Below are 57,671 nucleotides of genomic sequence, written 5' to 3'. Positions count from 1 at the left end.
TATGACCGGATTGCCCAATTTGCGGGCGCAGGCTCCGCTGTTCCGCTGACCGGATTCGGCAATGCCGTGATTTCAGCAGCGATTGAGCACCGATCGGAAGGATTTGTGCTTGGGGTTGGCGGAAACATGTTTAAGCTGGCTGGTTCGGTGATTTTATTCGGGGTGTTTTCTGCATTTATTGTGGCGACAATTAAAACACTGTTGACCCAATGGGGTGGACTCTAATGCTGGCGGGTCATCGTACATGGATATTTGACCAGAAGCCGGTGATTACAGCAACGGGGACGGTTGGCGGACCATTCGAAGCAAATGGCATGCTGGCAGACGATTTTGATCTTCTGCATGAAGATTTATGGATCGGGCAGGACTCGTATGAAAAAGCGCACCAGCTTCTGTTTGAAGAAGCGTGCCAAAAAGCGATGGAAAAAGGCGGCCTCCGAAAAGACCAAGTCCAGTTTATTTTAGGCGGCGATCTTATCAACCAAATCACGCCGACGAGCCTCGCCTGTCGGACGCTTGGGGCGCCGTATCTTGGCTTATTCGGTGCCTGTTCTACGTCTATGGAGGGACTTGCTCTTGGAGCGATGATTATCAATGCAAAAGGAGCGAATCATGTACTGACCGGCGCATCCAGCCACAATGCGGCGGTGGAAAAGCAGTTTCGCTATCCGACTGAATACGGCGGACAAAAACCGCCGACATCCCAATGGACAGTAACTGGTGCTGGTGCAGCATTATTAAGCGGTGATGGAAAAGGTCCGCGTGTGACGTCTGCAACGATCGGGCGTGTTGTCGATATGGGACTGACGGACCCGTTTAATATGGGCGGGGCAATGGCGCCGGCTGCTGTCGATACAATCGAAGCACATTTCATAGACCGAAATATCGAGCCTTCCTACTACGATTTGATTGTCACGGGGGATTTAGGCGAAATCGGCCATGCCGTTTCACTTGATTTATTCAAAAAACACCAGACTCCTATTCATGAAACACAATATAAAGACTGCGGCATAATGATTTATCGAAAAGGCCAGCCGGTTTATTCAGGAGGCAGCGGTGCGGGTTGTTCAGCCGTCGTCACATACGGCCATTTACTGAATCAAATGAAAAAAGGCGAAATAAAGCGTATGCTTGTTGTCGCCACAGGTGCCCTTTTATCGCCGCTGACCTTTCAGCAGGGCGAATCGATTCCGTGCATTGCTCATGCTGTATCAATTGAAGCAGAAGAGGGGGGCTCATAATGACCGTTGCGTCAGAAGTAAACCAATGTCTTGCCAGCTTGAAAAGCATTGAATCAAGTCTTTCAGCGCTTGCAATGCTGTCCCAAAATAACGAATCACGCCTAACGCTGCACGAGGCGATGATGACTGTAAGTGAAACAGCAGCGGACGTACAAAAGCGGGCTGGTGAACTCGAACGGGAAGAACAGTATAAAGGATATTAACAGCCAGGAGGGGTCCTGTGCCGGAATGAATTGAAGTTGGACCGTGCATCCCGCAGGAGTCTTCGCCTGGACGGCTTCACCAGGTGTTTAGAAAAGCAGCGATGGAGAGTGGGTCTTTATATAGGGGAATTCTTTCACAATCGTGGGACGTTTCTATGTATTCTTTCACTGCTGCTGCGAAAGAATACGGATCCTTCAGACGATGCTGTTTTGTCCAAAAGCACAGGCGGAGGCGCGCGGCGGAGACGAGCTCAGCGCCTGCCCCATGGAAAGCGAAGCCGTGCATCCCCCGCCTTTTCGGCTCCCATTAAAAAAGCTCATATGAAAAGAAGCAAAGAGATATTCCGGTAAAAAATTCAATTTGTCTACACGCTGAAAGCGGCTGTTTCAGCTGCTTTTTTTTTGAATTTGTGACAGGAATTACTGTTGAGAGCTGCAGCGTAAGTCGTAACGGAGATGAAACGGAATAGTTTCCTCGGCTTGGTGGGCATCGTTATTTTTACGCTTATCCCTTTCCTTGTCGGATGGAAGACGTGAATTTTGCGGTGTTGGAGGTGTCCGGTGATTGCTGTCATGCCGCTTTTAAAAAGCCAGCCTGTACGTTTGTTTTTATCCGAAGAAGGGAACAAAAGAGCTAGAAACCAATCTTGCGTTTTTCGTCACGGGCAATCTGTTTTTCAACGGGCGGAGTTTGGTATACTAACGGTGGATTTTCATCCAGATCAAGAGGGGGAACAGCAAATGGAATGGAAAAAATCATTATTAGCGCTCATACTTGGGTCGTCAGTTGCGCTTGCAGCGTGCGGCGGCGGGGAAGAAGAGGATGCGGCAGATAATACGGCGGTAGAAGATACTGAAACAGAAACTGAAACAGAAGCGCCGGCAACAGATGAAGGCACAGAAGAGACGACGGCTTCCGCCGGTGAAGAAGTGTATCAGCAAAGCTGCTTAAGCTGCCACGGAGGCAACCTTGAAGGCGGATTTGGCCCGGCACTTGACAAAATAGGCGCAGAATACAGTAAAGATGAGATTTTAGACATTATTCATAACGGAAAAGGCCAAATGCCGGCAAACGTTGTAGAAGGTGAAGAAGCTGAAGCTGTAGCCTCATGGCTGGCAGAAAAAAAATAACCAAGAGACAAAAGAGCTGACTCGGTCGGCTCTTTTTTTCGTGCATAAAAATCTCCAGTCTTCCCATGCTATAGAAAAAAGGGGGACGAAGAGTATGTTATTTTGGCGTGGTGACAAAAATGGAGTGTTTTCTCTGTCGGCTGCTGATAATACAAAGCGTCTTACCGAGATGCTGGGTAATTCAAGCGACGTGAAAGAGAGACAGTTTTCATTTGGAAAAACACAAGGAATTGCTTTATATATAACAACACTTGTTGATTCATTATTAGTGGAGGAGCATATTCTAAGGCCACTCACAGAAAACAGATCGAAAAGTCCGGAAGATTCAATTACAGTGCTTGACCGTACAGAGGCAGCTGACTTTAACGATGCGTTAGATGGACTTTTGACGGGGAAAACGCTGCTGTTTTTTGAGGGACAGTCCGCTTGTTTTATATGCGGCACAGAAAGAACGGCTCTTCGTACCATTATGGAGCCCCAAAATGAAAAAATAGTTCGCGGAGCACATGACGGATTTGTTGAAAATCTAAATACCAATATTTTTCTTCTCCGTAGTCGTGTGGAAAGCAAGGAACTCGTTGTTGAGTTTATGGAAAAAGGTAAAAGAGTAAAGAAACAAATCGCCATCGTATATGAAAAGAAAATTGCCAATCCAGAGCTTATTAAAGAATTAAAGCGCAGAATGGAGTCCATTAACACAGAAATGATCTACAGCGCAGGGCATATTGAACAATTAATAGAGGATTCTTCGCTGTCGCCATTCCCACAGTTTCTCGTTACCGAACGGCCGGACCGGGCTGCAGCGAACATTATGGAAGGGCGTATTGCCATATTAAACGATGGCACGCCAACAGTTATCCTTGCGCCAACGACATTTTTTGCTTTTTACCAGTCACCGGATGATTACACAAGCCGTATGTGGGCTGGTTCTTTTTACCGGCTGCTCCGTCTTCTTGGTTTTTTTATCGCGTTTCTTCTGCCGGCACTGTATATTGCCGTGGTGGCCTATCATCCAGAAGTAATACCGGGGGATTTAATTGTGCAGATGAAAGGATCAGTTGAAAACATTCCGTATCCGCCGCTTGTAGAAGCCCTGTTTATGGAGCTGACGATTGAATTAATTCGGGAAGCGGGGATAAGGCTGCCTAGTCCTATTGGGCAGACCATTGGCGTTGTCGGCGGGCTTGTTATTGGGCAATCCGTTGTTAGTGCGGGTCTCGTTTCCAATCTGACGGTTATTGTTGTTGCACTTACCGCAATAGCCGCCTACGTTGTGCCATCTACGGAAATGGGGATGTCCATCCGGCTGATCCGTTTCCCGGTTATGGTGGCGGCGTCGCTGTTCGGATTTTACGGGCTTGTTTTCGCTATGATGGTGCTGGCTATTCATTTGTGTAAATTGAATTCACTCAATACCCCGTATTTTGCACCGTTCGCGCCGCTTCGCTGGAAAGACTTAAAAGATACCGTTATCCGCCGGTCGGTCTGGAAACAAAAAACGCGGCCAAGCGACAGCATGCCGCTTGATAAAACGAAAGAAGATGGTTCCAGAGAGTGGGTGAAAGAGTGAAAGAACATGCAACAATTAGCAAACAGCAACTTTTTTTTATGCTGTTACAAATACATGTAGGCGTTGGCATTTTATCGCTTCCGTACGTCGTTCATAGGGAAGCAGGCAAGGACGGCTGGATATCGATTCTTCTCGCCGGTATCCTTGTACAAGCAGGGATCGCGATTATCTGGCTGTTGTCTTCCCGTTTTCCGAACAAGACATTGTATGATTTTGCACCGCTGGTTCTTGGCCGCGCAGTGGGGTTTGTGTTGAATACACTGTATGTCGTGTTCTTTTTTATTATAGCCTGCTACACCCTGGCGATTTTTCTTTCCGTATCCGCCAATTGGGTATTTCATTACACGCCGCGCAGCGTATTTGCAGTTATCGTTATTGGAATCACGGTGTATCTTATCAAGGAAAATATACGCATCATTGCCCGGTTTTCTACACTTACATCGTTTCTTCTTGCAGCGGTGTTCTTGCTGTTTTTATTTATGGTCAATGATTTAAATGTTCGCTATCTGCTGCCGGTCGGATCTGCAGGAACGCCTGCTATTTTAACGGGTGCAGAGCAAGCCCTTTTTTCGTTTACAGGATTTGAAATGCTTCTTTTGTTGTTTCCTTTAACGAAAGCTTCGGGGAAAGAAAAATGGAAAGCGGCAGCCAGTGCGAGTGGAATAGTGGCTGTTTTGTACGCGCTTCTTGCTGCTTTTTCATATATGTATTTCAGCTCGGATAAATTAAAGCATGTGCCGGAGCCGGTACTTTACATGGTTAGATCAATGGAGCTGGGTGTCATTGAGCGCGTTGATCTTATTTTTTTATCGGCGTGGGCTGTATTTGCTATTACAACTTTTATGAGTTATTTACATGCCGCAGCATTAGGCGCTGCTCGCCTTGTAAAAGCGGAGCATCACCGGAAAGCCGTCTATTGGCTTGCCGCGCTCGTTTTGCCGGTTTCGCTTTATGCGGAGAACTCCAATGAGCTGGAACGAATCAGTGGAACAATTGGTACGTGGTCATCGCTCTTTTTATTTGCACTGCCAGTATTCTTGCTTATTATAGCGATGATGAGGAAAAAACGGGAGGAATCATCATGAAAAAATGGTGGTTGGCTATCCCAATCTGCCTGCTTCTTTCAGGCTGTTGGGACCAAAGGATGTTAAAAGACCTGAATCTCATATTTGGTGTCGGGCTGGACGCAACGAAAGAGGACCGTGTAGCATTGACTCTCGAAGTTCCAGAAGAAGGTGGTGCCGGCGGCGGCAGCGGCGGCAGTGGCGGAGGCAGCCAGCAGGAACAAGCATCGGCGAGCCAGATCATTACAGAGAACGCGAGAACGGTAAGAGAAAGCTCCTATCAGCTAGATCGCAGGCTGGGCGGCACGCTTGATATTTCAAAATTACGTGTTTTGATTGTTGGCCGGGAAAGTGCCGAAAAAGACATCTATCCGCTTCTCGATTCTTTTTATCGAGAACCAGTGAGTCCTCTCAATGCCAAAATTGCGGTCGTGGAAGGCAAAGCGGAAACGTTTTTCCAAAATCAATTTAAGGGACACAAGGTATACAGTGAATATTTCTTTGAAATGATCGAAACCGCTGAGCAAGAATCGATCGCGCCGATAACCGATTTGCAGCTCGCTTGCATCCTTCTGCTTGATGACGCCACTGATGCGGTGCTTCCGCTCATGTCTTATGATAAAAAGGATCAGGCTGCCAAGATGGATGGCGCGGCACTGTTTAATGATCGGAAAATGACAGGGACGCTAAAACCGCTGGAAACGTCGGCCTTTTTGCTGCTCGCGGGACAAAAGGGCAGAGAGCTGCCATTTACCATTCAGACTGAGAATGGGTATATGATGACCGTCTTAGTGGAGGATTCAAAGCGAAAGATGAAGGTTAATGTATCAGAGCAGAAAAAAGCATCGGCAGATATTTCACTCGAAATGGATGTCCAGGTTATCGAGTATCCACCTAACCACCTGAACGATTCGAAAGAGCTGGCTGAGTTAAACAAGGAATTATCCAGTGAAATGAATAAACTTCTTGGTAAAACGATGAAAAAAATGCAAAAAGCGAACTCTGACGCCATTGGGATTGGACGCCATATCCTCTCAAAGAACCCGGCGCAATTCAAAAAAATGGATTGGAAAAAAACGTATCCAGAAATCGAAGTGAAAATTGACACTAAAGTAGAAATAACGGGAAGCGGGAGTATATTATAAACTTTATTTTCTGTTTGTATTATGAATCAATAAACGAGAAAAAACGTCCATAAGGGCGTTTTTTTCTCGTTATGTCAAAACATATCGAAATAATATTACACAGTGAAATGAATCTGTAATATATTCTTTTCATTATGACAAAACGAAGAGTGCTATAATGTTTTTTGGGAAGCAAAAAAGGGTATAACAGCGATTCGAATTAAAGAAACAAGGTGATGGAATGATAGATATGCAAGGTGTGACAAAAAAATACCCGAACGGGGTCACAGCGCTATCAGGCGTTGACGTCACGATAAAGCAAGGAGAGTTTGTGTATATCGTCGGTCCAAGTGGTGCCGGAAAATCGACGTTTATCAAATTAATATATCGAGAAGAAAAGCCATCCGGCGGCATGGTTACGGTTGGCGGAATGAATATTGCTTTGCTTAAGCAGCGATCCATTCCGGCGCTGCGCAGAAAAGTCGGTGTTGTCTTCCAGGACTTTAAGCTTTTGCCGCTTTTAAATGTATATGAAAATGTGGCGTTTGCGCTTGAAGTGATTGAGGAAGAGCCGGCTGTCATTCGCAAGCGGGTGATGGAAGTGCTCGATTTGGTTGGGCTTAAGCATAAAGCGCGTATGCTGCCGACAGAGTTGTCCGGCGGCGAACAGCAGCGAATCGCGATTGCCCGTTCGATCGTCAATAATCCGAAAGTGGTCATTGCCGATGAACCGACAGGCAATCTGGATCCCGACACATCTTGGGATATTATGAGGTTATTTGAGACCATTAACGAACGCGGGACCACGATTGTCATGGCGACGCACAATAAAGACATTGTGAATAAGATCCGCCGACGCGTCATTGCGATTGAAAACGGACGAATTGTCCGGGATGAACAGCGGGGTGATTACGGTTATGAAGCCTAGAACATTCCGCCGTCACTTTAGAGAAAGCTTTAAAAATCTGCGCCGTAATGGATGGATGACATTCGCGGCCGTCTCGGCAGTTACGGTCACACTTCTGTTAACCGGTATTTTTCTTGTCATTATGCTTAATTTAAACAAAATAGGCACAGACATTGAAAATGATGTAGAAGTACGAGTTCATGTAAAGCTGGATTTAACTGAAGCCGATAAAGAACAGCTGAGAGCGCAAATTGAAAATCTACCTGAAGTTGAAAATGTCGAATATTCATCAAAGGAACAAGAGCTGCAAAACATTATTAAGGATATGGGCAGCGACTTTACCTTATTTGAGCAAAGCAATCCGCTGTATGATGTGTTTATCGTAAAAACAGCGCGTCCGCAGGATACACCGGATGCGGCGCGGAAAATCGAGCAGTTTGCACAGACCGAAACCGCCATATATGGAGAGGAAAAGGTTGAAAACTTATTCAGCTTTATGAAAACAGCCCGCAATGTCGGCATTGTCCTCGTAGCAGGTCTTTTGTTTACTGCCATGTTTTTAATCTCTAACACAATTAAAATCACCATCTTTGCCCGCCGGAAAGAAATTGAGATTATGAAACTCGTGGGAGCAACAAACTGGTTTATTCGCTGGCCATTTTTATTGGAAGGATTATGGATCGGGTTACTCGGTTCTATCATTCCGGTTGTGGCGATTGCTGTTGGATATTACTATGCGGAACAGGCACTTTCAGCTAAGCTAGCCGCACATTTCGTTGAATTTATTGGCTACATTCCACTAGTTGTGCCAGTGACAGTTCTTATGCTTGCAATCGCTGTTTTTATCGGCATTTGGGGCAGCTTTATTTCAGTCAGACGCTTTTTGAATGTATAAAGAAAAATGGATACAGGGACGAGAGGAGGCAATCAGTTGAAAAGACGTTCATACATGGCGCTTGCAGTCGCAGCGTCACTCGGATTCAGCCTTGCAGGGGGGGCTTCTGCGGAGAGTTTATCTGACCTCCAAAAGCGTCAACAGCAAATTCAGTCGCAAAAATCTGGACTTGAAAATAATATTAGCGAAAAAGACCAAACGATTTCCGAACTTCAGCAGCAGCAGGACAGCGTAACGGCTGAGATCCGTAAGCTGGACAGCGCCATTACAGAGTCTGAATCAAAGATTAGAGCGAAAGAACAAGAGATTGCCAAAACGAAAGCAGAGATTGAGCGGCTTCGTGCGGAAATTGAGGAATTAAAGATTCGTATTGCGGAACGGACTGTCGTTTTAGAAGACCGTGCCCGCTCGATCCAGCAAAACGGCGGGTCGGCCAGCTACATTGACGTTTTGCTTGGTGCAGAAAGTTTTAGTGATTTTGTCAATCGTGCAACAGCAGTAACGACTCTTGTGAATGCAGATAAAGATATTTTGCAAGAGCAGGAAAACGATAAAAAACAGCTTGAAGCAAACGAACAAAAAGTAAAAGAGCAGCTTGTCAGTTTAGAAGAGATGCTTGCAGAACTGGAAAAAATGAATGCGGAGCTCCAAAAGCAGCGTACCGCTAAAAACAATGTCATGAAAGGGCTCGTGGCAGATGAACACGAAGCACATGAACAAAAGCTGAGCCTGGAAGAAGAACAAAGCCTGCTTTCTTCCCAGGAAGCGTCCATTCAAGCAGCGATTCAAGCGGAACAAGCACGTATTGCGGAGCAGGAGCGTTTAGCGGCGGAAGCGGCGAAAAAGAAAGCAGAGCAAGAAGCGGCAGCTGCAAAAGCGGCCGAGGCAGCAAAAGCGTCTAAAGCAGCCCCAGTTCAAGAAGCATCTGTTTCCGAAGCTGCACCAGAGCCGGCTGTTGTCCGTTCAACCGTTCAACCATCTGATTCAGGCGGCATGTTTATGCGTCCGGCTCAGGGGACATTTACGTCAGGATACGGGCAGCGCTCACTGGGCGACCATAAAGGCATCGACATTGCCAATAGCGCAAGTGTGCCAATTGTTGCTGCTGCAGACGGCGTTGTGAGCCGTTCCTATTATTCAGATACATATGGAAATGCGATATTAATTTCACATTCTATTAATGGCCAGGTATATACGACAGTATATGCTCATATGTCTGAGCGTCTCGTCAATGGTGGAAGCGTATCAAAGGGCCAGACAATCGGCTATATGGGGAACACGGGCCGTTCGTATGGACAGCATTTGCACTTTGAGATTCACAAAGGTCCATGGACAGTTGGAAAAGAAAACTCTGTAGATCCGGCGCAATATATTAATTTATAATGACTAGTGCCTGTTCCTCACCGCTTTAATACAGTGGGGAACAGGTACTTTTTTATCGTTATAGACGGCGTGCTCTTCCGCCTTCCTTCTCCGTGCATGTAACGAACAGAGAGGTGGATTGGCATGAGCGAATACAAAGACAACGGCTACGGCAGCGGTTTCGCATTGGTGGCCGTGTTGTTCATTTTGCTTATCATCGCAGGCGCTGCTTACATTGGCTGGGGCAGCTGATGAATAAAAAGCCGCTGAACAGGCGGCTTTTTATTCTGTTGAAATAAGAGTTTGTCAATAAAGAATAGGTGACAAGTTCCTTCTTTTTGAACCACTGTGCTTGCGCCTCGTCTAGCAGGGCGGCTTCTGCAGGACTGCGCGTTCCTGGGGGCGGGTGGTGAGCTAACCTTTGCCACTGCCGCGTCAAAGGTGGATCTCATCTGACCCGCTGATCCCCATGGAGTCTCCGTCCTGCGCCAGCCGCCTTAGTGGGGAGGAGAAGCAGCGATCAAAAACGTTACATTCCCCTTCTTTATTGGCAAGAAAAGCGGTCCGAAAGTAAAGGAAAGAATGCTTTTTCAGAAGAAGACATTCTGTGTAAATCATAGGAGGCTTCCGCTTTTAGGACGATATGATTTCCCAAAAAGAATAGGGGATTCAAAGCAGGTCTTGTTCGCCTATTCGCTGCTTTTTTAGAACCACAACGGCGGAGGGCTGCCGGTGGAGACTTCCGCTGGACGAGCGGACAGGGTGAAACAGTCGGCACGAAGTGCGGGCTGGTTCACCGTTCGCCCAGCAGAAAAGCGGAACCGGCAGACCGCAGCCCCTGACGCCTCTTTTCCAAACAAACAGTCGATTTCTCGCTTGAAAAAATGGACGATTTCAGCAAAAAAATAATAAATCTTCTTGACACCTTTCTTTTTCAACACTATGAAAAGCCGCTGAACAGGCGGCTTTTATGTTTTATACCTATGTACGTATATACTGAATGGAAAAAGCTCATATGATATGATGGAAAGGATAAAATATGGACGTTATTCAAATTGGAAATGTGACGCTCCCTGTCGTGCAGCCAGCCGTAGCGCTCGCTTTATTTGGAACATGGCTGTATGCACGTTTAACACTCGGTAAAGCATTCTCAGAACAGGTGAGCAGTGCGGCATTTCTGTTTATTGCCGTCTGGAAATTAAGTATTCTGTTATTTCAGTTTGAACTTGTTATAAAAGCGCCATTATCCCTTCTTTATTTTAACGGCGGCACAAACGGTTTTATCCTTGGCATCATGGTGGCACTCGCCTATATGGGGATGAAAAAAATGCCTGCATATAAAGCGGCACTTGCCTGGGCAGTCGTTGTCGCTATTTATCCACTTGCATTTGCTCTTTTAAGTGGATCGTGGACCTATTGGGATGGAATTCAAACGGCAGGAAGCGTGCTCTTTTTCTTTGTCGCCAAAGAAGGCGTGGAGCGGGCACTTATTTTACTTTTGTTTTGGCAGCTGCTGTTTTTATCAGCTGATGGAGACGTTTTTAGCGTAGAAGCAATGGTTTATACATTGGTTACGGCTTATATCATCATGTGGAGGAAAAAGAAATGAGTAAAAAGTGGTTTGGCATCTTGCTGATTGCTTTCTTAATTGGCATTGCCGGCTTTAATTTGTACAATGACCGTAAAGACGTTACAGATATCGGAGAAGCAGGCATAGCAGTTAATAACGACCAAACAGGGATTGCTGTCGGTGACAAAGCACCTGATTTTACAGTCGGAAAAATGGACGGAAACGAAGTAAAGCTGTCAGACTACAAAGGGAAAAAAGTCTTTTTAAATTTCTGGGCGACGTGGTGTCCTCCGTGTAAAGCGGAAATGCCGCATATGCAGTCTTTTTATGAAGAAAAACCAGAAAACGTTGAAATTTTAGCAGTCAATTTAGAAGAAAGCAATAAAAAAGCGAAGGATTTCGCCGATCAATATAAATTAACGTTTCCCATTTTAATGGACGAAGACGGCACGGTGGGAGAAGCGTACGAAGTATATACGATTCCGACTACTTATGTTCTAAATGAAGATGGGACGGTGCATCAAAAAATTGTTGGACCGATGGACGTGCCAATGATGAAGAACCTTATCAAGTAACAGGCTGTTTTTAAAAGGCTAAGAAAATATTATATCCTTAATGATGTCCAGCTCCAGGCGCCATCAGCTCGAGGTCATAGGTCAAGCCCTTCTGGAGGCAAAAAGCGCCTCCTGAAGGGCTCGTCTTATGCTTGTCGCTGATAAACGGGCGCCTTGCGCTTTTCTCAAAGGCGGATTTGTTTTTGTGCAATTTTCGGAATATAATGAACAGGTGAAAAGGAGTGGGGATAGTGGATTCATTTAATACAAAAGCGGTGCATGGCGAAAAATTGCCAAAGCATATTCAAAGCAAAGTGACGCCGATTTATCAGACATCGGTGTTTTCATTTGATAGTTTAGAAGAAATGGAAGGCTATTATAACGGCGAAGCACCATACTTATATACGCGTGTCGGCAATCCGAACGCAGACGAGCTGGCTAATACCACGGCACGCCTTGAAGGCGCGCCAGCGGGTGTTGCTGCGTCTTCAGGACTTGGGGCGATTATGGCGGCAGTGCTTGCTGTAGCCAAAAGCGGCGATCATCTTGTGGCAGCACATGATGTATATGGCGGCACCTTTTACATGCTGAAAGAAGAATTGGCGCGGATGGGCATTGATACATCTTTTGTCAATTTTGAAGATGAGAAGGCCATTGAAGCAGCGATTCGCCCGGAGACTGTTATTTTATATACAGAATCCATTACAAATCCGTTTTTGCGCGTGGAGAATTTGAGCCGTATGTCAGCACTTGCCCAGGAAAAAGAACTTGTGCTTATTGTGGACAATACGTTTGCGACCCCTTATCTAGTTAAACCATTTGAACTGGGCGCGGACATGGTCGTTCATTCTGCGACAAAATACATTGGCGGACATAGCGACGTTTCAGCTGGTGTTGTCGTAGGAAAAGAAGAATACATAGCTGCCGCACGCAGCCGCGTTGTGAACATCGGCTTGAATTTGAGTCCGTTTGAGTCATGGCTTGCTTGCCGAGGAGCAAAGACACTCGGTTTGCGGATGGAACGCCAATCAGCGAATGCGCAGAAAGTGTCAGACTGGCTCAGCACGCAGCCGAATGTAAAAGGAGTATTTTATCCAAAAGGCGTATCCGAAAAAGGCAACGGCGCAATTGTCACGATTGAGTTAGCGGATCACACAGATGAAGCGGTCTTTTTCCGTTCGCTTGGCTGGATTCAAATTGTACCGTCACTCGCTGGTGTGGAGACGACGGTTTCGTGGCCCTTTGGCACGTCCCATCGTTCACTGAATGCAGAAGAAAAAGCAGCAGTTGGCGTATCGGAAAAAATGGTCCGCATTTCGATCGGTATTGAAGAAGCAGAAGATATTATCAGTGAGCTTGAAAAGGCGCTGAACGAAGCTTGACGAAAAAACGCCGCAAGTCTGTTAACGATTGCACAGGCTTTCTGATACAATAGAGAGAAAGATTTTTGTGCAACGCTCTGGAGGGACTTTTATGGCTTTGGACTGGCTTATGCAGCTCGGTGCTGCAGCAGGAAGATTATTGCTTCATCCTATCTTTTATTTTTCATTTGTTCTGGCTTTTATCGTTGGCATGTTTCGTGTCACACGTGAGCGCAAGGACTTTGACACGCGCGTGTATGACATATATCAGGAAATTCGGTTTATTTTGCCATCCAGCTTAGCGGTTGGTTTCATGTTATCGTTAGTTGGGCTCACACTTGGGCTGGCACTCCCAGCTGACCTATTAAGTTTTATGGCTGCATTGTTCATTATCTTCAGTATCGGCGGTTTTTTTCTCCTATCGCCCGCATGGACATTAACAGCAGCTTACGCCGTATTTGTGCTGTCTGAACAGCTTGGTTATTCGTTCATTTTATATAAGCCTCTTCAAATGAGCGCTATCTTGACCATTTTGGCGATCTTAACAGCTCTTCTCGTCATAGCAGAAGGCGTACTCATCCGTAAGCGGGGTCATCAAGGGACATCTCCCCGTATTGAAATAAGCAAGCGGGGGCAAAAAACAGCGGTTCATCTTGCCCGCCGCCTTTGGCTCGTGCCCGTATTTTTGCCAGTGCCAGCAAGCCGCCCGCTTGAGGCGTTTGGGGACTGGTGGCCGGTCATTCCGATTGGAGCAGAAAGCTACTATCTTGTGTTGTTTCCGTTTTTAATCGGCTTTTCAATGATTGTCCGCAGTACACTTCCGGCTCTCGCTGTGCAGTCAACGGGAAAAAGTGTTATTTGGGCAGGCATATTCGCTTTGATAATAGCAGCAAGTTCTTATTGGGTATGGCAGCTTTCGGCTCTGGCCGTTCTGTTTGCTGCCGCCGCCCGGTTCGCGATTACCCGTCGCCACTACGGCTATGAAAAGCACCGTCCTTACTTTTTTACGACGCAATCCAAAGGGATTATGATTGTTGGGGTATTGCCTGCAGCGCCTGCTCGAAAGATGGGGCTCAGCATCGGCGAGATCATCACAAAAGTAAACGATGTACCGGTCCAAACAGAGCCGGAATTTTACAAAGCGCTCCAAAAAAATGCGGCGTATTGCAAGCTTGAAGTCATTGGCTTAAACGGCCAGCTTCGATTTGTACAAGGCTCTATTTATGAAAATGAACATCACGAACTTGGGCTGTTATTCGCACCTGAAGAAAAAGAATATATGGATGACTCTGTGTTTTCCGATTAAACGTCCTCAATCAGGAGGACGTTTCATTCTGTTGAAATAAGAGTTTGTCAATAAAGAATAGGTGACAAGTTCCTTCTTTTTGAACCACTGTGCTTGCGCCTCGTCTAGCAGGGCGGCTTCTGCAGGACTGCGCGTTCCTGGGGGCGGGTGGTGAGCTAACCTTTGCCGCTGCCGCGTCAAAGGTGGATCTCATCTGACCCGCTGATCCCCATGGAGTCTCCGTCCTGCGCCAGCCGCCTTAGTGGGGAGGAGAAGCAGCGATCAAAATGTTACATTCCCCTTCTTTATTGGCAAGAAAAGCGGTCCGAAAGTAAAGGAAAGAATGCTTTTTCAGAAGGAGACATTCTGTGTAAATCATAAGAGGCTTCCGCTTTTAGGACGATATGATTTCCCAAAAAGAATAGGAGATTCAAAGCAGGTCTTGTTCGCATATTCTCTGCTTTTTTAGAACCACAACGGCGGAGGGCTGCCGGTGGAGACTTCCGCTGGACGAGCGGACAGGGTGAAACAGTCGGCACGAAGTGCGGGCTCGTTCACCGTTCGCCCAGCAGAAAAGCGGAACCGGCAGACCGCAGCCCCTGACGCCTCTTTTCCAAATAAACAGTCGATTTCTCGCTTGAAAAAATGGACGATTGTAGCAAAAAAAATAATAAATTTTCTTGATACCTTTCTTTTTCAACACTATGAAACGTCCTCAATCAGGAGGACGTTTTTTTTATTTTTTAAAAAATTTATTATATAACAGGTGTTGACTTATTTTATCTGTTATAATACAATAGGTTTAACAGCAATACATTATCTAAAAATTTAGAGGGGGTCATCAACATGATGCCATTAGAATTTTACCGTAACATTCCAGGAAAAGAGTGCTGCCAGTGCGGTGCGCAGATGGTGGAGCAGCACGAATCGTATCATGCAGAGTGTGAACGCTGCTTAAGCAAAATGGAGGAATAAACAATATTGGACAATGTAACCGAATTCATCTGAAAAATCTGCCTGTTTATTCAATAACAGAGCAGATTTTTCTTTTTTTTCTGTCTATTTGTCGGTACAATAGGCATCATAGCTTATACAAGAAGAGCACTTATACAGGAAGTATTGGCTTCTTCGTTATGCACAGGACGTGCATGTTCTTAGAAGAAGTTCACTTATACAGGAAGTATTGACTTCTTCGTTATGCACAGGACGTGCATGTTCTTAGAAGAAGTTCATTAATTGATAAAAAAGGAGTGGATATCATGGGGGTTCATACATATTTTAAAACGTTGTCAGATCTTGAACATTTATATCGCCTGCCGGGGAAATTTAAATTTCAATCGCATAACGTGGCGGCTCATTCATTTAAAGTGGCGAAAATCGCGCAGTTTTTAGGGACAGTCGAAGAAATGAACGGAGAAACAGTCAACTGGAGGTCGCTTTACGAAAAAGCACTCAATCATGACTATGCGGAATTGTTTACCGGTGACATTAAAACACCCGTCAAATATGCGACAACGGAATTAAAAGAGCTGTTTTCGCAAGTAGAAGAACAAATGGCGCGCCGTTTTATTGAAGCGGAATTTCCGACAGAATTTCACGAAGCATACTTTCGCCGTCTGAAGGAAGGGAAAGACAGCACGCTCGAAGGACGTATTTTATCGGTAGCGGATAAAGTAGATTTGTTGTATGAAGCGTATGGTGAAATTTTGAAGCGTAATCCGGACCCGCTCTTTTTTGAAATTTATGAAGAAGCACTTAATACAATCTTGAAATTTCAGGATCTTCATTGCGTACAATATTTTATTGATCATATTATGCCTGATATGCTTGCAGAAAAATTCATGCCCCATAGTGAGCTTCGCGATTTAACAGAGCGCATTATCAGCCGGTCTGAATAAATCTGGTCTTTTCGAATTCGCAAAAATCCAGTATGATAAAAGAAAACAGCTGGGAGGAAGATGATGGTTGATAAGATGATTCTGGCGCTGCTTATGCCTGCTTTGCTCGTTTTGCTTTTTTCACGCGTAACGTACAACCAGTTTCTCGGTCTTATTTTAACAGTCGCACTTATTGCCGCATCCGCCTATAAAGGATATACCCATACGTGGGAATTAATTATTATTGATGCTTTTTCACTAACAGCTGGTCTTTGGTTATCTAACCGGATGATGAAGCAGTTAAAAGTAAAGCTCAACTGACATCGAAAAATACTTCGGTGTTTTTTTGTTGTATTTTAATAGGGATTGGGTATGATTGAAGGCCGCTTAATAAGCTTGTTTTCAATAAATGGCTGGTCGCTGGACTCGCTTTCTTCGTTGGTATTGGCTCAGAGATTGTCGGAGCAGCTGGCGCATTTTTACTTGTACCGATTATGCTGGTCATCGCCAGCTTAATTGCGTCTCCACTTGGTGCAAAAGACGGACAAAAAATGAACGTCAAAATTTCACAAGGGCTGTTGGCGATCTTAATCGCTGGAACAGCGGTGAAAATTTGGCTGGATATTCTTTAAAAGGCAGCAATGGCATGTACTCCGAACAAGTGTGTGCTTTTTGTTGGCTTTTTTTGTTTCGATCATGTTAAAATGGGAAGTATAGTAGTAAGAAGAACGGATATGAGACAGAGGAGGCCTATGCGTTGGCGCAGGAATTTAACTTAGTTTCTAAATATAAACCGGAAGGCGACCAGCCGGCTGCAATCGCGGAACTTGTTACAGGGATCCGCAGTGGCAAAAAGCAGCAAACGCTGCTCGGTGCGACCGGTACAGGAAAAACATTTACGATCTCTAACGTGATACAAGAAATAAAAAAGCCGACGCTTGTCATTGCGCACAACAAGACGCTCGCCGGCCAGCTTTACAGCGAATTTAAAGAATTTTTTCCGGATAATGCAGTCGAGTATTTTGTCAGCTATTACGATTATTATCAACCGGAAGCGTATGTACCGCAGACGGATACATTTATTGAGAAAGACGCAAGCATTAATGAGGAGATTGATAAGCTCCGTCACTCGGCGACGTCTTCCTTATTTGAACGCGATGATGTGATTATTATCGCGTCTGTTTCGTGTATTTACGGCCTCGGTTCACCGGAAGAATATAAAGAAATGGTCATTTCGCTCCGGAACGGGATGGAAATCGCACGCAATGAACTGCTGCGGCGTCTTGTGGACATTCAATACGCACGAAATGATATTGATTTTAAGCGCGGGACATTTCGCGTGCGCGGTGATGTTGTAGAAATTTTTCCGGCATCACGGGATGAGCAATGCATCCGTGTTGAATTTTTCGGAGATGACATTGACCGGATCCGCGAGGTCGATGCGTTGACTGGTGAAATTCTTGGCGACCGCGATCACGTGGCCATTTTCCCCGCAAGTCATTTTGTTACACGGGAAGAAAAAATGAATATCGCCATCGGTAATATTGAACAAGAGCTGGAAGAGCGGCTGGCTGAACTGCGGGCCGAAGAAAAGCTGCTTGAAGCACAGCGTTTAGAGCAGCGGACGCGTTACGATTTGGAAATGATGCGGGAAATGGGCTTTTGTTCAGGTATTGAAAACTATTCTCGTCATTTGACTCTTCGACCACCTGGTTCAACGCCCTATACATTGATTGATTATTTCCCGAAAGACTTCTTAATGGTCATTGATGAGTCACATGTAACACTGCCGCAAGTGCGTGGTATGTACAACGGAGATCAGGCCCGCAAGCAGGTGCTGGTGGATCACGGCTTCCGCCTGCCATCCGCGAAAGATAACCGCCCGCTGACATTTACCGAATTTGAAGATCACATTAATCAAGTTGTCTACGTTTCGGCTACACCTGGTCCATATGAGCTTGATCTTACCCCGAAGATGACCCAGCAGATTATTCGTCCAACCGGCCTGCTTGATCCGACGATCGAAGTACGGCCGATTGAAGGGCAGATTGATGACTTGATCGGTGAAATTAATGAAAGGGTTGAGAAAAATGAGCGGGTGCTTGTGACGACATTAACGAAAAAAATGTCGGAAGACTTAACCGATTATTTGAAAGAAATCGGCATCAAAGTCCAGTATTTGCATTCGGAAATTAAAACGCTCGAACGGATTGAAATTATCCGGGACTTGCGCCTCGGCAAATACGATGTACTTATCGGCATTAACTTGCTGCGTGAAGGACTCGATATCCCGGAAGTCTCGCTTGTAACCATTTTGGACGCGGATAAAGAAGGCTTCCTGCGTTCTGAGCGGTCTTTGATTCAGACGATGGGCCGCGCGGCGCGTAATTCAGAAGGAAGAGTTATTATGTACGCGGACAAAATGACCGACTCTATGATAAAAGCCATTAGCGAGACGAAACGGCGCCGGGAAATTCAAGAAGCCTATAATAAAAAGCATGGCGTGACGCCAATGACGATTCAAAAAGATATTCGCGATGTAATCCGCGCGACACAAGCAGCGGAAGACACTGAAACGTACACGTCAAAAACAACTGGTAAAAAAATGTCGAAGCAGGAAAGACAAAAACTTATTATGAATCTCGAAGCGGAAATGAAAGAAGCGGCCAAAGCACTCGATTTCGAGAGAGCCGCGGACCTTCGCGACGCATTGTTTGAATTGAAATCAGAATAGAGGTGCTCATATGGCCATTGATCATATATCGGTAAAAGGGGCACGTGCCCACAATTTAAAAAACATTGACATTACGATTCCCCGCGACCAGCTTGTCGTATTAACGGGGCTGTCCGGCTCTGGAAAATCATCACTCGCGTTCGATACCATTTACGCGGAAGGACAGCGGCGCTACGTGGAGTCGCTTTCCGCTTACGCCCGTCAGTTTTTAGGCCAAATGGATAAACCGGATGTTGATTCGATCGAAGGGCTGTCGCCGGCGATTTCAATTGACCAGAAAACAACGAGCCGCAATCCGCGATCGACTGTCGGAACCGTAACTGAAATTTATGATTACTTGCGGCTTTTATATGCACGGGTCGGACGTCCTGTCTGCCCGATTCACGGCATCGAAATTACGTCACAAACGATCGGTCAGATGGTAGACCGTGTCATGGAGCTCGACGAACGGACGAAGATCCAAGTGCTCGCTCCAATCGTTTCCGGACGCAAAGGCACACATGCGAAAGTATTTGAAGATGTGAAGCGCCAAGGCTACGTCCGTGTCCGTGTCAACGGTGAGATGCGCGATTTAGAAGAAGAAATAGAGCTGGAAAAAAATAAAAAACATTCTATTGAAGTCATTATTGACCGGATTGCTATAAAAGAAGACGTGGGAGCACGCTTAGCTGACTCGCTTGAAACAGCACTTCGTCTTGGAGAAGGAAACGTTATTATCGATGTCATTGGCGAAGAAGAAATGCTCTTCAGTGAACATCACGCCTGTCCGCACTGTGGATTTTCGGTCGGTGAACTTGAACCGCGCATGTTTTCATTTAACAGCCCGTTTGGCGCCTGCCCGACATGCGATGGTCTTGGCATGAAGAAAAAAGTGGACGTGGATCTCGTTATTCCAGACAAAGGTCTTTCATTACATGAAAATGCGATTGCCCCGTGGGAACCAATCAGTTCTCAATATTACCCGCAGCTGTTAAAAGCTGTTTGCGCACATTACAAGATTGATATGGATACGCCGTGGAATGACTTGCCGGCTGAACAGACGGATAAATTATTAAATGGTTCCGGAAGGGATAAAATTCGTTTCCGTTATGAAAATGATTTTGGCCAAATCCGGGATAACTACATTCAATTTGAAGGTGTGCTCAGCAACATTGAGCGCCGCTATAAAGAAACAAGCTCTGACTACATCCGTGACCAAATGGAAAAATACATGGGTGAATCTAACTGTCCGGCATGTAAAGGCCAGCGCCTGAAAAAAGAAAGCCTTGCTGTGAAAATTGACAGCTTGAATATATCCGAAGTGACCGCTTTTTCCATTCAAGAAGCATCGGATTTCTTTAAAGACATCGTTCTGACGGAAAAAGAAATGCAGATTGCCCGTCTCGTTTTGCGAGAAATCTGCGAACGTCTCGGCTTTTTAATCAATGTCGGTCTTGATTATTTAACGTTGAGCCGCGCGGCGGGCACATTATCGGGCGGTGAGGCGCAGCGGATTCGGCTCGCCACGCAAATCGGTTCACGCCTGACAGGCGTTTTGTACATTTTGGATGAACCATCGATTGGTCTTCATCAGCGTGATAATGATCGATTGATTAAGACGATGCAAAATATGCGCGACATCGGCAATACGCTCATTGTCGTGGAGCACGATGAAGACACGATGATCGCAGCTGATTATTTAATTGATATCGGACCGGGTGCCGGTGTCCATGGAGGAGAAGTGATCGCGGCTGGAACACCAAAAGAAGTGATGGAGAATAAAAAATCGCTTACCGGCCAATATTTATCCGGTGAAAAATACATTCCATTGCCGGAAGAACGACGCAAACCGGATGGACGCTGGATTGAAGTGACAGGTGCGAAAGAAAATAACTTAAAAAATGTCAAAGCTAAATTTCCACTCGGTTTGTTTACTGCTGTAACCGGTGTATCAGGTTCCGGAAAAAGTACATTGATTAACGAAATTTTGTATAAGACGCTCGCCCAAAAGCTCAATAAAGCAAAAGCGCGTCCGGGTGTCCACAAAGAAGTAAAAGGGATTGACCAGCTGGAGAAAGTCATTGATATTGACCAATCACCAATTGGGCGGACGCCTCGTTCCAACCCGGCCACATACACAGGCGTTTTTGACGATATTCGTGACGTATTTGCACAGACAAATGAAGCGAAAGTACGCGGATATAAAAAAGGACGCTTTAGCTTTAATGTAAAAGGCGGCCGCTGTGAAGCGTGCCGGGGTGACGGGATTATTAAAATCGAAATGCACTTTCTGCCCGATGTGTATGTGCCGTGTGAAGTATGCCACGGCAAACGGTATAACCGTGAAACACTTGAAGTGAAATACAAAGGCCAAAATATTTCAGATGTACTTGAAATGACGGTAGACGATGCACTTATTTTCTTTGAAAACATTCCAAAAATCAGCCGAAAGCTCCAAACGATTGCAGACGTTGGCCTTGGGTATATTACGCTCGGACAGCCTGCCACAACGTTATCAGGGGGAGAAGCGCAGCGTGTTAAGCTCGCATCTGAATTGCACCGTCGTTCCAATGGCCGCTCGTTTTATATTTTGGATGAGCCGACTACCGGTCTTCATACCGACGATATTGCCCGGCTGCTCGCAGTATTGCAGCGCCTCGTAGAAAATGGGGATACTGTGCTTGTCATCGAACATAATCTCGATGTAATAAAAGCGGCTGACTACCTGGTCGATCTTGGTCCTGAAGGCGGGGATAAGGGCGGAACCATTGTGGCATTCGGTACACCGGAAGAAATTGCGGACACAAAAGAATCATATACCGGTTATTATTTGAAGAAAATTTTAGAGCGTGACAGGGAACGGATGGCTGTCCAGGCAAAATAAAAAATGAAACCTTTTGACAATGGATTCGTATAAACGAATAGGATATAAAAACGGGAGGTTCACATTTATGAGCGAAGAAAAGCTGCGAATTTTGAAAATGTTGGAGTCGGGGATTATTTCAGCAGATGAAGCAGTGAAATTGATTGAAGCATTAGAGAAAAGCAGCACAGCGACAAACACTGTTGCGGGTTCTTCGGCTAAATCAACGGAAAGCTTGAAAGGATTTGGCAGCATTTTTGAAGAGCTTGAGAAGTTTGGACAAAAAATAGCCGGTCAGCGCCCGAAAACTGAAACTGTCACCCAGTCAAAAGAGAAATTGTTTGAATTCATGCAGTCTGCTATGCAGCGCTTAAAAGATGTCGAGGTGCCGTTTGTTGGTAAAGGTGCTGAGTTCACCCACGTTTTTCATGAGCAAGGCATTGAACCGCGGCGCTTAAAGCTTGAAACAGCAAATGGTGCGGTAGCCATTCGTCCGTGGGATGGAGAAGGTGTTAAAGCGGAGTGCCATGTGAAAGTGTATGGTGCTGCAACAGAAGAGGAAGCACGAGAGTCATTCCTGAAAAACAGCATTTTTTATGCGCGTGAAGATAAGTTGTCCTTTTCTGTCGGCTTAAAATTGATGAAAACGGATGTTACGCTTTATGTACCATCTAGTGAGTTAGAGGATGTAACGGTCAAACTATTTAACGGCGCATTCGACATGCGTGATGTGCAGGCGGAGAAGCTTGAAGTTCGTTCCGGAAACGGAAAAATCGAATTAAAAAACAGTACAATCGCTGCACTTGAAGCGGAAACAGGCAATGGACCGATCCGTATTATCGACTGCGAAGGCGAACGGGCTGAATTAAACACGTTTAATGGCGCGATTCATATTGTCGGTACGTACCGTTTTGCTGATTTGCAGTCATTTAACGGAAATGTTCTATATGATGCAAAAACGGATAAAGCGGAAGCGGTTCGTGCAGAATCGATGACGGGCAATATTGAATTGTATGTACCGCAGGAATTGGCTGTAAGAGGCGAAATGCGGACAACAGCGGGACGGCTTACATTGCCGGAAACCGGTATGGCCAACGTAACAGAAAAAGACGAGCGCATTCAAAAATCATTAAAGTTTGAGAGTGATAACCTGCTTGATGGGCGCCAGCTCGTTGTGGATGCAGAAACAAAAACAGGCTCTGTTACACTGCGGATGGCGTCCTTGCGCCAGACACCGCCGGACGATTCATTTGGGGCAGGCATTTAATTTTAAAAGTAAGGGAGCGTTTTGATGATGGGCTGGCTGATTAGCGTGCTCATTAACGCAGTATTGTTTGTGGCACTGGCCGGTTATTTTCCGGGGCTGCATGTTAACAGTTTTTTAGATGCGATTATTGCCAGTCTCGTTTTGTCAATTTTAAATTTGATCGTCCGGCCAGTACTCGTTATTTTGACGCTGCCGATCACAATGATTTCACTTGGTTTTTTCCTGTTTGTGATAAACGCGATTACATTGCTTATGACAGACAGCATTATGGGTTATGCATTCGACATTGAAAGCTTCGGCCTTGCCCTCGTAATTGCGATCATTATGTCACTCGTCAATATTGTACTGCAAATGACCATTATACGAAAAAAGTAAAAGCAGGAAGCGGCCGCTTCCTGCTTTTTGCTGTGGGTCAATCCATTTTTTGAAGGGCGGATGCAATGGCATGTGCACATGTTTTTCGGTATGCTTTTGTTTTTAACAAAGCTGCTTCAGTTTGGTTGGTCATAAAACCAGCTTCGATTAAAATCGCCGGCATTTTTGTTTTGCGCAGTACATAAAAATTCGCTGTTTTTACGCCGCGGTCGTGCCGCCCTGTCGCCATAATGAGTTCACGCTGTACCGTGTTTGCGAAGGAAAGCGCCTTCACCGGCCGGGACGAGTGCACGTATGTTTCGATGCCATGCGGTTTTGTCCAGCCGATCCCAAATGCATTTGCGTGAATCGAAATGTATAAATCAGCATACGCCTCGTTTGCTTTTTGGACTCGTTCAGCAAGCGGTACATCACGTTCGTCTTCATGAACAAACAGTATGTCAAACGTTAATTCCCTTCGCAAAAACAAAGCTGTTTCATGGTTAAACTCATATTCTTTCATCCCATCCGGTGTTTGTTTTCCAGGTGTTGTCCATCCGTGCCCCGCATCAATCACTATTTTCATTTTTTTCCTCCTTTCTTTCGTTAAGTACAGAAGGATAGAGAAAATCGAAACCGAAACAGCAGTTTTTCAATGGAAACATGATACAATGGAGGCAATTCGTTTTGTGTGAAGAGGGAGGGAATAACAATGCCAAAAGTGCGTGCAGTAGATCTTTTGGAGAAATTCGATTTAGAGCTTGTCAGTGGTGAAGAAGGGCTTCATCGTCCGATAAAATTAAGTGACTTGTCACGACCGGGTCTTGAAATTGCTGGTTTTTTTGATTACTATCCAGCGGAGCGTGTTCAGTTAATCGGGATGACCGAGCTGTCATTTTTTCAGCGGCTCAGCCCGGGTGAAAAAAAAGAACGCATGGATAAGCTATGTGATTATGAAACGCCGGCCATTATTGTATCACGTAATTTGAGTGTTCCGGTTGAATTGATTGAAGCATCGGAAGCGTATTCGGTGCCGGTGATGCGGTCAAAAATGACGACAACGAAATTTTCGAGCCAGCTCACAAACTATTTAGAGTCCATGCTTGCGCCAACAACGGCCATTCACGGTGTATTGGTTGATATTTATGGCATTGGTGTGCTCATTACCGGCCAAAGCGGCGTTGGTAAAAGTGAGACGGCACTGGAACTTGTAAAGCGCGGCCATCGTCTTGTTGCAGATGATTGTGTCGAAATTCGCCAAGAAGACATTGGGCGTCTCGTCGGCAATTCCCCTGAACTGATTGAGCATTTACTTGAAATTCGCGGACTGGGCATTATTAATGTGATGACATTGTTTGGAGCGGGTGCAGTCCGTTCACATAAAATCATTACGTTAAATGTCAATCTTGAGTTATGGGACCCGGAAAAGCAATATGACCGCCTCGGCATTGAAGAAGACAAGCTGCCGATTTTAGATTCGGAAATCACAAAAATTACGCTGCCGGTTCGTCCAGGCAGAAATTTAGCCGTCATTATTGAAGTAGCAGCAATGAATTTCCGGCTGAAACGGATGGGTGTCAATGCAGCACAGGACTTTACAGATAAACTGGCCGGTGCAATTAACGATGCCGGTATTACTGAGAAGCAATAAGGGGTGGGGATGTTTTGGATTATCCGTTAAATCCGATCGCTTTTGAACTTGGCAATTTTCAGGTTCATTGGTATGGCATCATTATTGGGATCGGCATTGCGCTCGGTTTTTATTTGGCTTCAAAAGAAGGCGACAGAATCGGTCTGCCGCAGGAAACATTTTCAGATTTGCTTATTTGGGCAATTCCGATTGCTCTAATCTCGGCACGCATGTATTATGTGCTGTTTCAATGGGACTACTATTCACAAAATCCCGGCGCGATCATTCAGATTTGGAATGGCGGCATTGCCATTCATGGTGCATTGATCGGTTCTGTCATTACGGCGATTGTGTTTTCAAGAAAGCGCGGCATTTCGTTTTGGAAGCTGGCAGACATTGCGGCGCCATCGATTATTTTAGGGCAGGCGATCGGCCGCTGGGGCAACTTTGTGAACCAGGAAGCCCATGGGGGAGAAGTAACCCGGTCTTTCCTTCAAAACTTGCATCTCCCGGACTTTATTGTCAATCAAATGTATATTGACGGCGCATATTATCATCCGACGTTTTTATATGAATCCGTCTGGAATATTTTTGGATTGGCACTGCTGCTTTTCTTGCGCAAAGTTAATCCGAAACGCGGGGAACTGTTTTTGTCGTATGTGATCTGGTATTCCATCGGCCGCTTTTTTATCGAAGGCATGCGCACGGACAGCTTAATGCTGCCGGGTGACTTTTTGCGGATCGCGCAAGTATTGTCACTGTCGCTTATCGTCATAGCGGCTGCCATTCTTATATACCGCCGCGCGAAATACACACTGCCACGTTATGCGGATCAGACCAATCAAGGGAAGGCCGCATAATGAAGCAGACAGTTTTAAAAGGATTGCAGACTGGCCTGAATACAACATGGAAGCTCGGAAAGGTTATTTTTCCGATCACACTGATTGTGACCATTTTGCAGTTTACACCGGTACTGCCTTGGATTATCAGTTTGATCAGTCCGATTATGGGCCTTTTCGGTTTATCAGGCGACGCGGCCATTCCATTGGTCATCGGAAATGCCTTGAATTTATACGCGGCGATCGGAGCGATTTTGTCGCTGGAGTTGACGGTGAAAGAAGTATTTATTCTTGCGATGATGCTGTCGTTTTCGCATAACCTATTTGTTGAATCAACTGTCGCAATGAAAGTCGGCGTGAAAATATGGATTATTTTAGCGGTGCGTATCGGACTTGCGCTGACGGCTGGGATCGTCATTAACCTAGTCTGGCAGGGAGGCGGCGACATTGCTCAATATGGCATGGTCCCTGAAGTGACGGCTCAGCCGGAAACATGGGGCGCGATTTTGCTGCTTGGTTTGCAAAAAGCGGTTTTCGGCGTTTTACAGCTTGCCATGATTGTTATTCCACTTATGGTCATGATTCAAATTGCGAAAGATTTAAAATGGCTTGATGTGTTTTCAAAAGCAGTGGCACCAGTCACACGTTTTCTCGGCATGAAAGAAAATACATCTATGACATTGGCATCCGGACTCCTCATCGGTTTGGCAATGGGGTCCGCCGTGATGATTCAAGCGGTGGAAGAAGATGGTGTCAGCCGGCGTGACGTGACGCTCGCGTTTATTTTTCTCGTGGCCTGCCATGCTGTTATTGAAGATACGCTTATTTTTATTCCACTTGGAATTCCGGTTTGGCCGCTTTTTCTCATTCGAATCGTCACCGCCATCATTTTAACGATTGTGGTAGCGCGTCTCTGGGATCGGCCTGAACGGGCAAGAAGAAAGGAAACTGCACATACATGAAAAACATTACGACTTTATTATTTGATTTAGATGGTACGTTAATTAATACAAATGAGTTGATCGTTGAATCATTTCTTCATACGTTAAATCATTATTTTCCAGGGCAATATGAGCGTGAAGACGTGTATCCGTTTATGGGGCCGCCGCTTATTGATACGTTTGAAGCACTTGATAAAGAGCGCACGCCGGAAATGGTTGCCCATTACCGCGCCTTTAATCATGAAAAGCACGATTCGCTCGTCACTGAATTTCAAGGTGTGTATGAAACGATTCGTACGCTTCATGAAAACGGCTTTAAAATGGCGATCGTATCAACAAAAATACGTGAAACGATTATTAAAGGACTAAAGCTGACACATCTTGATCCGTTTTTTGATGTGATTGTCGGGCTCGATGATGTGGAAAATGCAAAACCGCATCCGGAGCCGGTGGAAAAAGCGCTGGCGGCTCTTGGTGTATCTCCGGAAGAAGCGATCATGATCGGCGACAACTATCATGATATCGAGGGCGGCCAAAATGCTGGCGTGAAAACAGCCGGTGTCGCCTGGTCGCTGAAAGGACGCGACTTTTTGAATACGTACAATCCGGATTACATGCTCCAATCAATGTCAGATTTACTCGACATTTTACAGGTCGGGGCAAAGCAGAAATGAGACGGACGAAACGGTATACATTAGAAGGCGGAGCTAATCCGCTTTTCCATATATACAAAACCGTTTCGTTCTGGAAAACATTCAAAAACACTGCAGTTATTGAAGCGGGACGATTTGTGCCATTTGCTCGCTTGAAAAACGCTTTATACCGGCGGCTCCTCGGTATGAAAATTGGTGATGGGACCGCTTTTGCGTATAAGGTCGTGCCGGACATTATGTTTCCGGAACAGATATCGGTTGGCCGGAACACAATCATCGGCTATAATACGACCATTTTAGCTCATGAATATTTAACAAGTGAATACCGGATTGGGCCGGTTGTCATTGGCAATAACGTAATGATCGGCGCCAACTGCACCATTTTACCCGGAATCGAAATCGGTGACGGAGCCGTTGTATCCGCGATGACGCTTGTGAATAAAGATGTGCCGCCTGGAGCGTTCGCCGGCGGAAATCCAATGATCATTAAACCTGTTTCAGCAAAAAGCTGAAACAGGTTTTTTTGTTGTTATTGCAGAATAAAATGTAAAAATAACGCTGTTAATAAAGAAAATGTGACAAATAGACAGATTTTTTAAAAAAAGGTTGTATTTTAATTTTTCGGAATATAAAATGATAAAACACTTAACGTTTACATCAGGGGGTTTTAGACGTGATTACATTTTTATCAGCTATCATTTTGCTCGTTTGCGGTTATCTCTTTTATGCAAAATTTGTCGAGCGCGTATTTGTCATCAATGATGCACAGCCGACGCCGGCTTATGAGAAAACAGACGGATTGGATTATGTACCAATGTCATGGTGGAAAGGCTGGTTTATTCAGCTTTTAAATATTGCGGGGCTTGGCCCGATTTTTGGCGCTGTAGCGGGTGCGCTTTACGGACCAGTGGCGTTTATTTGGATCGTGGCCGGCTGTATTTTTGCGGGTGCAGTACATGATTATTTTTCAGGCATGCTGTCATTGCGGCATGGAGGTGCTCAGTTTCCGGCACTTGTCGCAAAATACTTAGGCAATACAGTAAAATCAGCAGTGAATGTCATCTCACTTATTTTAATGATTTTAGTAGCGGCTGCTTTTACAGCAGGACCCGCGCAGCTTTTAACACAATTAACACCGCTTAGCTTTACGGCTGCTCTTATTCTTGTTTTTACCTACTTTTTATTGGCAGCTGTGCTGCCGGTTAATCAAATTATCGGAAAAATTTATCCGATTTTCGGTGTTATTTTGGTCGTCATGGCAGTATCGATTGGTGTGGCTCTTTTATTTGGCGGCAAGCCAATTCCGGAACTGACGCTTGCAAATCTTCATCCAGGTGAGCTGCCAGTTTGGCCGCTCATTATGGTAACCATCTCATGCGGGGCCATTTCTGGATTTCATAGCACGCAAAGCCCGATTGTTTCTCGGACACTAAAAAAAGAATCTGAGGGCCGAAAAGTGTTTTATGGAGCAATGATTGGAGAAGGCGTCATTGCATTGATCTGGGCAGCCGCCGGGATGACTTTCTTCGGCGGAACAGCCGGTCTTCAAGAAGCATTGGCGGCAGGCGGTCCGGCCAGTGTCGTCAATGAAATTTCCGTTTCGCTTCTTGGTACGTTTGGCGGCATCCTAGCAATTCTCGGTGTCATCATCTTGCCAATTACGACAGGCGACACGGCGCTTCGCTCATCGCGGATGATTTTGTCAGACTGGCTTTCTGGTCTCGTCAATATGGATCGGAAAGGGATGGTGCTGATTATGACGATTGTTGTCAGCGTTCCGACATTTTACTTATCGACTATTGATTATTCGTTTTTATGGCGGTACGTCGGCTGGTCAAATCAAGTCGTTGCGACGGTTATGCTTTGGACAGCGGTTTCGTACTTGTTAAAAGAAGGGAAAAATCACTGGATTGCCGGTGTCCCTGCGATGTTTATGACAGGTGTTGTGTGTACGTATATCTTTTACGCGCCTGAAGGATTTGGCATGGCGTATGGCGCATCGATGGCGATTGGCCTCACACTTGCTGCGATTGTGATTGCTTTATACGTAAGACAAATTTTCCGGTTTAAACGAATGGAATCGGATGTATCTGTTTCAGCTTCGTAAAAACAAAGGCGCTCCGCAACTGCGGGGCGCCTTTGTTCACTTTTTTCGTGTACCAGCACAATGGTGCTGCCATTAAAAATAGTCAACTGCTTTTCATTATTTTTCTTGCCGGCAGACAAAAAATCTGCCACGCTTAAAGAAGCGAGGGGAGACGAAAGCATGATTCGAAAAATAACGCTGCAGGCGCTGATTGTTTTGCTTGTCATTGCAGTGGTTACGTCCGCGCTTGGGATTACAAATTGGCTCATTGCCAATGATGTAGCGGAATCTAAACGGGCAGAACTAACCGAAACAGTCCGTACGACTTCCAAGCTGATGGCGGCTTCCGTAATCGTGCAAAACGGTTTGAGCGGCGGTGACGAAGCGGCGGTCCAGTCGTTTGCGGAAAAAACGAGAAAGCAGATTGGTGCCGATTACATTACCGTATTCGATGAAAACGGCATTCGAAAATCACATCCGAACCCAGATTTAATCGGTCAGCCGTTTCAAGGCGGGGATGAAGGACCTGCTCTTGACGGTGAAGAACATTTGTCGACTGCCGAAGGCTCACTCGGGCTGTCTGTTCGATATTTTACGCCTGTTTTTTCTGAACAGGGAGAGCAGATCGGCGCTGTTGCGGTTGGGATTACGCTTGAAAAAATTCAAGAAGCCATTGTGGACAGCAGGCGCATCATTTATGCCGGTTTAGCTGCGGGCCTAACAATTGGACTTATAGGAGCATTATTTTTAGGACAGCGCGTCCGTAAGGTGATGTTTGGTCTTGAACCAGTCGAAATTGCCCGGCTTCTTGAAGAACGAAGCGTCATGCTTGCATCAACGCATGAAGGAATTCTCGCGGTAGACCGGGCTGGATCCATCAAGCTGCTTAACGAAGCTGCGGCAGCGCTTTTGCGAAAAACAGGCTTAACGGGTCCGTTCGAGGGGAAAGAAGCAGGGGATCTCATGCCGCATATTCCGCTTGACAAAGTGCTGGAACGAGCTGAACGGCTAATCGATGAAGAACTGGAAATTAACGGGACATATTTTTTTATAAACAGCTCGCCATTAATCGTAGAGGATGAAATTATTGGAGCCGTAACAACGATTCGGGACCGTACAGAAATGAAAAAATTGGCGGAGCGGCTGAGTGGGACGGAAATGTATGCGGAAGCGCTGCGGGTGCAGACGCATGAATTTATGAACCGGCTGCACGTTATTTTAGGCATGGTGCATATAAAGCAATACGATGCACTGCCCACTTATATACAAGAAATTAATATTCGCTACCAAGATAACATCGGTTATTTATCGAAGCGGATTGCTGATCCTGTTGTGGCAGGTTTTTTGCTGGCGAAAATGAGTTTTGCGGCCGAACAGGGAAAAGAAGTCATCTTAGCAGAAGAATCGTTTTTGCCGGAACAACGAAGCAGCCGTATTGCTCATGAGTTAATCACAATACTAGGAAACCTTATTGATAATGCATTGGATGCGACAGAGCAAAAAGGCCGGCCGGTAACAGTTTTGATTGAATCCGATTCAGATCTTATGACGATCGAAGTAAAAGACCACGGCAAAGGGATGGAATCGACAGACGGTATTTTTGAAAAAGGCCGATCAGAAAAGGGTGACAGCCGAGGGTATGGATTGTTTCTCATCAAGGAAAGTGTTGATTTGCTGAATGGGGCCATTTATGTGCTTTCAAAAAAACAAAAAGGAACGATTGTCGAAGTGAATATACCGTTTGATAGAAAGGAATGAAAAGAATGATTCGTATTTTAATTGCAGAAGATGATCCAATGGTAGCGGAATTAAATCGCCGTTATGTTGATTCAGTAGTCGGTTTTGAAGCGATGGGCATAGCAAGCCTGCCAGAAGAAGTGCTGAATAGAGCGCTGGCTGAAAAACCGGATTTAATTTTGCTTGATATTTATATGCCGGGAATGACCGGGCTGAAAGTGCTTGAAAAGCTGCGGGCTGCCGGATCTCCAGCGGACATCATTATGATCAGTGCCGCCAATGATATGGGCAGCGTCCAAAAAGCGATGCAGCTTGGGGCGGTGGATTATTTAATTAAGCCGTTTCAATTTGAACGCTTTCAGCAGGCGCTGCTGGCTTATGCGCAGCGGTGGCATTTTTTCAGTGAGTCAACAGATATAAAACAAAGTGATATTGACGCATTGCTGTTTCAAACAGAACAAACCGCTTCGCCTTGCGAATTACCGAAAGGACTGACGAAAGAGACGTTGTCCATCGTCTGGAATGCGATTAACGAAACGGGTCAGTCAGATTTTTCAGCAGAAGATATTGCATTTGCGTCAGGGGTATCACGTGTATCCGTCCGGAAGTATTTATCTTTCTTGCAGGAAGCAGGATTATTGACGTCCGATGTATTATATGGAGCGGTTGGACGTCCTCAGTCTCGTTATCGGGTTCATAAATCGGAAAAAGACCGCATCTTTCTGTATATATAATGAAAACGTTTTCTTTTTTTATTTACAAAACTCTTTCTTTTCTTTTTTAATCTCTTTTTTGGTCGCTGATCGATTAGAATTCAGTTACGAATAAATTGTGACAACAAAAGGGGAGGGATTTGAATGCAGCAACTTGCCGCAAATGTATGGAATGAGTGCTGGAACGCACATGATAAAATAAAACAGCTTTTGTTTTTTGCTTTACCAAAGAAAGCGGATTCAAAAATGGTTCAAATGAATGAAGATGCCACGCCAGACACAAACGGTCCAAATGATCCAGAAAAAAGGTATATGAAGCCGTCACAATGGGTCGGGTTTTTGCTTGGTCCGCTTTTATTTTTCGCTATTTTATTCTTTTTTTCGGCGGAGGGGTTAAATCCCGAAGCAAAAGCCGTACTGGCTGTAACGGTTTGGGTTGCTGTCTGGTGGATTACAGAAGCGATTCCAATTCCAGTAACGTCGCTGTTGCCGATTATTTTGTTACCGATTACCGGTGCGCTTGACGGCGATACTGTTACTGCCGCTTATGGCGACCCAATTATCTTCTTGTTCCTTGGCGGTTTTATGATCGCGATAGCAATGGAAAAGTGGGATCTTCATAAACGAATCGCGATGAACATCGTTGTGTTAATGGGGACAAGCTCAAAGAAAATTGTTCTCGGTTTTATGATTGCAACAGGCTTTTTATCTATGTGGGTATCCAATACGGCAGCCGTTATGATGATGATTCCAATTGGAACCGCTATCACATATCAGGCGGCACAAATTGTGAAAAAATCAGGGGATAAATCGATTGATATTAGCAGCTTTGAAAAGACGATTATTTTCGGTATCGGATTTGCCGGAACAATCGGTGGGCTTGGCACGTTAATCGGCACACCGCCTAATATTATTATGGCTGCGGCTATCAACAGCTTGTACGGAATCACGATTTCTTTTGCGGATTGGATGTTCTTAGCGGCTCCTATCGTGTTGGTTTTATTGATCGTTTCGTGGCTGTACCTTGTGAATATTGCGTTTCCGGTTAAATTTAAAGAACTTCCAGGCGGCATGGAATTGATTCGTTCTGAGAAGAAAAAACTTGGCAAAATGAGTTCAGAAGAAGCACTAGTTCTTGGCGTCTTTCTCTTCGCTGCCTTTATGTGGATTACCCGCACATTCCTTTGGGTTGATATTATTCCAGGTATCAGCGACGCGATGATTGCAATTATAGCAGCCGTATTATTATTTATTCTTCCGTCCAAAAATAAAGGCGGGGCGTTACTGGATTGGTCAGTATCACGTGATCTGCCTTGGGGTGTCCTCCTTTTATTCGGAGGCGGCCTTGCGATTGCCGCTGGTTTTGGCGAAACGGGTCTTGCCGAATGGATCGGGAATCAATTAACGGTTCTTGATGGCTTGTCTATGTTCCTTGTTGTTGTTTGTGTGACGGCGTTCGTTTTGTTCTTAACAGAAATTACGTCAAATACAGCGACGGCAACGATGATTATGCCTGTGCTGGCTGCACTTGCACTTGCATTAAATGTGCATCCGTTTATTCTTATGATGCCGGCTGCAATGGCAGCCAACTGCGCATTTATGCTTCCGGTCGGCACGCCGCCAAACGCGATTATTTTCGCCACTGGCAAAATTACCATTCCGGAAATGGTGAAAGCGGGCTTTTGGATTAATATGTTTGCGATTGTAATGATTGTCGGTGCCATGTACTTAATTATGCCGCTTATCTTTGGTGTTGATATCTCCATGTTCCCAGCTGACTTTAAATAAGCTTTACAAAGACCGTCTTCATTTAAAAGGAGACGGTCTTTTTGTGGAACTATTTTCATGTCCATTCGTATAAGAAAGAAATGAAAAACGGAAGGAATCACAATGAATATGACCATCCTGGAGCAAAATACAGAGGTACTGCGCCGAACATCTGGAAAGTGGGTGGATAAACGGCTCGTTTTATTGACAGCTGCGCAGTTTGCTGCAAAGCAGGAGTCAATTGACGTCGAAGGACACAGACAAATAGCGCTTGAATTGAGAGGTTCTTCCACATTAAAATGGTCAAAAGATATGGCGATCACGCTGGCGTCCGTCTTTGCTTCTCAAGCGATGATTGAATCTTCTGCCAGCTTGACGGCCGCTGTCCAGGCGATGATTCAAGCGCAGCAAGCGGTCATTGCGGCATCCACGGCCAGTTTGGTAGCTGCATCGTCATCATCAAGTGACTGAACCGGGCCTGCCCGGTTTTTTATAAAGATTAAGAAAGTATAGGTTTTTGAACGATGTCTAGCTCCGGGCGGTCAGTCCCTCGAGGCCCACACGATGTGGGTCACAAAAGCGTTGCAGCAGGAAGCTGCGTTCTTAGCTTTTGTACCAAAAAGCCGTCACAGCTGTGTGGCAAAGAGCGCCACTTCTCTGGTCCGTCTTACGCCTGCCGGGCCTGGACGACCGCCTTCCGCTTGGGCCCGCAGGATGCGGGTCATAAAGGCGTTGCGGCACGACGCCGCGTTCTTAGTCTTTGATCCAAAGATGTCCAGCTCCAGGCGCCATCGGCTCGAGGTCATAAGCCAAGCCCTTTTGGAGGCAAAAAGCGCCTCCACCGGTTCCCGTCTTATGCTTGTCGCCGATAAGCGGGTGCCTTGCGCTTTTCGTACTTGACGTGAATTGTCAGAACCGTTAAACTACAAATAATAAACCTTTAGTACATTAGCGAACTAAAGCGAAAATACATGTGATCGGGTGATAAAAGATATGTCGAAGCTGTTAATGTTTGAAAAGCCAGTTGGAATGCGGGACACATTGCCGCACATTTATGAAACGAAACGAAAATTAAAAGAAGCGGCTGAAAGTGCCATGAGAAGCTGGGGATACCGTTTTATTGAGACACCGGCGCTTGAATATTATGAAACAGTCGGGGATGCATCAGCGATTTTAGACCGCCAGTTGTTTAAGCTTCTTGATCAGCAAGGAAATACGCTCGTCTTGCGTCCGGATATGACAGCACCAATTGCTCGTGTGGCCGCAGCGAAATTATTAAAAGAACGTGTGCCGCTCAGATTAGCTTATTCAGCAAGTGTCTACCGTGCCCAGCAGCGTGAAGGCGGCCGTGCCGCTGAATTTGAACAGATTGGCGTCGAAATGATCGGCGACGATACAATTAGTGCCGATGCGGAAGTGATTGCACTGCTTGTATCGGTCATGAAGCAGGCAGGTCTTGAAAAATTCCAGCTCTCCCTTGGCCATATCCGGTTTATAGATGAACTGTTTCGTCAAATTCTTGGGACAGAAGAGCGGTCAGAGCAGCTGCGCCGGTTTTTATATGAAAAAAATTACGTCGGCTACCGTGAGCATGTGAAAAGCCTGCCTCTGTCATCGATCGATAAGCAGCGCCTTCTTCAATTTTTAAGCTTGTCAGGCGGCATAGAGTGCCTCGATGAAGCGGTAAAATTGGTCGAAGGAAGTACGGGTATTGAAGCGCTTGATGAATTAAAATCGGTGTTCAGCCGCTTGCAGGAATACGGCGTGGATCAATACGTCACATTCGATTTGCCGCTTGTCAGTCATATGAGCTACTATACGGGTCTTGTCTTTGAAGTGTATACAGATGGTGTCGGAGCACCTGTCGGAAACGGCGGCCGTTATGATGATCTGCTTCAAAAGTTCGGCCGTCCGGCTGGTGCAACCGGCTTTGGCCTGCGTGTTGACTTTTTGCTGGAAGCACTGGAAGAATTAGAAGAGGAAACGGGCGTTCATTGTGTGCTATTCAGCAATGAACGGCGCGTTGAAGCCATACAGGAAGCCCAAAAACGCCGTGCGGCAGGAGAGTGTGTTTTGCTTCAAGACGTGGCGGGCGTAAAAGATGTCGATAAATTCACCGAAACGTGCAAAAGCGTAACGTTTTTTGTCGGGAAATCAACAGGAGGGAACGCATAAATGTCGATGTTAACCATTGCAATGCCAAAAGGACGAATTTTTGAAGAAGCGGCAGCTCTTATGCAGGAAGCAGGATATCAATTGCCGCCGGAATTAGATGAATCCCGCAAACTGATTATTGAAGTGCCGGAAGAAAATATGCGCTTTTTCCTTGCAAAACCGATGGACGTTGCCACCTATGTCGAGCATGGCGTGGCGGATGTCGGCATCGCGGGCAAAGATGTGCTGCTTGAAGAAGAGCGCGATGTATATGAGCTGCTTGACTTAAAAATCAGTCCTTGTTACCTCGCTGTTGCAGGACTCCCGAATACGTCATTAAATGAAGTGGCACCAAAAATTGCCACAAAGTATCCAACGGTCGCATCCGCTTATTTCCGGGAAAAAGGCGAGCAGGTGGAAATTATTAAATTAAACGGCTCGATTGAACTGGCCCCGCTTATTGGATTGTCCGACCGGATTGTCGATATCGTGTCGACCGGCCAGACGCTGCGGGAAAATGGGCTCGTTGAATATGAAACAATCGTCGGCATTACATCCCGCCTTATTGTGAATCCAGTCAGCTACCGGATGAAAAACGAGGAGATTGCCACACTTGTCAGCCGTTTGACTGACACGATTGAAGAAAAGGCGGTGCAATAATCGATGATTAAGATCAAAAATGTCACAGCAGGGCTTTCAATCAAGCGGTCAGTGGATGCTGGAACTGAAGAGCAGCAGCGAATTGTGCGTGAGATCATAAAAGATGTTCGTGACAACGGCGACCGTGCGCTTTATGCCTATACAGAAAAGTTTGACGGAGCGAAATTGTACAGCTTAAAAGTCACACAGGAAGAAATCAATGAGGCATACACGGCGCTCGATGACAACATGATCAAAATTATTCGTGAAGCGGCGGAAAACATCGCTTCTTTCCATGCAAAGCAAAAACGGGAAACATGGCTGTACACAAATGCGGACGGCTCGATTTTTGGACAAAAATTGACGCCGCTTGATTCAGCAGGCGTGTATGTCCCAGGTGGAACAGCCGCTTATCCATCTTCTGTTTTAATGAATGTCATGCCGGCGAAAACGGCCGGTGTGAAGCGGATCGTCATGGTATCACCGCCTGGAAAAGATGGCCGCCTCCCAGTGGGGGTCCTTGTTGCGGCTGACATTGCCGGTGTAAAGGACATCTTTAAAGCCGGTGGTGCTCAAGCTGTCGCGGCACTTGCATACGGAACGGAATCGATTAAAGCAGTCGATAAAATTACTGGACCGGGCAACATTTTTGTCGCTCTCGCGAAACGGGAAGTATTTGGTGACGTTGACATTGACATGATTGCCGGACCAAGTGAAATCGCGGTGCTTGCGGACGAAACAGCATCTGCGAAAGAAGTCGCAGCCGATATGCTGTCGCAGGCAGAGCATGATACACGCGCGTCCGCCGTTTTGGTGACAACGTCAGAGTCGCTGGCAAAAGAAGTGGCGCTTGAAATTGAACAGCAGCTGTCTACATTGCCACGCGAAGAAATTGCGCGTCCATCAATTGAACAGCATGGTGCTATTTATATTGCGGCGACGATGAAAGAAGCGATTCAAACCATTAACGACATTGCACCGGAGCACTTGGAAGTGATGACGGAAAATGCGCTTGAATATGTAAAAGATATTAAACATGCCGGCGCTATTTTCGTTGGGCGATATTCATCCGAGCCGGTCGGCGACTACTTTGCCGGTCCCAATCACGTGCTGCCGACAAATGGAACAGCCCGTTTTTCAAGTCCGCTCAACGTGGATGACTTTATGAAAAAATCGAGTATTATCATGTATAGCAAAGAAGCATTTGACAAGCACGGAGCGAAAATTGCTGCTTTTGCACGACTCGAAGGATTAGAAGCACATGCCCGCGCGATCGAAGCGCGTAACGAATCAAAGAGAGAAGGCTAAACAATGGGAAATCGGAATGCAGAACTGCAGCGTTACACAGGCGAAACAAAAATTGATTTGGCTTTTGAAGTGGATGGAGAAGGGAAATCCGATATCCAGACAGGTGTGCCATTTATGGATCATATGCTGGATTTGTTTACGCGCCACGGCCACTTTGACTTAACAGTAAAAGCAGACGGTGATGTCGAGGTAGATGACCACCATACAACAGAAGACATCGGTATCGTGCTTGGCATGGCATTGAAAGAAGCACTGGGCGATAAAAAAGGCATTAAGCGTTATGGCAATTTCTTTGTGCCAATGGATGATACATTGGCACAAGTGGTGGTTGATTTGAGCAACCGCCCGCATTTTGAAATTCGCGGCGCGGAATTCCCGTCTCAAAAAGTCGGCACATTTGATACAGAGCTTGTGCACGAATTTTTATGGAAGTTTGCACTTGAAGCCCGCATGAACCTGCACGTCATCATTCATTACGGAACGAATACACACCATATGATAGAAGCGGTCTTTAAAGCGATGGCACGTGCGATTGATGAAGCGGTCACGATTGACCCGCGCGTGAAAGGCGTACCATCAACGAAAGGGATGTTGTAAATGATCGGCATTATCGATTACGGCATGGGCAATTTGTTCAGCGTATCCAAAGCTCTGGAACGGATTGGCATCCCATATATCATCAGTGAATCACCAGAAGAATTAAACAACACAAAAGGTGTGATCCTGCCAGGTGTTGGCGCGTTTAAAGATGCGATGGCGCGCCTTCGTGAAAAGGAACTGGATCAGTTTATCCACCAATATGTCGACAGCGGCCGCCCGCTTTTAGGCATTTGCCTTGGCATGCAGCTTTTATTTGAAGAAAGCGAAGAAAATGGCCAATTTGAAGGCTTGGGTTTATTAAAAGGACGCATCGTGCGTATTCCGGACCGCGATGCAGACGGCGAACGGCTGAAAGTGCCGCACATGGGCTGGAACAAGCTGCATTTTCATCAAGAAGCACCCGTATTGGAAGGCATTGAAGACGGCTACGTTTATTTTGTCCATTCCTATTATGCAGATGGAGTAGATAAGCAGGCCCTTCTTGCCAGTGCGGAATATGGCGTACACGTGCCGGCGGTTGTTGGACGTGACAACGTATCAGGCATGCAGTTTCACCCGGAAAAAAGCAGCGCAACCGGCATGAAGCTGTTAACGAATTTTGCGAAAGCGATGGAACGATCGGAGGACATATTATGAGTTTTACGATTTACCCGGCAATCGATATGCGCGGTGGAAAATGTGTCCGCCTCGTGCAAGGCGATTATAATCAAGAAACGGTATATGGGGATTCGCCGTTTGATATGGCGAAATCCTTCGTGGAGCAAGGTGCAGAGTGGATTCATATGGTGGATCTTGACGGCGCCAAAGACGGCCAGCGCGTAAACGATACGTTCGTCATTGAAGCAGCCCAAAAGCTGAATGCGAAAGTGCAAATCGGCGGCGGCATCCGGACAGAAGAAGACGTGAAGCATTATTTAGAAAACGGTGTGGACCGCGTGATTATTGGCAGCCTTGCTGTGAAAGAACCGGAACTTGTGAAAAACTGGCTTCGTACATATGGAGATAAAATCGCGATCGGCCTTGATGCAAAAGGTGGGTACGTGGCGACACACGGCTGGCTTGAGACTTCTTCTGTAAAAGCGATCGATCTCGCAAAGGAATTTGCAGAAGCGGGCGCGGAGACATTTATTTTTACAGATATCGCAAATGATGGCATGCTGTCAGGACCGAATACAGAAGCAACAGCCGAACTTGCGCGGGCAACTGGCAAGAGCGTGATTGCATCAGGCGGCGTCAGCTCGTTGGACGATTTGCGCGAGCTGGCAAAATGGAAAAATGATGGGCTGTCCGGTGCCATTTGCGGAAAATCTATTTACACAGGCCGATTCACTGTAAAAGAAGCGCTGGAGGTGGCAGCCGAATGATGACAAAACGCATCATCCCATGCCTCGATGTAAAAGAAGGACGTGTGGTCAAAGGCATTCAATTTGTTGAGCTGCGCGACGCAGGTGACCCCGTTGAGCTGGCGCGTGTTTATGACGAGCAAGGTGCGGACGAGCTTGTTTTCCTTGATATTTCAGCTTCGGTGGAAGGACGGAAAACGATGGTCGATGTTGTGCAGGCGGTCGCATCTGAATTGGCCATCCCATTTACGGTCGGCGGCGGCATTAACGCACTAGATGATATGAAACGCATTTTACGTGCGGGCGCAGATAAAGTATCATTGAATACAGCGGCTGTAAACAATCCGGGTTTGATTAATGAAGGAGCCGCGTTTTTCGGCTCGCAGTGTATCGTCATTGCAATTGATGCGAAATATGATGAATCGATCGGAACGTGGCGCGTTTATACACACGGCGGGCGCAACCCAACAGAACGAACGGTTATTGATTGGGCGAAAGAAGCGGTCGAACGCGGTGCCGGCGAAATTTTGCTGACGAGCATGGATGAAGACGGCAGCAAGCAAGGATTTGATATCGCGCTGACGAAAGCGGTCGGTGATGCGGTCTCTGTCCCTGTTATTGCATCAGGCGGCGCCGGAAACGCGCAGCACTTTTTGGATGTGTTTACAGAAGCGCAAGCTGATGCGGCGCTGGCGGCTTCTATTTTTCACTATAAAGAAACCGGCGTTGGAGAGGTAAAACAATTTTTGCGAAATGCAGAGGTGAACGTTAGATGATTGACGAAGTGAAGTTTGATGAAAAAGGACTCGTCCCTGCAATTGTGCAGGATGCAACAACGTATGAAGTATTGACGCTCGCTTATATGAACAAAGATTCTCTCCAAAAAACGATGGAAACAGGCGAAACGTGGTTTTACAGCCGGTCCCGAGAAGAGCTTTGGCATAAAGGCGCAACAAGCGGCAACACACAAAAAGTCATCTCAATGCAGTTTGACTGCGATAAAGATGCTATTGTCGTAAAAGTGGAGCCAGCGGGTCCTGCCTGCCACCGTGACACAACGAGCTGTTTTGATGAGCCGTTTTACGGAGAAGACAATGGGTCATTGCCTTACTCGATTTTGCAGCAGCTTGAGCAAGTCATTGCCGACCGTGAGCAAAATCGTCCAGAAGGTGCTTATACAACGTACTTGTTTGAAAAAGGCGTCGATAAAATTTTGAAAAAAGTTGGCGAAGAAGCAGCGGAAGTCATTATTGCCGCGAAAAATCGCGACAAAGAAGAATTGCAGTGGGAAGCAGCCGATCTCTTGTATCATCTGCTTGTATTATTGCGTGAACAAGACTTGGCGCTTGATGACGTGCTTTCTGTTCTTGCACGCCGCCACGAAGGCAAAGGAAAAGAATAAAGGAAAGCCGGTCCAGCCGTGGACCGGCTTTTTGTCTGTTTTTCTTCCGATACGTATGCTATACTACATAAGTTAATCATATAGAACGTACGGAGGATTTTCATGGGAAATGACTCAATGCGCCGGAAACAAAAAGAGAATGTTGTCTCATTTTTTCCGACAGGAGAGTTTTATTATAAAAAAGGAATGAAGGCACTCGAAAAAAGAGAGCTGCCGAAAGCGAAAAAGTATCTTTCGCGCGCAATGGACCTAGAGCCGCTGGAACCGATTATCGCCTGCCAGCTGGCGATCGTAGAAACGGAGCTTGGACATTATGAACAGTCAAACGGTCTGCTTCATTTTGTACTCGACGATCTCGATCCGCATATGACAGAGTGCCATTATTTTCTTGCCAACAACTACGCGCATCTCGGTTCGTTTAAAGAAGCGTTCCGCCATACACAGATGTATTTGGACTTGGACGAGCAAGGCGAATATAAAGAAGATGCCGAAGATCTGCTAGATTTAATTACGCTTGACAGTGAAGAAGCGTTTGACGATTTGTCTGAGCAGGACGATATGATAGAAATGCAGGAAGAGTCGCGGTATTTGCTTGAAAGCGGCAATTTTGCAAAGGCCGCTGTTCATCTTGAAGAAACAGTGAAAAAATATCCTGATTTTTGGGCTGCTTACAATAATTTGGCACTGGCTTATTTTTACCTTGGTCAGTCGGAAAAAGCACATGGTGTACTTGAAGATGTACTGGAGCGCAACTCTGGCAACCTGCATGCGATCTGCAACAAGATTGTGTTTTATTTTTACGAAAAAAAGCAGGAGCCGCTTGCTGATTTAGCGGATCAATTGGTAAAAATCCAGCCGCTTATTCCAGATCAGCAATTTAAAATTGGTGCGACATTTGCGTTAATCGGACGGTATGAAGATGCATACCGCTGGCTGAAAAAGCTGCAAAAAAGCGGGTTTGAAGGAGAAGCGGGCTTTTATTACTGGCTGTCGTACGCAGCACATCATACCGGGCGGCCGCAAACAGCACGATCTGTCTGGAAAAAAGTGCTCCGGGACAACCCGGAAAAAGAAGGGCTCGAGCCGTGGGGTTCCGGAAAAGATAAAAGCGAAATTGAGCGAAATCCGGAAGTCATCGTCGGCTATTTAAACGGAGAACGCGATGAAGAACGGTTATTTGGGCTTTTTTTGTTATCGCTTGCCAGCGACCATAAAGAAGTAATGACCCATCCGGACTTTTGCGATATTGATCAATTGCAGCCGCATGAAAAAATTTATATGGCTGATATTCTTGGCATGCCGGTGGACAGCTCGCTTTTAATGGAAATGAACACACGCCTTGCGCACGAAACGGCGCTCGTTTTGTATCGCCACTTTCGGCCGCTTGGCCAGCAAGAAGCAGGACTGTTTCTTATGTGGTTTTCGATTTTTCTTGAGCTTCAGTATCAAAAAGCGAACTTGTCGAAGCCGGCCGGTCTTGCGGCAGCGGTGGAATATGTATGGCGGAAACTTCGCAATGAACCGTTTAGCCAAACAGAAGCCGGGGAAAAATATAGCGTCTCCGTTTCTACGGTGCAAAAATATGCGAAATTTATTCGCGAGCATCTTCTTTGAGCAGAATAATAGACGGAATGAATGAAATTCAGTACGATAAAAGTATCATCTCGAATATACGATTAAGGGTATTAATTTTGACCATAAAGGAGAATTGACTATGACGGCTGAAGAAAAAATTTATGACGTAATCATTATCGGTGCCGGACCTGCCGGAATGACGGCGGCTGTTTATACATCTCGTGCCAATCTTTCAACTTTAATGATTGAGCGCGGCGTGCCGGGCGGGCAGATGGCGAACACGGAAGAAGTAGAAAATTATCCGGGCTATGAGCACATTTTAGGTCCTGAACTTTCGACAAAAATGTTCGATCATGCAAAGAAATTCGGTGCGGAATATGCATATGGAGACATTAAATCGATTACAGAAGGCAAAGAATATAAAACGATTAATGCCGGCTCCAAGCAATACAAAGCGCGTGCGATCATCATCACTACAGGTGCCCAGTATAAAAAAATCGGCGTCCAGGGTGAAAATGAACTTGGCGGACGCGGTGTATCGTATTGCGCGGTTTGCGACGGCGCGTTCTTTAAGGAAAAAGATCTTGTTGTTGTCGGCGGTGGAGATTCTGCTGTTGAAGAAGGCGTTTATTTAACCCGTTTTGCGAAAAAGGTAACAATCGTTCATCGTCGCGACGAGCTGCGTGCGCAAAAGATTTTGCAGGACCGTGCGTTTGCAAATGACAAAGTGGACTTTATTTGGAGCCATACCCTAAAAGAAATCAAAGAAAAAGACGGCAAAGTCGGCAGTGTGACACTCATTTCAACTGAAAACGGTGAAGAGCGCGAATTTCCGGCTGACGGTGTGTTTATCTACATTGGCATGGTGCCGTTAACAAAACCGTTCCTTGACCTTGGGATTACAAATGATGAAGGCTATATCGTAACCAATGAAAAAATGGAAACCAAAATCCCGGGTATTTATGCAGCTGGCGATGTGCGTGAAAAAATGCTTCGCCAAATCGTTACAGCCACAGGCGATGGAAGCATTGCGGCCCAGGCGGCCCAGCACTTTATTGAAGAATTAAAAGAAGAACTCGGTGTTAAAGCGTAATCATAATTTTACGTTCTCGTCATCGTTTTGAAATATGCGGGTGGTATAGTAAGAGGGTAATCAAACTGCCCCCTGCAGCTTTTTTTACACAGGACTGTCTCGGTATGAGGCAGTCCTTTTTTTATGAGTATACAGCTATTCTGATTGAATAATATTTGATGAACAGCAAAAGTAACTGATAAAACTCTTCATTCGATCGGTAAAAGACTTGATCTGACCGATAAATGTTTTTTATCGGTCAGATCGTTTTGTTTATCAATCACTTCTTGCTTTTACCGGTCTTATCGGAAGAAATATGGGTTAACATTGTTCAGCTCCGGGCGCCAACGGTTCGAGGACATAAGTCTGATTGTCTATGTGGCAAAAAGCGCCACTTCGAAAGTTCGCCTTATGCCTGTCGGAGCTGAACGGCCGTTTCCGCTTGGGCTCACAGAATGTGAGTCATAAAGGCGTTGCGGCACGATGCCGCATTCTTAGCCTTTAATCCTAAAAAAACACCCGGCAGCGTTGAACTTCTTCCGGCGTACCTTTATAATAAAAGAAATATCTGTTGGCAGTTTGACGGGGGTGTTATTGTGCAGCGTGTCACAAATTGTGTATTAATGAAGGATGGACAAGTGCTTTTAATGCAAAAGCCGCGCCGTAACTGGTGGGTAGCACCTGGCGGGAAAATGGAGCCGGGTGAATCAGTGCGGGATGCAGTGATTCGGGAATATCGGGAAGAAACAGGCCTGTACTTGCGAAACCCGAACGTAAAAGGAATTTTTACATTTATTATTAAAGACGGCGAAAAAGTAATGAATGAATGGATGATGTTTACCTTTTTTGCCGATCAGGCAGACGGCAGTCCGCTTTCTGAAACGCGGGAAGGCGATTTGTATTGGAAGCCGATTGAAGAATTAAAAGAACTTCCGATGGCGGAAGGCGACCGTCATCTGCTTGAATATATGGTGCATGGAACAGGACTGCTCTACGGGGCATTTACCTACACACCTGAATTCGAATTAATTTCATATCGACTCGACCCAAGCTGAATGGAGAGAAAGGGGAATGATCATGGCGAATGATGTGCAGCTTGTAATTATCACAGGTATGTCCGGAGCCGGTAAAACGGTAGCCGTTCAAAGTTTTGAAGATCTTGGCTTTTACTGTATGGATAATTTGCCGCCGACGCTTTTGCAGCCTTTTTTGGCGCTCATGAAAGATTCCGGGCAAAAACTGAAAAAAGTAGCGATTGTGATGGATATGCGTGGCCGCGAATTTTTTGATCATTTGCAAACAGCGCTGGATGAAGCGGCTGAAACGCTTAATACGGCACCTCGTGTCCTTTTTTTAGATGCGGAAGATGAAGTGCTGGTGCGCCGGTATAAGGAAACACGGCGCACGCATCCGCTGTCGCGCGATGATCGCCCGCTTGACGGCATTCATCAGGAGCGTGAACTTTTAAATGATTTGCGCGGACGCGCCAATATGATTTTAAATACGTCAAAAATGAAGCCGAAAGATTTGCGTGAAAATATTATGCGCGAATTTTCGCCAAATAAGCAGGCTTCGTTTACTGTGAATGTTATGTCTTTCGGTTTTAAGCATGGGCTGCCCATTGATGCAGATCTTGTGTTTGATGTCCGGTTTTTGCCAAATCCTCATTATATCGAGCATATGCGTCCACGGACGGGACTTGATTCAGATGTTTCCGAGTATGTAATGAAATGGAACGATACGCAAAAGTTTTTAGAAAAAGTAACAGATTTGCTGACATTTATGATGCCTCATTACAAAATGGAAGGAAAATCGCAGCTCGTCATTGCGATTGGCTGTACGGGCGGCCAGCATCGTTCTGTCGCCTTATCCGAGTATTTGGCGAACTATTTTAAAGACGATTACAAAACACGCGTGACTCACCGTGATATTGATAAACGAAAGGCAGATAAGGCATGACACCGCTACAATCACAGCAGCCAAAAGTTGTCATTATTGGCGGAGGAACGGGACTGTCTGTGCTGCTTCGGGGATTGAAACGTCATCCAATTGACCTCACCGCGATTGTCACAGTAGCGGATGACGGCGGCAGCTCCGGAAGGCTTCGAACCGAATTAAATATCCCGCCGCCCGGCGATATTCGCAACGTACTCGCTGCGCTTTCAGACGTAGAACCGCTCGTTGAATCATTGTTTCAGCATCGTTTTTCAACAAATAATGAATTATCCGGTCATGCGCTTGGCAACTTAATGATTGCGGCTCTTTCCTCGATTACAGGCGATTTCGGGCATGCCATTCAGGAAATGAGCCGGGTGCTGAATGTCCGGGGGAAAGTGCTCCCGGCTGCGAATCAGAGCGTTGTGCTTCATGCGGAAATGGAAGATGGATCCGTTGTTTCCGGAGAGTCGAAAATTCCATACTCCGGCAAAAAGATTCACCGCGTATTTTTAACACCGGATAAAATTGAACCGCTTCCAGAGACGATACGATCAATTCGGGAAGCGGATATGATTATTCTCGGTCCCGGCAGCTTGTATACGAGCATTTTGCCGAATTTGCTCGTGCCTGGTATTGGCGAAGAAGTATGTGCAGCAAGCGCAAAAAAAGTGTATATTTGCAATTTAATGACGCAGGCGGGCGAAACGCTTGATTTCACTGCATCAGACCATGTTAAAGCCATTTATGACCATATGAAATGTTCGTTTATGGATACAATTTTAGTAAACAAAGAGCCTGTTCCGGCTGACATACAGGAGCTGTACAAAGAAGAAATGGCAAAACCGGTCGTTTATGATGTGGATAAGCTAAAGAGCCTCGGTTTGAATGCAATCTTTGATGACATTCTTACATACGAGCAATCTGCAATCCGTCATGATACGGCCAAAGTAGCCGAAATATTAGTGCGCCTCATCCCGAAACGGTAAGCGGACATCATGAGAGGAGTGGCTGATGGTGTCTTTTGCATCAGAAACAAAAAAAGAACTGACCACGATTGAAACGAGCGGATGCTGTGCCAAAGCAGAATTGTCCGCACTCATTCGAATGAACGGCTCCCTGTCGTTTTCAAACCGGCTGCTTGTCGTGAATATCCAAACGGAAAATGCAGCGATTGCCCGGCGTATTTACGTGTTAATTAAACGAAATTACGAAGCGGCTGTTGAACTGCTTGTCCGTAAAAAAATGCGTTTGAAAAAAAACAATGTATATATTGTCCGGTTAAAAGAGGATGCACAGAAAATACTGGATGACCTTGGCATAATTGAAGATGGGTTTTCATTTGTCCATCACATTTCTGACCGGATTACAGCAAAAAAATGCTGCCGGCGTGCATACTTGCGCGGAGCATTTTTAGCAGGCGGTTCCGTCAACAATCCGGAAACATCTTCGTATCATTTAGAAGTGTTCTCTTTATACGAGGAGCACAATGAAGCATTGTGTGCATTAATGAATACATTTGGATTAAATGCAAAATCGCTGGAACGGAAAAAAGGATTTATTACGTATTTAAAAGAAGCGGAAAAAATTTCTGATTTCTTTAGTATTACTGGAGCCCATAGCGCGCTTATGCGCTTTGAAGACGTCCGGATTGTCCGGGACATGAGAAACTCCGTTAACCGGCTTGTGAATTGCGAAACAGCAAATTTGAATAAAACGATCGGCGCGGCGTTGCGCCAGGTCGAAAATATAAAATTCATTGATCAAACGGTGGGTCTGGGCATATTGCCAGACCGGCTGCGTGAAATTGCGGAGCTTCGTGTTCTGCATCAAGATGTCACCTTGAAAGAACTCGGAGAAATGGTTTCAGGCACGGCGATCAGTAAATCAGGCATCAATCATCGCCTGCGTAAAATAGATGAAATTGCAGATAAAATTCGAGTCGGAGAAATGGCATCTGTGGAAAAATAAGGAAAGGGCGTGGCAGATATGGCGGAAAAAACAGTACAGGTACAATTAAAATCGGGCTTACAGGCAAGACCAGCCGCACTATTTGTACAGGAAGCAACTCGGTTTAATTCAGAAATTTTTCTTAAAAAAGACAACAAAAAAATTAATGCAAAAAGCATTATGGGTATTATGAGCATCGCGCTCAGCAATGGAGAAGAAGTAACGATCAGCGCAGAAGGCCGCGACAGTGAAGAAGCCGTTAAGACAATGGCGTCACTCATTGAACGGGAAGAATGGAGCTAATATTAATAGAGAAGCGCCCTGCCGTATTTGGCAGGGCGCTGTTTATATTCAGTAAGATGAAAATTTTGTGTTCACGGGCAGGACTTTCCGTTAAAAAGAAAATCCCCAGCCGATAGAGGTCACTTGAAGCCTTTAGTGATTAAGGACGTCCTCGGCAGGGATCTTTTTTATCCTTTCAACCCAATGTCCCCACTTTAAGTTTTTTCTCTTTAAGCTCAGAAACACATCTTTTCATTTATTTAACTATTTTTGAAGACTTATATTTATATTCCGATTTCGAAAATAAGTTTAATTTTTTTAACATGGAGCCTAATAAAAAAAATAAGCTGACTTCTAAAATTATTAACACTATGAAGATAAAAAGTTCTATTGATAACATGGTGAGCGGCCTCCAGAATAATAAGTCTAATCAAATAGATCAAATTTTAAATACCCACCCTGTAATAAGTTAAAACATCTTGCAAGTGGGCAGGGATATAGTGAGAAACAGAAACTAGTGAGCAGGAATAGCAGGGAAAGAGCAAAAAAAGCGCCAGGAGCGCTTTAATTAAACCGTTTATTCCTTCTGTTGAGCTTTTGACTGTTCTTTTGTGAAAACTCATAGTCGGATTCCGAAAACCATTTTAATTTTATTAACCAGGAAACCAGTGGATAAAGAAGGGTGATTTCCAAAACCGTTAAAATTTTCCATGTAAAAAGTTCGTTTGAGGACATATCGAGAAAACCTCCACACTAATATGTATCATCATTTAAACAAAATTTAATTTACCCTGTATAAAGAAAAATAAACAGTTTTGTTTAGTGGTCAAAAATTGAATTAAAAAAGCGGCTGTACATACTTTATACAGCCGCTCAATATTAGATGAATGGTTAAAGCAAAAGCTAGATTAATTCAAAAGGGTCTTAGAGACAATCTTTTGATACCTGTCAGTATCCGCCACCCATGAAAGATGCGCCAATGATGATTAAAAGAATAAACAATACAACAATTAGCGCAAAGCTAGATCCGTATCCACCACCGTATTGGGAACCCATAATTTTCACCTCCTTCTGCATATAGTATGAAAAAATACAAACAAATCTTGTACGAATGTTTCTATCAAAATAAAAAAGTATTATCGGCAGGAGGATGAGGACAACAATTCTTCTGATTTGTAAAACAAAGAAATGAAAGAGGGTTACAATTATTACAGAACAAGCGGTTGAAAATTGAAGTGTGAAGTACCAGGCACTTCTCAATCATATTAATCAGTTGTCTGGCAAGCATGGTGTTCCTATTGCTTTTCTGCTCATTTGACGCTCGTTTTTGCATCAAGAACGCATAGCAATCAAGCCGGGAAGTTGAAAGGCTGTAAAGATGTGATAAACGGGCAGCGTGAGTATTCACGAAAGGAGTGGAGAGTGTGAAATATGGATTCGTCATCAACGGAGATAAAGTTGTTGCAACTTTTCATGGAGAAGGACAGAATTTCGACATGGCAGCTCACGTCTTTATGATGTCCGGGTACGGGATAAAACGAGTAACCGCTGAAGAATACCAAGCAGAAAAAGAAAAGGAGGGAGGCTAAACATTTTGGCCGGCCGCAATGAGAAAAGCCGAAGAGACTACATAAAAAATCCCCGAAGCCGTATTAAGGGCATCAGGGATTTTTAAACTTAACATATCGAGTTGTGGTAATGTCCTCGGCAGGAATCGAACCTGCATTTCAAGCTTCGGAGGCTTGCGTGCTATCCGTTGCACCACGAGGACATAATGATAAGGATTCGCCTAAATTCCGCAGGCCTCTACGTTGTTTTATCCGCAGGCGTTTCGCGGTATTCGTCCCGAACGCCTCTTTTCCATTTCATAGTAATCGATGTAGAGTTCGTTTGTCAATTTACTTTATATCGTTTCTTTAAGCAACCGTCATAAGCGTAACCACGGCGGAAATTAACGTTTACAAGTAGGTTGTAGGCGAATCGAGACGCGAATTAAACGGTGAATTTACGGTGGCCGATGAGCGAAAATGCATAAAAAAAGCCACGGGGATCCGTAGCAATAAAAGGAAATGTGCGAGTGGTAAATTGTGCCGCATATTAAACGTTACCCGCTGCGAAGAAGAATAAACCGTCTATAAAAAAAGCGGCCCTTGTGCAGCGGCCACTTGAATTAGATATTCGATGGTTGTGGGTGTAACTAATAATACCGTCTGCCCGTCTGAACTATTGTATGTATCCGTGTTAGAAACGTGAAAAGAGCGCAGCTACCTATCGTGATAGCCACGCTTGAAAATAGTGCCATTAGGAGAAGACAAATCAATATATGCACGGCTGGATCGTTTTAGTACATCCTAAATCCGAATCACAATGATAATGCTTCCGTATACAGGGCGCCAATTATCCGCAAATACGCACGATAAGACCGCTTGATTAGGTATCCGGAGAGTTATATGAGTAACCAGGCATTTTCTCATTTATTTTATTTATCCTTATTAGAAACATGAAAGAGTAGCTGCGCGGCGGCGATAGCTACTCTTTCAAACGAACATGCAGTTGGAGGGCGAGAATCGATAATGTCATTGCCTAATCAATATATGCGTGGCTGGATCGCTTTAGTATGCTACCACTATTACAAGTGCACTAAAGACGCAGCTACACTGACAGAGATATTCGGTCATGCGTCGCCACGCATAACGAAAAGATATATCGGAAGCAATGACGACGAGATCGCGGACTCATTAAAAGACTTCTGTTTATAAGCAATGCGAAGAAGCCGAACGGTTATATGCCGTCGGCTTTTTTCGTCCGTATTTGCGCTGGCCCCGTATGTTGCGTAAAAACATAAAAAAGTCAGCTCGAAGCGATTCTAGCGGGTTTCTATCAATTATTTAAAAATATTTGAAAATAGTTAATTGAATTAAGCTGCTTTCCTTCTTTGCCATAGTATAAGGAAAGGAGGTAAATAAATGGATAATTTTTTTGAGGAAATTACCATGTCATTAGAGATTTTAAACCCTTATAATGACGAATCCATTACTTTTAGAGGAATAGTATTGAATTGGTTTATGGAAGGATCGAATCCTGAAGGACTAGAACAACTCCTTTTCTACCAAGCGGTACAAGGTCAAGGTACTGGAAATATGGGAAATAAATATTTTTTTGCGGGGATTGCCAGTGAAATTATAAATCTAAACCCTCGAGAAATAGAGGCAGCCGAGGTTGTAGCAATGAATAAAGTAATTTCTGAAGATCCTGCACCAGGTTTTACATTAGTAATTAAGAATGAAATAACTATTAATCCAAATGGAGACATAATTACGGATACTAACTTTTATTCTGGATATTGATCATGCACACAAAAAGCCCGGCGCCTGGGTGCGTTCCGGCGCCTTTTTTGCGTTGTGGCGAAAGTTTTTCGAATTATTTTCGCCAAAAGTGTCGAGTCGATAGTAGTTTTCGTTACATACGTAATAGAAGGCGAAAAAAGTTCGTGAAAAAATGTGTTGATCGGAAACTCGCGCAACAAATACGGTGTAAGGCAAAAAAGTCACGCGGCAACGTGGCGGATAATCGCCGTTATACAGAAGTGCACTTGCTTACGCAAGGCGTCGGTTTCAGCCAATAACGGGCTTCAACCTTCCGCAATATTATTATCGAACGTTCTTATTAACGTTCGGAACAAATGTGCTTGATCGACCTGTACGAAGGCGACCACAACCTTCATGGAGAACCCTATTTTTCATTTTCGCGTAACTGGATGGATCGGCGTACTCCGGATGAATTAAAAGCTATTCAAAAAAGCATCTATTCGTATGTCCGGCGAGTTACAGACGCAAAGTCAAAGGACGTGCTGTGGACGACATACTGGTTTGACCTTCAAGGAAGGGGCTATAGCAAGGGTTTTCTGTCCAATAATATCCGCGCCACAAACGATTTTGCAGATCGGTCAGTGTTGATATACGCATACAGCCGCTTTATGACACCGCATGAGAAGTCGTTCTTTCAAGACCATGGCGTTACAGTGAACCAGGATTTACTTGCGCTTTCTGACATGCTGCAGTGATTGTGGTAGTCAAGGATATGGAACGGCGAGCCGATTAAAGTTTACATCCCGTCGAGCCGGATGCGTCGGTTGCTTAACGAATGGACCAATTACGAGATTTGAAGGAGGAATCGCATTCTCGCGCATCGAACGTTGGTGTGACGGGGGGAGGTTGGGCGTTTAATTGCGGGGTGGCTTCGGCTGCTCCGCGTTTTTTATTTATTTGGATCTGTTGAATTTATAAAAAAAGGATCCGTTTGGATCCTTAAGAAAATTTCTTAACACTCTGAGCAACCTTGATTATTCTCCATTTCATTAAGTTTGTCGTTTATCTCATAAAGTCTCCTAGCGATTTGTCTGCAAATTTCACAAGTATTTTGGTTCGAACTTGTAAAACCAGTTATAACGGTGTAGATTTGTCTCGGTGGACATACTATTTCCTGCTTATCTTGAATCGGAAGACATTGAGTTGAAAAACGACCTGTAATATTGTTTTGATAAATACAGCATCGAAATTGTCTTAGTGTCAAAATTAATCACCTCCTATTTTAGTAGATGCAATAAGTAGGAAGGTGCTTGTACATTTATGCGAGGAATGTATTTGAATTAACGGCATTCCGTCAATCAAGGCGCTGGAATTGTTTTATAAACTTAACGGCAAGATCACGCAGGCCGGAAAAGGTATCCGTTTTAGGAGTGTCAAGCAAACGCTGAAGTTGCTAACGGCTAAATGTGGCTCCGACTTCACGTCATACTTTTAAGTTAACGATATTCTGAACGGGATGAGACGCCGTGATGCCTTTACTTATGCAGTAGGCGAAAAACGTACGCAATGCCCGCAGCCGTGAATTGATCGTGCGGCTGGGTTTACGGAGTGCTGCGGTGGTCTTTTCATTGCGGATGGCCTCCTCGCCGTTTTAGCGGAGTAGTGGAATACCGTAAAATACACAAAAAAGTCCCTACGTATAAATAACGTAGAGACCGTCTATCCTATCAAATTATGTCCTCGGCAGGAATCGAACCTGCATTTCAAGCTTCGGAGGCTTGCGTGCTATCCGTTGCACCACGAGGACATGCGCTTTACAGTACAATTTAAAATTATAGAGGAAGCTGGAGAGAAAAGCAATAGACATTTGAAAAAATATTCACAGAAAGAAAAAGGGGCCTGTTTAGCAGGATTTTTGCAAGAAAGAGAAGAAAACGTACAAAGAAGAAAGCATAATGTTTGACCTTCATTGACCATGAATTGTATGATGGTTAAACAATACAGTTATTTATAAGGAGGAACCACAGTATGAATTTAATTCCTACAGTTATTGAGCAGACAAACCGCGGTGAGCGCGCGTATGACATTTATTCCCGTTTGTTGAAAGACCGCATCATTATGCTTGGAAGCGGCATTGATGATAATGTGGCGAACTCGATCGTTGCCCAGCTTTTATTTCTTGAAGCAGAAAATCCGGAAAAAGATATCTCCATTTATATTAACAGCCCGGGCGGCAGTATTACAGCTGGTATGGCGATTTACGATACGATGCAATTTATCAAGCCGGACGTACAGACAATCTGCATCGGGATGGCTGCTTCAATGGGTGCATTCCTGCTTGCAGCCGGTACAAAAGGCAAACGTTATGCGCTTCCGAACAGTGAAGTCATGATTCACCAGCCGCTTGGCGGAGCGCAAGGACAGGCGACTGAAATTGAAATCGCCGCAAAACGCATTTTATTCCTTCGTGAAAAATTGAATGGCATCTTGTCTGAGCGTACAGGCCAGCCGCTTGAGGTGATTTCGCGCGACACAGATCGCGACAACTTTATGACAGCGGAACGTGCAAAAGAGTACGGTCTTGTTGATAATATCATTACGCGAAGCCAAGCGACTCTAAAAGAAGAAAAGTAATTTATGAAAAGACCTGCGGCAGCGGGTCTTTTTTTCTTGCTGTCCAGCTCCAGACGCCATCAGCTCGAGGGCTCACAGGATGTGAGTCACAAAAGCGTTGCGACGACGATCTGGATGATCTAGTCGGGCGAATGCCACAGGACGTGGCAGTTTTAAAGCGCGGCAACAGGAAGTTGCGGACTTAGCTTTTGCTCTAAGCCAAGCCTTTCTGGAGGCAAAAAATGCCTCCGCCAGTGCTCGTCTTATGCTTGTCGCTGATAACCAGGCGTCTTGCGCTTTTCTTAAGCCAAACTGTATAATAACAGTGAGGGGGAGATGTGATGAACATGCAGATGAAACCGGGGCTCTGGCAGCAGCAAACGATGAAGCTCGCCATGACACAGGAATTGACCCAGGCGATTACACTGCTTCAATATTCGGCGCAGGAGCTGGCAGCGTTTTTGGAAACGAAAGCCGTCGAAAACCCGTTTATCCAATTGGAAGCGCCTGATTTGAAAGCGCTTCATAAAAAAGAGCGTTCTCATTCAGTGTCTAGACCGTCTGATGACAAAAACTGGGTCGAGCATATTGCCGATTCCTCTTATACAATAACTGATTACGTACACACTCAGTTTCAGTTAAAGAAACTGTCCGACGAGCAAAAGGGCGTCCTTGATTTTCTGTTGAATAATATGGATGAAAATGGCTATATGACAATTGGCAGCTCGGAAGCGGCCTGCCTGCTTAGGGAAAGTGAAGCAGAGGTTAGGACAGTCATGAATATGATCAAGTGGATGGAGCCGGCGGGCATTGGCGCTTTTGACTTGCAGGAATGTCTGATTTTGCAGGTTGAGCGGCGTTTGGACGCCCCGTTTTTAGCAGAAGTCATTCTTCGCCATCATTTTACCGAATTTGCCAATAAAACGTGGAAGCCGCTCGCGAAACAACTGGGTGTTGAGCTGAAAGAGATTCAGCAGGCAGCTGATTTTATTAAAACGTTAAATCCGAAACCAGGTGCTTCGTTTCAGCATAGCTCTTCCTGCTATGTGCTTCCTGACGTGTCAGTGACGCTTGCAGGGGATTTTATCGAAGTGCACTTGCTTGATGAGGATTTGCCAAAAGTGGTATTTGAAAAGAAGTACTTTAATGAAATGGCTTCGTATGCCGATAAAGAAGTGAAGCGTTTCGTGAAAGAAAAAGAAAAAGATTACCAATGGCTGATGAGAAGTCTTGAGCAGCGCCAGCAAACGATTCAGCGCGTCGGCTTGAAAATCGTTGAAAAGCAGCGCAGCTTTTTCTTTTATGGACCGGGCTCGCTGCAGCCGCTGACGATGAAGGAAATCGCGGATGAGTTATCCATTCATGAGTCCACAGTAAGCCGGACAGTGCGTGGAAAATATATGCAGACGCCGTATGGCATGTATGAATTAAAATCCTTTTTCCCATCTGGCATGACCGCTTCACAAGAAACAGGCGAAGCAACTTCCTCGAATCAAGTAAAAATCTGTATTCAAACGCTCGTCTCAGCGGAAGATAAACGGAAGCCGCTATCGGATCAGGCAATTTGTTCTGTGCTTCTTGAAAAAGGGATGGCCGTTTCAAGAAGAACGGTCGCAAAATACAGGGAACAATTAAACATCCCGTCTTCATCAAAGCGAAAACGGTATGAATGAAGGAGAAAAAATGGACGTTTATTTTTACACAAGACCGGGCTGTCACTTATGTGACGAAGCAAAAGCAGTTGTAGGCATGGTTGCTGAAGAGTTCAGCCTGACGGTACTTGAGCGGAATATTGAAGAGAATGATGAGTGGACTGAGAAATACGGATTAATGATTCCTGTTGTAGAAGCGGCTGGGGAAATGATCGCGTATGGCCGCGCTGATTATGTATCCATCTTCATGAAACTTAAACAAAAAGTTAACAAATAATTTAAAAAATAACGGTCTCTTTTCGTTGATTTTTAAATAACGCCCTGCTACAATGAATTTGTAAGCAGGGAAAAATTTTTTTCGACCAGGTGGGACGTTTAATGTTTTGCTTGGGACGAAATTAAACCCAAAAGACCGAAGAGGAGCGCGGGATATGAAACCGATTTTAAATATTCAACAGCAGCTCGTACCGGACCTGCTTGACATCATGCAAAAACGCTATCGCCTTTTGCAAGCGGTCAGGATTGCCGGGACGGCAGGAAGACGTACACTTGCCCAGTCACTGAGCATGACAGAGCGCGTTGTTAGAAGCGAAGCGGAGTTTTTAAAAGAACGCGGATTGCTCGATTTTAGCGCATCAGGCATGAAACTAACGGAAACGGGTATGGATGTGGTGAGAGAGCTGGAAGAGTTAATGCTTGAATTAAAAGGCATTGATTCAATGGTGGAAGAACTAAAGGCTCGCTACAACCTATCAGAAGCTGTTATTATCCCTGGTAATTGTGATGAATCGGCATTCGTGAAAAAAGCAATCGGTGAAGCGTGCGCAAGCCGCATAAAGAGCCATCTTAGCGGAAAGACTATCATCGCTGTGACAGGCGGCTCAACAATGGCGGAAGCGGCACGGACGATGAAACCGGATTTTGCAGAAGGAAAACACGTATTATTTGTGCCGGCACGAGGCGGAATTGGCGACGACGTCCGCAATGAAGCAAATACCGTCGCCGCATTAATGGCACACAATACAAATGGCACGCACCGTGTTTTGTACGCACCGGAGCGAATTAGCCCGGATGTACGCGAATCCCTTCTTCAAGAGCCGGCCATCCAAGAAGCTGTCAGTATGATCCAATCGGCAGACATCGTGCTTCATGGTGTCGGGAATGCGATTTCGATGGCGAAACGCCGAAAAACACCTGAAGCGGAACTTTCATTGCTGGAACAAAGTGAAGCGGTAGCAGAAGCATTTGGCTACTATTTCAACAAGGAAGGCGAAGTGATTCAAAAATTATCGACAATCGGCTTGAAACTGGAAGATTTACAGCATGCAAAAGTCGTCATTGCGGCAGCAGGCGGTGCATCAAAAGGGAAAGCGATTCGTTCTTATTTAAACGGGTCACCGAAGCTTGATATTCTTGTGACAGATGAAGCAGCCGCACGGGAATTACTTGAAGCACAATAACAACGCGAACATCCGGCAGTTCAAAATGGACTGACGGTTTGATAAACAATTTCAAGGAGGAAACACTCATGACAGTAAAAATTGGTATTAATGGTTTTGGACGTATTGGACGTAACGTATTCCGCGCAGCACTTAAAAATCCGGAAGTTGATGTTGTAGCAATCAACGACCTTACAGATGCAAACATGCTTGCACACCTTTTGAAATACGATACAGTTCACGGCACACTTGACGCAGATGTAACAGTTGACGGCGATACAATCGTTGTAAACGGCGAACGCGTAAAAGTAACAGCTGAACGCGATCCAGCGCAAATTCCTTGGGGAGCAAACGGAGCTGAAGTAGTTGTTGAATCAACTGGCCGTTTCACAAAACGTGCAGACGCTGCGAAACATCTTGAAGGCGGCGCGAAAAAAGTCATCATCTCTGCTCCTGCATCTGATGAAGATATCACAATTGTTATGGGTGTTAATGAAGATAAATACGATGCAGCCAACCACCAGGTTATCTCAAATGCATCTTGTACAACAAACTGCCTGGCTCCATTTGCAAAAGTATTGAACGACGAGTATGGCATCGTACGTGGTATGATGACAACTGTTCACTCTTACACAAATGACCAGCAAATTCTTGACTTGCCGCACTCTGACTACCGTCGTGCACGTGCAGCA

59 protein-coding genes, 2 tRNA genes and 1 pseudogene (2 of these 62 running past the window's edge) are annotated in these 57,671 nt (G+C 45.3%); 58 read left to right on the top strand and 4 right to left on the bottom strand.

Annotated elements, in window-relative coordinates; all coding sequences use genetic code 11:
* The 24 genes and pseudogenes from spoVAC to NLX67_RS01990 form a co-directional block, all read left to right on the top strand.
* On the top strand, window positions 1-225 hold the 3' portion of the coding sequence (gene spoVAC / locus NLX67_RS02105; protein ID WP_254310169.1) for a stage V sporulation protein AC. The gene continues 255 nt to the left of window position 1, outside the view; 225 of the gene's 480 nt are visible here — the last part of the coding sequence; its start codon lies off the left edge, out of view; the stop codon is at window positions 223-225.
* On the top strand, window positions 225-1,241 hold the full coding sequence (gene spoVAD, locus NLX67_RS02100; RefSeq protein WP_046178172.1) for a stage V sporulation protein AD: 1,017 nt from the start codon (window positions 225-227) through the stop codon (window positions 1,239-1,241). Before spoVAC ends, spoVAD begins: the two co-directional genes overlap by 1 nt.
* Window positions 1,241-1,444, top strand: coding sequence for a DUF1657 domain-containing protein (locus NLX67_RS02095; RefSeq protein ID WP_046178173.1), 204 nt, complete (start codon window positions 1,241-1,243; stop codon window positions 1,442-1,444). Before spoVAD ends, NLX67_RS02095 begins: the two co-directional genes overlap by 1 nt.
* A 741-nt stretch (window positions 1,445-2,185) precedes the next feature.
* Window positions 2,186-2,575 carry a cytochrome c551 gene (gene cccB, locus NLX67_RS02090; RefSeq protein WP_254310482.1) on the top strand — a complete coding sequence of 130 codons (390 nt, stop codon included), beginning with the start codon at window positions 2,186-2,188 and terminating at the stop codon, window positions 2,573-2,575.
* 94 nt (window positions 2,576-2,669) lie between these two features.
* On the top strand, window positions 2,670-4,145 hold the full coding sequence (locus NLX67_RS02085) for a spore germination protein (protein ID WP_254310168.1): 1,476 nt from the start codon (window positions 2,670-2,672) through the stop codon (window positions 4,143-4,145).
* The gene (locus NLX67_RS02080) at window positions 4,130-5,230 is read left to right on the top strand and encodes a GerAB/ArcD/ProY family transporter (protein ID WP_254310167.1); all 1,101 of its coding nucleotides are present in this window, start codon (window positions 4,130-4,132) and stop codon (window positions 5,228-5,230) included. The genes NLX67_RS02085 and NLX67_RS02080 overlap by 16 nt, the downstream gene beginning before the upstream one ends.
* On the top strand, window positions 5,227-6,354 hold the full coding sequence (locus tag NLX67_RS02075) for a Ger(x)C family spore germination protein (RefSeq protein WP_254310166.1): 1,128 nt from the start codon (window positions 5,227-5,229) through the stop codon (window positions 6,352-6,354). Before NLX67_RS02080 ends, NLX67_RS02075 begins: the two co-directional genes overlap by 4 nt.
* A 220-nt stretch (window positions 6,355-6,574) precedes the next feature.
* Window positions 6,575-7,261, top strand: coding sequence for a cell division ATP-binding protein FtsE (ftsE, locus tag NLX67_RS02070; protein ID WP_254310165.1), 687 nt, complete (start codon window positions 6,575-6,577; stop codon window positions 7,259-7,261).
* A complete protein-coding gene (gene ftsX / locus NLX67_RS02065) occupies window positions 7,251-8,135 on the top strand; it encodes a permease-like cell division protein FtsX (RefSeq protein WP_254310164.1) in 885 nt (294 codons plus the stop codon). The genes ftsE and ftsX overlap by 11 nt, the downstream gene beginning before the upstream one ends.
* A 36-nt stretch (window positions 8,136-8,171) precedes the next feature.
* Complete coding sequence (locus tag NLX67_RS02060) at window positions 8,172-9,518, top strand: murein hydrolase activator EnvC family protein (RefSeq protein ID WP_254310163.1); 1,347 nt, start codon at window positions 8,172-8,174, stop codon at window positions 9,516-9,518.
* 123 nt (window positions 9,519-9,641) lie between these two features.
* Window positions 9,642-9,749 (top strand): YjcZ family sporulation protein, encoded by a 108-nt coding sequence (locus NLX67_RS02055; RefSeq protein ID WP_254310162.1) that lies wholly within the window; start codon window positions 9,642-9,644, stop codon window positions 9,747-9,749.
* Window positions 9,750-10,229: 480 nt separating this feature from the next.
* Window positions 10,230-10,406, top strand: coding sequence for a hypothetical protein (locus NLX67_RS02050; RefSeq protein ID WP_254310161.1), 177 nt, complete (start codon window positions 10,230-10,232; stop codon window positions 10,404-10,406).
* Window positions 10,407-10,536: 130 nt separating this feature from the next.
* On the top strand, window positions 10,537-11,106 hold the full coding sequence (locus NLX67_RS02045) for a hypothetical protein (protein ID WP_254310160.1): 570 nt from the start codon (window positions 10,537-10,539) through the stop codon (window positions 11,104-11,106).
* On the top strand, window positions 11,103-11,642 hold the full coding sequence (locus tag NLX67_RS02040) for a redoxin domain-containing protein (RefSeq protein WP_254310159.1): 540 nt from the start codon (window positions 11,103-11,105) through the stop codon (window positions 11,640-11,642). The genes NLX67_RS02045 and NLX67_RS02040 overlap by 4 nt, the downstream gene beginning before the upstream one ends.
* A gap of 230 nt (window positions 11,643-11,872) precedes the next feature.
* A complete protein-coding gene (locus NLX67_RS02035) occupies window positions 11,873-13,003 on the top strand; it encodes a trans-sulfuration enzyme family protein (RefSeq protein WP_046178182.1) in 1,131 nt (376 codons plus the stop codon).
* A 91-nt stretch (window positions 13,004-13,094) separates the two neighbouring features.
* On the top strand, window positions 13,095-14,288 hold the full coding sequence (locus NLX67_RS02030; protein WP_254310158.1) for a PDZ domain-containing protein: 1,194 nt from the start codon (window positions 13,095-13,097) through the stop codon (window positions 14,286-14,288).
* Window positions 14,289-15,113: 825 nt separating this feature from the next.
* Window positions 15,114-15,242 carry a protein YhfH gene (yhfH, locus tag NLX67_RS02025; RefSeq protein WP_082091408.1) on the top strand — a complete coding sequence of 43 codons (129 nt, stop codon included), beginning with the start codon at window positions 15,114-15,116 and terminating at the stop codon, window positions 15,240-15,242.
* Window positions 15,243-15,526: 284 nt separating this feature from the next.
* Entirely contained in the window at window positions 15,527-16,165 is a 639-nt protein-coding gene (locus tag NLX67_RS02020; RefSeq protein WP_046178184.1) for a YfbR-like 5'-deoxynucleotidase, read from the top strand.
* Between the two features lie 63 nt (window positions 16,166-16,228).
* Window positions 16,229-16,465: a CsbA family protein gene (locus tag NLX67_RS02015; protein WP_046178185.1), complete on the top strand. Its 237-nt coding sequence runs from the start codon at window positions 16,229-16,231 to the stop codon at window positions 16,463-16,465.
* Window positions 16,466-16,527: 62 nt separating this feature from the next.
* Window positions 16,528-16,776: pseudogene (locus NLX67_RS02010) on the top strand (sulfite exporter TauE/SafE family protein); the annotation flags it as partial.
* A gap of 125 nt (window positions 16,777-16,901) precedes the next feature.
* Complete coding sequence (uvrB, locus tag NLX67_RS02005) at window positions 16,902-18,878, top strand: excinuclease ABC subunit UvrB (protein ID WP_046178186.1); 1,977 nt, start codon at window positions 16,902-16,904, stop codon at window positions 18,876-18,878.
* Window positions 18,879-18,888: 10 nt separating this feature from the next.
* Complete coding sequence (gene uvrA, locus NLX67_RS02000) at window positions 18,889-21,741, top strand: excinuclease ABC subunit UvrA (protein ID WP_254310157.1); 2,853 nt, start codon at window positions 18,889-18,891, stop codon at window positions 21,739-21,741.
* 67 nt (window positions 21,742-21,808) lie between these two features.
* Window positions 21,809-22,987, top strand: coding sequence for a DUF4097 family beta strand repeat-containing protein (locus NLX67_RS01995; protein WP_254310156.1), 1,179 nt, complete (start codon window positions 21,809-21,811; stop codon window positions 22,985-22,987).
* 27 nt (window positions 22,988-23,014) lie between these two features.
* Window positions 23,015-23,362, top strand: coding sequence for a phage holin family protein (locus NLX67_RS01990; protein WP_046178868.1), 348 nt, complete (start codon window positions 23,015-23,017; stop codon window positions 23,360-23,362).
* A gap of 37 nt (window positions 23,363-23,399) precedes the next feature.
* Here NLX67_RS01990 and NLX67_RS01985 read toward each other — a convergent pair whose 3' ends face one another.
* On the bottom strand, window positions 23,400-23,927 hold the full coding sequence (locus tag NLX67_RS01985; RefSeq protein ID WP_254310155.1) for an N-acetylmuramoyl-L-alanine amidase family protein: 528 nt from the start codon (window positions 23,925-23,927) through the stop codon (window positions 23,400-23,402).
* A 126-nt stretch (window positions 23,928-24,053) separates the two neighbouring features.
* Here NLX67_RS01985 and hprK point away from each other — a divergent pair, with 126 nt between their 5' ends.
* From hprK to NLX67_RS01860, 25 genes are all read left to right on the top strand, one after another.
* On the top strand, window positions 24,054-24,992 hold the full coding sequence (gene hprK, locus NLX67_RS01980; protein WP_046178190.1) for an HPr(Ser) kinase/phosphatase: 939 nt from the start codon (window positions 24,054-24,056) through the stop codon (window positions 24,990-24,992).
* A gap of 14 nt (window positions 24,993-25,006) precedes the next feature.
* Window positions 25,007-25,831, top strand: coding sequence for a prolipoprotein diacylglyceryl transferase (lgt, locus tag NLX67_RS01975; RefSeq protein ID WP_254310154.1), 825 nt, complete (start codon window positions 25,007-25,009; stop codon window positions 25,829-25,831).
* Complete coding sequence (locus tag NLX67_RS01970; protein ID WP_254310153.1) at window positions 25,831-26,772, top strand: nucleoside recognition domain-containing protein; 942 nt, start codon at window positions 25,831-25,833, stop codon at window positions 26,770-26,772. The genes lgt and NLX67_RS01970 overlap by 1 nt, the downstream gene beginning before the upstream one ends.
* Entirely contained in the window at window positions 26,769-27,425 is a 657-nt protein-coding gene (gene ppaX / locus NLX67_RS01965; protein WP_254310152.1) for a pyrophosphatase PpaX, read from the top strand. The genes NLX67_RS01970 and ppaX overlap by 4 nt, the downstream gene beginning before the upstream one ends.
* Window positions 27,422-27,916, top strand: coding sequence for an acyltransferase (locus tag NLX67_RS01960; protein WP_254310151.1), 495 nt, complete (start codon window positions 27,422-27,424; stop codon window positions 27,914-27,916). Before ppaX ends, NLX67_RS01960 begins: the two co-directional genes overlap by 4 nt.
* A gap of 161 nt (window positions 27,917-28,077) precedes the next feature.
* A complete protein-coding gene (locus NLX67_RS01955; RefSeq protein ID WP_254310150.1) occupies window positions 28,078-29,511 on the top strand; it encodes a carbon starvation CstA family protein in 1,434 nt (477 codons plus the stop codon).
* 159 nt (window positions 29,512-29,670) lie between these two features.
* Complete coding sequence (dcuS, locus tag NLX67_RS01950; RefSeq protein ID WP_254310149.1) at window positions 29,671-31,248, top strand: DcuS/MalK family sensor histidine kinase; 1,578 nt, start codon at window positions 29,671-29,673, stop codon at window positions 31,246-31,248.
* A gap of 5 nt (window positions 31,249-31,253) precedes the next feature.
* The gene (locus NLX67_RS01945) at window positions 31,254-31,961 is read left to right on the top strand and encodes a response regulator (RefSeq protein WP_254310148.1); all 708 of its coding nucleotides are present in this window, start codon (window positions 31,254-31,256) and stop codon (window positions 31,959-31,961) included.
* A 123-nt stretch (window positions 31,962-32,084) separates the two neighbouring features.
* Window positions 32,085-33,728, top strand: a complete 1,644-nt coding sequence (locus NLX67_RS01940; RefSeq protein WP_254310147.1) for an SLC13 family permease — start codon at window positions 32,085-32,087, stop codon at window positions 33,726-33,728.
* Window positions 33,729-33,830: 102 nt separating this feature from the next.
* A complete protein-coding gene (locus NLX67_RS01935; protein ID WP_254310146.1) occupies window positions 33,831-34,178 on the top strand; it encodes a hypothetical protein in 348 nt (115 codons plus the stop codon).
* 522 nt (window positions 34,179-34,700) lie between these two features.
* A complete protein-coding gene (locus NLX67_RS01930; protein ID WP_046178197.1) occupies window positions 34,701-35,882 on the top strand; it encodes an ATP phosphoribosyltransferase regulatory subunit in 1,182 nt (393 codons plus the stop codon).
* Window positions 35,883-36,521 carry an ATP phosphoribosyltransferase gene (gene hisG, locus NLX67_RS01925; protein WP_046178198.1) on the top strand — a complete coding sequence of 213 codons (639 nt, stop codon included), beginning with the start codon at window positions 35,883-35,885 and terminating at the stop codon, window positions 36,519-36,521. It begins immediately after the preceding gene.
* A 6-nt stretch (window positions 36,522-36,527) separates the two neighbouring features.
* Window positions 36,528-37,808 (top strand): histidinol dehydrogenase, encoded by a 1,281-nt coding sequence (hisD, locus tag NLX67_RS01920; RefSeq protein ID WP_375143345.1) that lies wholly within the window; start codon window positions 36,528-36,530, stop codon window positions 37,806-37,808.
* A 3-nt stretch (window positions 37,809-37,811) separates the two neighbouring features.
* Window positions 37,812-38,405, top strand: a complete 594-nt coding sequence (gene hisB, locus NLX67_RS01915) for an imidazoleglycerol-phosphate dehydratase HisB (protein ID WP_254310144.1) — start codon at window positions 37,812-37,814, stop codon at window positions 38,403-38,405.
* Window positions 38,406-39,044: an imidazole glycerol phosphate synthase subunit HisH gene (hisH, locus tag NLX67_RS01910; protein WP_046178200.1), complete on the top strand. Its 639-nt coding sequence runs from the start codon at window positions 38,406-38,408 to the stop codon at window positions 39,042-39,044.
* Complete coding sequence (gene hisA, locus NLX67_RS01905; RefSeq protein WP_254310143.1) at window positions 39,041-39,772, top strand: 1-(5-phosphoribosyl)-5-[(5-phosphoribosylamino)methylideneamino]imidazole-4-carboxamide isomerase; 732 nt, start codon at window positions 39,041-39,043, stop codon at window positions 39,770-39,772. The genes hisH and hisA overlap by 4 nt, the downstream gene beginning before the upstream one ends.
* The gene (gene hisF, locus NLX67_RS01900; RefSeq protein WP_254310142.1) at window positions 39,769-40,527 is read left to right on the top strand and encodes an imidazole glycerol phosphate synthase subunit HisF; all 759 of its coding nucleotides are present in this window, start codon (window positions 39,769-39,771) and stop codon (window positions 40,525-40,527) included. The genes hisA and hisF overlap by 4 nt, the downstream gene beginning before the upstream one ends.
* Entirely contained in the window at window positions 40,524-41,153 is a 630-nt protein-coding gene (gene hisIE / locus NLX67_RS01895; protein WP_254310141.1) for a bifunctional phosphoribosyl-AMP cyclohydrolase/phosphoribosyl-ATP diphosphatase HisIE, read from the top strand. Before hisF ends, hisIE begins: the two co-directional genes overlap by 4 nt.
* Before the next feature lie 102 nt (window positions 41,154-41,255).
* Window positions 41,256-42,767 carry a tetratricopeptide repeat protein gene (locus NLX67_RS01890; protein ID WP_046178204.1) on the top strand — a complete coding sequence of 504 codons (1,512 nt, stop codon included), beginning with the start codon at window positions 41,256-41,258 and terminating at the stop codon, window positions 42,765-42,767.
* 100 nt (window positions 42,768-42,867) lie between these two features.
* Window positions 42,868-43,821 (top strand): thioredoxin-disulfide reductase, encoded by a 954-nt coding sequence (gene trxB / locus NLX67_RS01885; protein ID WP_046178205.1) that lies wholly within the window; start codon window positions 42,868-42,870, stop codon window positions 43,819-43,821.
* Window positions 43,822-44,396: 575 nt separating this feature from the next.
* Window positions 44,397-44,855, top strand: coding sequence for an NUDIX hydrolase (locus NLX67_RS01880; protein ID WP_046178206.1), 459 nt, complete (start codon window positions 44,397-44,399; stop codon window positions 44,853-44,855).
* A 22-nt stretch (window positions 44,856-44,877) separates the two neighbouring features.
* The gene (gene rapZ / locus NLX67_RS01875) at window positions 44,878-45,759 is read left to right on the top strand and encodes an RNase adapter RapZ (protein ID WP_052728243.1); all 882 of its coding nucleotides are present in this window, start codon (window positions 44,878-44,880) and stop codon (window positions 45,757-45,759) included.
* Window positions 45,756-46,724: a gluconeogenesis factor YvcK family protein gene (locus tag NLX67_RS01870; protein ID WP_254310140.1), complete on the top strand. Its 969-nt coding sequence runs from the start codon at window positions 45,756-45,758 to the stop codon at window positions 46,722-46,724. Before rapZ ends, NLX67_RS01870 begins: the two co-directional genes overlap by 4 nt.
* 28 nt (window positions 46,725-46,752) lie before the next feature.
* A complete protein-coding gene (gene whiA, locus NLX67_RS01865) occupies window positions 46,753-47,706 on the top strand; it encodes a DNA-binding protein WhiA (RefSeq protein WP_046178870.1) in 954 nt (317 codons plus the stop codon).
* An 18-nt stretch (window positions 47,707-47,724) separates the two neighbouring features.
* A complete protein-coding gene (locus NLX67_RS01860; protein ID WP_254310139.1) occupies window positions 47,725-47,988 on the top strand; it encodes an HPr family phosphocarrier protein in 264 nt (87 codons plus the stop codon).
* 927 nt (window positions 47,989-48,915) lie between these two features.
* Here NLX67_RS01860 and NLX67_RS01855 read toward each other — a convergent pair.
* The gene (locus NLX67_RS01855; protein WP_256519504.1) at window positions 48,916-49,023 is read right to left on the bottom strand and encodes a YjcZ family sporulation protein; all 108 of its coding nucleotides are present in this window, start codon (window positions 49,021-49,023) and stop codon (window positions 48,916-48,918) included.
* Window positions 49,024-49,391: 368 nt separating this feature from the next.
* Between NLX67_RS01855 and NLX67_RS01850 the strand changes: the two genes are divergently transcribed.
* Window positions 49,392-49,556, top strand: coding sequence for a hypothetical protein (locus tag NLX67_RS01850; RefSeq protein ID WP_156153934.1), 165 nt, complete (start codon window positions 49,392-49,394; stop codon window positions 49,554-49,556).
* A gap of 110 nt (window positions 49,557-49,666) precedes the next feature.
* Here NLX67_RS01850 and NLX67_RS01845 read toward each other — a convergent pair.
* Window positions 49,667-49,738: transfer RNA gene (locus NLX67_RS01845), tRNA-Arg, on the bottom strand.
* A 1,195-nt stretch (window positions 49,739-50,933) separates the two neighbouring features.
* On the opposite strand from NLX67_RS01845, the gene NLX67_RS01840 reads away from it, so the two are divergent.
* Window positions 50,934-51,314, top strand: a complete 381-nt coding sequence (locus NLX67_RS01840; RefSeq protein WP_046178210.1) for a hypothetical protein — start codon at window positions 50,934-50,936, stop codon at window positions 51,312-51,314.
* A 341-nt stretch (window positions 51,315-51,655) separates the two neighbouring features.
* Complete coding sequence (locus NLX67_RS01835; protein WP_254310138.1) at window positions 51,656-52,030, top strand: hypothetical protein; 375 nt, start codon at window positions 51,656-51,658, stop codon at window positions 52,028-52,030.
* Window positions 52,031-53,010: 980 nt separating this feature from the next.
* Here NLX67_RS01835 and NLX67_RS01830 read toward each other — a convergent pair.
* A tRNA-Arg gene (locus NLX67_RS01830) sits at window positions 53,011-53,082 on the bottom strand.
* Here NLX67_RS01830 and NLX67_RS01825 point away from each other — a divergent pair.
* From NLX67_RS01825 to gap, 6 genes are all read left to right on the top strand, one after another.
* Entirely contained in the window at window positions 53,083-53,238 is a 156-nt protein-coding gene (locus tag NLX67_RS01825; RefSeq protein ID WP_156153936.1) for a hypothetical protein, read from the top strand. It abuts the tRNA gene before it with no gap.
* Window positions 53,239-53,303: 65 nt separating this feature from the next.
* Entirely contained in the window at window positions 53,304-53,909 is a 606-nt protein-coding gene (gene clpP / locus NLX67_RS01820; protein WP_046178212.1) for an ATP-dependent Clp endopeptidase proteolytic subunit ClpP, read from the top strand.
* 320 nt (window positions 53,910-54,229) lie between these two features.
* Window positions 54,230-55,561: an RNA polymerase factor sigma-54 gene (gene rpoN, locus NLX67_RS01815; RefSeq protein WP_254310137.1), complete on the top strand. Its 1,332-nt coding sequence runs from the start codon at window positions 54,230-54,232 to the stop codon at window positions 55,559-55,561.
* Window positions 55,554-55,817 carry a glutaredoxin family protein gene (locus tag NLX67_RS01810; protein ID WP_254310136.1) on the top strand — a complete coding sequence of 88 codons (264 nt, stop codon included), beginning with the start codon at window positions 55,554-55,556 and terminating at the stop codon, window positions 55,815-55,817. The genes rpoN and NLX67_RS01810 overlap by 8 nt, the downstream gene beginning before the upstream one ends.
* Window positions 55,818-55,971: 154 nt before the next feature.
* A complete protein-coding gene (locus tag NLX67_RS01805) occupies window positions 55,972-57,000 on the top strand; it encodes a sugar-binding transcriptional regulator (RefSeq protein ID WP_046178213.1) in 1,029 nt (342 codons plus the stop codon).
* Between the two features lie 68 nt (window positions 57,001-57,068).
* Window positions 57,069-57,671 carry the 5' portion of a type I glyceraldehyde-3-phosphate dehydrogenase gene (gene gap, locus NLX67_RS01800; protein WP_046178214.1) on the top strand. Its footprint extends 405 nt past the window's final position, so the window shows 603 of its 1,008 coding nt (coding positions 1-603); its start codon is at window positions 57,069-57,071; its stop codon lies off the right edge, out of view.

The organism is Domibacillus sp. A3M-37 (assembly GCF_024213455.1).
In the GTDB taxonomy this organism is placed as follows: Bacteria; Bacillota; Bacilli; order Bacillales; family Domibacillaceae; genus Domibacillus; species Domibacillus tundrae.
Note: the sequence above shows the minus strand (reverse complement) of the source record. Positions and strands in the feature narration are given on the sequence as shown.

What these genes read in the sequence shown, in the direction of transcription:
- spoVAD (WP_046178172.1), top strand. Translation starts at nt 225, where the DNA reads ATGCTGGCGGGTCATCGTACATGGATATTTGACCAGAAGCCGGTGATT.
- NLX67_RS02095 (WP_046178173.1), top strand. Translation starts at nt 1,241, where the DNA reads ATGACCGTTGCGTCAGAAGTAAACCAATGTCTTGCCAGCTTGAAAAGC.
- cccB (WP_254310482.1), top strand. Translation starts at nt 2,186, where the DNA reads ATGGAATGGAAAAAATCATTATTAGCGCTCATACTTGGGTCGTCAGTT.
- NLX67_RS02085 (WP_254310168.1), top strand. Translation starts at nt 2,670, where the DNA reads ATGTTATTTTGGCGTGGTGACAAAAATGGAGTGTTTTCTCTGTCGGCT.
- NLX67_RS02075 (WP_254310166.1), top strand. Translation starts at nt 5,227, where the DNA reads ATGAAAAAATGGTGGTTGGCTATCCCAATCTGCCTGCTTCTTTCAGGC.
- ftsE (WP_254310165.1), top strand. Translation starts at nt 6,575, where the DNA reads ATGATAGATATGCAAGGTGTGACAAAAAAATACCCGAACGGGGTCACA.
- ftsX (WP_254310164.1), top strand. Translation starts at nt 7,251, where the DNA reads ATGAAGCCTAGAACATTCCGCCGTCACTTTAGAGAAAGCTTTAAAAAT.
- NLX67_RS02055 (WP_254310162.1), top strand. Translation starts at nt 9,642, where the DNA reads ATGAGCGAATACAAAGACAACGGCTACGGCAGCGGTTTCGCATTGGTG.
- NLX67_RS02045 (WP_254310160.1), top strand. Translation starts at nt 10,537, where the DNA reads ATGGACGTTATTCAAATTGGAAATGTGACGCTCCCTGTCGTGCAGCCA.
- NLX67_RS02040 (WP_254310159.1), top strand. Translation starts at nt 11,103, where the DNA reads ATGAGTAAAAAGTGGTTTGGCATCTTGCTGATTGCTTTCTTAATTGGC.
- NLX67_RS02030 (WP_254310158.1), top strand. Translation starts at nt 13,095, where the DNA reads ATGGCTTTGGACTGGCTTATGCAGCTCGGTGCTGCAGCAGGAAGATTA.
- yhfH (WP_082091408.1), top strand. Translation starts at nt 15,114, where the DNA reads ATGATGCCATTAGAATTTTACCGTAACATTCCAGGAAAAGAGTGCTGC.
- NLX67_RS02020 (WP_046178184.1), top strand. Translation starts at nt 15,527, where the DNA reads ATGGGGGTTCATACATATTTTAAAACGTTGTCAGATCTTGAACATTTA.
- NLX67_RS02015 (WP_046178185.1), top strand. Translation starts at nt 16,229, where the DNA reads ATGGTTGATAAGATGATTCTGGCGCTGCTTATGCCTGCTTTGCTCGTT.
- uvrA (WP_254310157.1), top strand. Translation starts at nt 18,889, where the DNA reads ATGGCCATTGATCATATATCGGTAAAAGGGGCACGTGCCCACAATTTA.
- NLX67_RS01995 (WP_254310156.1), top strand. Translation starts at nt 21,809, where the DNA reads ATGAGCGAAGAAAAGCTGCGAATTTTGAAAATGTTGGAGTCGGGGATT.
- NLX67_RS01990 (WP_046178868.1), top strand. Translation starts at nt 23,015, where the DNA reads ATGGGCTGGCTGATTAGCGTGCTCATTAACGCAGTATTGTTTGTGGCA.
- NLX67_RS01985 (WP_254310155.1), bottom strand. Translation starts at nt 23,927, where the DNA reads ATGAAAATAGTGATTGATGCGGGGCACGGATGGACAACACCTGGAAAA.
- hprK (WP_046178190.1), top strand. Translation starts at nt 24,054, where the DNA reads ATGCCAAAAGTGCGTGCAGTAGATCTTTTGGAGAAATTCGATTTAGAG.
- NLX67_RS01970 (WP_254310153.1), top strand. Translation starts at nt 25,831, where the DNA reads ATGAAGCAGACAGTTTTAAAAGGATTGCAGACTGGCCTGAATACAACA.
- ppaX (WP_254310152.1), top strand. Translation starts at nt 26,769, where the DNA reads ATGAAAAACATTACGACTTTATTATTTGATTTAGATGGTACGTTAATT.
- NLX67_RS01960 (WP_254310151.1), top strand. Translation starts at nt 27,422, where the DNA reads ATGAGACGGACGAAACGGTATACATTAGAAGGCGGAGCTAATCCGCTT.
- dcuS (WP_254310149.1), top strand. Translation starts at nt 29,671, where the DNA reads ATGATTCGAAAAATAACGCTGCAGGCGCTGATTGTTTTGCTTGTCATT.
- NLX67_RS01945 (WP_254310148.1), top strand. Translation starts at nt 31,254, where the DNA reads ATGATTCGTATTTTAATTGCAGAAGATGATCCAATGGTAGCGGAATTA.
- NLX67_RS01940 (WP_254310147.1), top strand. Translation starts at nt 32,085, where the DNA reads ATGCAGCAACTTGCCGCAAATGTATGGAATGAGTGCTGGAACGCACAT.
- NLX67_RS01935 (WP_254310146.1), top strand. Translation starts at nt 33,831, where the DNA reads ATGAATATGACCATCCTGGAGCAAAATACAGAGGTACTGCGCCGAACA.
- NLX67_RS01930 (WP_046178197.1), top strand. Translation starts at nt 34,701, where the DNA reads ATGTCGAAGCTGTTAATGTTTGAAAAGCCAGTTGGAATGCGGGACACA.
- hisG (WP_046178198.1), top strand. Translation starts at nt 35,883, where the DNA reads ATGTCGATGTTAACCATTGCAATGCCAAAAGGACGAATTTTTGAAGAA.
- hisB (WP_254310144.1), top strand. Translation starts at nt 37,812, where the DNA reads ATGGGAAATCGGAATGCAGAACTGCAGCGTTACACAGGCGAAACAAAA.
- hisH (WP_046178200.1), top strand. Translation starts at nt 38,406, where the DNA reads ATGATCGGCATTATCGATTACGGCATGGGCAATTTGTTCAGCGTATCC.
- hisA (WP_254310143.1), top strand. Translation starts at nt 39,041, where the DNA reads ATGAGTTTTACGATTTACCCGGCAATCGATATGCGCGGTGGAAAATGT.
- hisF (WP_254310142.1), top strand. Translation starts at nt 39,769, where the DNA reads ATGATGACAAAACGCATCATCCCATGCCTCGATGTAAAAGAAGGACGT.
- hisIE (WP_254310141.1), top strand. Translation starts at nt 40,524, where the DNA reads ATGATTGACGAAGTGAAGTTTGATGAAAAAGGACTCGTCCCTGCAATT.
- NLX67_RS01890 (WP_046178204.1), top strand. Translation starts at nt 41,256, where the DNA reads ATGGGAAATGACTCAATGCGCCGGAAACAAAAAGAGAATGTTGTCTCA.
- trxB (WP_046178205.1), top strand. Translation starts at nt 42,868, where the DNA reads ATGACGGCTGAAGAAAAAATTTATGACGTAATCATTATCGGTGCCGGA.
- rapZ (WP_052728243.1), top strand. Translation starts at nt 44,878, where the DNA reads ATGGCGAATGATGTGCAGCTTGTAATTATCACAGGTATGTCCGGAGCC.
- NLX67_RS01870 (WP_254310140.1), top strand. Translation starts at nt 45,756, where the DNA reads ATGACACCGCTACAATCACAGCAGCCAAAAGTTGTCATTATTGGCGGA.
- NLX67_RS01860 (WP_254310139.1), top strand. Translation starts at nt 47,725, where the DNA reads ATGGCGGAAAAAACAGTACAGGTACAATTAAAATCGGGCTTACAGGCA.
- NLX67_RS01855 (WP_256519504.1), bottom strand. Translation starts at nt 49,023, where the DNA reads ATGGGTTCCCAATACGGTGGTGGATACGGATCTAGCTTTGCGCTAATT.
- NLX67_RS01840 (WP_046178210.1), top strand. Translation starts at nt 50,934, where the DNA reads ATGGATAATTTTTTTGAGGAAATTACCATGTCATTAGAGATTTTAAAC.
- NLX67_RS01825 (WP_156153936.1), top strand. Translation starts at nt 53,083, where the DNA reads ATGCGCTTTACAGTACAATTTAAAATTATAGAGGAAGCTGGAGAGAAA.
- clpP (WP_046178212.1), top strand. Translation starts at nt 53,304, where the DNA reads ATGAATTTAATTCCTACAGTTATTGAGCAGACAAACCGCGGTGAGCGC.
- rpoN (WP_254310137.1), top strand. Translation starts at nt 54,230, where the DNA reads ATGAACATGCAGATGAAACCGGGGCTCTGGCAGCAGCAAACGATGAAG.
- NLX67_RS01810 (WP_254310136.1), top strand. Translation starts at nt 55,554, where the DNA reads ATGAATGAAGGAGAAAAAATGGACGTTTATTTTTACACAAGACCGGGC.
- NLX67_RS01805 (WP_046178213.1), top strand. Translation starts at nt 55,972, where the DNA reads ATGAAACCGATTTTAAATATTCAACAGCAGCTCGTACCGGACCTGCTT.